Origin of the sequence: Pseudomonas sp. ANT_J12 (assembly GCF_008370045.1) — a bacterium.
Taxonomy (GTDB): domain Bacteria; phylum Pseudomonadota; class Gammaproteobacteria; order Pseudomonadales; family Pseudomonadaceae; genus Aquipseudomonas.
In genome coordinates, this window is record NZ_VOBN01000003.1 from 343075 (window position 1) to 397912 (window position 54838).

The window sequence follows — 54838 nt, forward strand, 5'->3', positions numbered from 1 at the left end:
TGGCGTCGCGCTAACCGCTGAAACGTCAGTGTCTCGATAACGTCCCATACTCAAAAAAATGGAGCCATGGTCATGAGCCTCACACTTTACGGTTTCGACGGCAGCACCTACGTGCGCACGGTGAAGATGCTGCTGGTCGAGAAAGGCGCGGATTTCACTCAGGTGCAGGTCAACGTCTTAAAAGGCGAACCGCACCTGCCGGAACACCTGGCGCGCCACCCTTTCGGCAAGGTGCCAGTGATTGATCACGACGGTTTCCGGGTACTCGAAACCGCGGCGATCATGGCCTATCTGGATGAAGTGCTGCCCGGCCCGTCGCTGACCCCGGACAACGCCCATGACCGCGCGCGTAATCACATGGCCATGGGGCTCTACGATTCTTACGGCTACGGCGCGCTGGTCTCGGTGTTCGGTTTTCACTTGTTTCCGGATTTCATCGGTGGGCAGAATGAAGCGTCGCGGCGCAAAGGCATCGAAAATTCCAAGCGTGTGATCCGCGAATTAATGAAGATCAAGGGTGATGATCCGTTCATCGCCGGGCTTGCCCCCAGTTTCAGCGACTTCTACCTGGCCCCGGCCTGCGCCTACATCGCGATGACACCCGATGCAGCGCAAGTGTTTGCCGTGGACGGTTTCGCCGAGTGATGGAAACGTCTACAGGCCTTGCCGAGTTTCCAGGCGACCCTACCGCAATAAATCCAACTTTCACTGACGAAGACAGGAGCCACCATGAGCGTGACCACCCAATGGATCGAAATCGACAGCCCCGAAGGCAAATTCGGTGCTTACCTGGCGATTCCCCACACCCAGAAAGGGCCAGGGATTGTGTTGATTCAGGAGATCTTCGGCGTCAACGAACACATCCGCTCGGTTGCCGAGCAGTACGCCGCCGACGGCTATCTGGTGATTGCACCGGACCTGTTCTGGCGCAGCGGCCCGCGCATCGAGCTGGGCTACGACGAGGCCGGCTGGAAACGCGCGGTCGAGCTGATGAATGCCACCGATGTGAACGCGGCACAGGCTGACATCAAACTGGCCATCGATGCCCTGCAAGCCCAACCGGGCCTGGATGGCGGTATCGCCTCCATCGGTTACTGCTTCGGCGGCTTGCTGTCGTACCACACTGCCGCCAACGGCTTCGTCGACGTGGCCATCGCCTATTACGGCGGCGGCATCCAGAACCAATTGGACCGTGCCGATGAAATCCAGGTGCCGATCCTGATGCACTTCGGCGAAGCGGACAGCCACATTCCACTGGAAGCCGTGGAGAAAATCGCTGAGCGTTTCGACACCAACGACAACGTGGAGATTGTGGTGTACCCGGAGGCCGAGCATGGTTTCAACTGCTCACACCGCGACAGCTACAACCAGCGTGCAGCGGTCGAGGCCCATGGCAATACCCTGATCTTCCTGGGTATGGAACTCTAAGACTCAACCCGCCCCCTGTAGGAGCAAGGCTTGCCCGCGAAAGCGTCATTCCAGAAAACCATTTCTGTCGCCTGGAATGACGCCTCAAAACCCAACGCAAAGCCCCTGTAGGAGCGAGGCTTGCCCGCGAAAGCGTCATTCCAGAAAACCATTTCTGTCGCCTGGAATGACGCCTCAAAACCCCAACGCAAAACCCTTGTAGGAGCAAGGCTTGCCCGCGAAGGCGTCATTTCAGACAACCATTTTTTTCGCCTGGAATGACGCCTTCGCGGGCAAGCCTCGCTCCTACAGATTGGTGGCGAGGGCGCTGGCTCGCCACAGGTGCGTGCTGGCCCTGCCCGCCTACGTGACAAAAATTTCATTTTCTGTGCACCCAATCTTTTGCCGATACGACGTCCAATTCATCAGCAACATCCACTTTCGGATGCAAGCCCTGAGGAGTTGTCATGAAAGCTGTGCACCCCTTGATCAAGTTGCGGCATGTCTTGCTCGTTCCCCTGGCGCTCGCGGCGCTGGCGAGCACGCCGGTATTTGCCCAGCCCGAGATCATCATTCGCCAGGCGCCACCGCCACCGCGCATGGAGCAGGCGCCCATGGCCCGCCCCGGTTATGCCTGGGACAACGGCCACTGGCGCTGGGACGGTCGGGGTTATGTGTGGGCGCCGGGGCATTGGCAACGGATGCACCACGCAGGGCGCTGGATGCCCGGTCATTGGGAGGCGCGCGGACCGAACTGGTACTGGATCGAAGGGCGCTGGGTCCGTTGAGTCGTGAACGCAAGACCTGCCGGTTCGCCATCCTGGCGCCGGTTCGACTGAATCAAGGAATCTGGCTATGTCCCGACTATTCAAGACCACCGTTATCGCCGGCCTCATGGCGATCACCCTGTCCGGCTGCGTCATCGAACCGGCCCGCCCGCACCGCCCGCCACCACGGGTGGAAATGGTCCCGGTGATGCCCGCGCCGGGGTATCACTGGGTGGCCGGGCACTATCGATGGGCTCACAACGAGTGGGTGTGGGTGCCGGGGCATTGGAAGGGGTATTGAAGCGGGCCTAGTCTGCTGACACTGAACCTGTGGCGAGGGAGCTTGCTCCCGCCGGGTCGCGAAGCGGCCCTCTCTACCTAAAAAGAAGGGGGACTGCTTCGCTGTCCAGCGGGAGCAAGCTCCCTCGCCACAAGGTGTTCGTCAGCCCTATAAAGCTGTGACTTTTGATCCCATCATTTCTTTCGATCATTCACATCACGAAAGCGAATTTTTCATTTCCCCCCGACCTGTTCACGATGGCACCACCTAAAACAGCTCGGATGTGCCTCTCATGAATATCAACACAGCGCTTGCCTGCCTGATCGTGGTGTCCTTTGCCATTGCGCTGGGCCACGCCTGACAGCGCTATTTCGCGTCGCCGTCATGGGGTTTGTAAAACGTGAACAACCCGATCTGGGCCGTCTTGATGTACTCATGCGCCCAATCCGGCTTCACGGTCCGGTCATGAAAATACATCGCGCCATGGGTGCGATCCGGTAGTTGCTTGTTCAGCGCCTTGCGCGCGATTTCCTTGGCCATCGCATAGGGCACGTCTTCCTGGGCCGTGTCCGGCTTGCCGTCGCACCACCAGGAAAACTGGCATGCGTGCTTTTCCGAGCCTTGCTTGACGATCCCGCACACCGTGTCCGGAAAGCCCGCATGACCGAGCCGGTTCATCACCACGTTAGCGACCGCTTCCATGTCGGCGGAGTCCTTGCCCTTGGCTTCCCAGTAAATACTGCGGGCCATGCAGGTGATGGCTTCGTCCAGCGGCGCAGTGCCTGCCGGGTCGACAGCCTGGACTTCGGATTGGGTGATGGTCTCGGCCTTTTTCGGCGCCGGTGCCGTGCTGCCTTTGTCGGCGGCTTTCTCTTCCAGTACCTGGGCCTTGTCCACGGCCACTTCTTTTTTTTGCTCCTGGTCGTCAGCGAAAACCTGGCCTGCAAGCAGGGTGGCGGCAAGGCAGGCGGCAATCCACGGGAGGCGCATGATGGGCAGGCTCTTCAGGGCGTCGGCGGGCGACTTCGCTTCATTGTAGTCGGCAAATCATTGGAAAAGGCAGTGCCCTGAACGGGGCGAAATCGCGCATCATGGGCGCAGTCCGTTCAAGGGGGATTTTCATGCGCGTCCTATCATCTGTTTTGTGTGTTGCGGCGTTGTCGTCAGGCCTGGTGTTCGCTACCAGTGCCTTGGCCACTGACGAGACGCAACTGGTTCAGTCGATCAATACCTATCGCAGCCAAGTGCAGCGTTGTGGCGGTCAGGCATCGCCGGAGTTGCCGCCGCTGGCGGCCGATCCGCGCCTGGTGCTGTCCGCCACGCAGAACATCGACCTGCAACAGGCGATGGCGCAGGCGAAGTATCCGATGGTCAACGTGCAGGCGATCACCCTGTCCGGCCCGCGCGATGCGACGTCGGCCATGAAGGCCGTGCAGGAAAGCTTCTGTCAGGTGGTGTTGAACCCGCAATTTATCGATGTTGGCGTCAGCCGCGAAGGCAGCCAGTGGCGCATCGTCCTTGCGCGTCCGCTGTTGAGCGGGCGCCTGGGCGATGCTTCCGCTGAAGGTCAGAAGCTGCTGGAATTGCTTAACGCCGCGCGCGCCCAGCCGCGTCAGTGCGGCGGCCAGCCGTTCGCCGCCACCACGCCGCTGGCCTGGAACGCCACCTTGGGGGCGGTCGCCGAAGTCCACAGTCGGGACATGGCCAACAATAACTACTTCGATCACAAGGGCCGCGACGGCAGTACCCCAGGTGACCGCGCGGAACTGGGCGGCTACATCGCGCAGCAGATCGGCGAAAACATCGCCGCCGGCCAAGACACTACCCGCAAAGTCGTCGATGGCTGGCTCGGCAGCCCGGGGCACTGCGCCAACCTGATGAACCCGCAGTTCCACGAACTGGGCGCGGCGTATGCGGTGGACCCGAAAAGTGATGGCGGGATCTACTGGACGGCGATGTTCGGGACACAGTAAGTCTCAAGCACACCCGTCCCCGTAGGAGCAAAGCTTGCTCGCGATAGCGGTGTGTCAGTCACATCATTGCCGGATGTGATGCCGTCTTCGCGAGCAAGCTTTGCTCCTACGGAAGCGGTGCTTGATCGTTCCCACGCAGAGGGTGGGAACGATCAAACGCGCGCACCTATTCCCCGCTACTGTAAGCAAACCGTCGGTCTATGAAAAAGGCTCACCTCTTGAGCGATACATTCGCAAAACCCCAAGCCGTACCCCTACGCGAAGCCTTCCTCTTCTGGCTCAAGCTCGGCTTCATCAGTTTTGGCGGCCCGGCCGGGCAGATTTCGATCATGCATCAGGAATTGGTCGAGCGTCGGCGCTGGATGTCGGAGCGGCGTTTTCTACATGCGCTCAACTACTGCATGTTGTTGCCCGGGCCGGAGGCGCAACAGTTGGCGACGTACATCGGCTGGCTGATGCACCGGACCCTGGGCGGCGTGATGGCCGGCGTGCTGTTTGTGTTGCCGTCGCTGTTTATCCTGATTGGCTTGTCCTGGGTGTACATCGCCTTCGGGGATGTGCCGGTGGTAGCCGGATTGTTTTATGGGATCAAGCCGGCGGTGACCGCGATTGTGCTGCAGGCGGCCCATCGAATCGGCTCGCGGGCGCTAAAGAACGGCTGTTTGTGGGGGATCGCAGCAGCCTCATTCGTGGTCATTTTTGCGTTCAATGTGCCGTTCCCGCTGATTGTGCTGGGGGCGGCCGTGATCGGTTATTTCGGCGGACGGCTTGTCCCTGAGAAATTCAGCAACGGCGGCCACCGCGCAGCGAACGCCTCCTACGGCCCGGCACTGATCGATGACGACACCCCGACACCTGAACATGCCCGTTTCAGCGCGATGAAACTGCTGCGCCTGGCACTGATCGGCGCCGTCCTGTGGGCATTGCCGATGGGCGTGCTCACCGCGTTGTTCGGGTGGGACGGCACCTTGACCCAGATGGGCTGGTTCTTCACCAAAGCGGCGTTGCTGACCTTCGGTGGTGCCTACGCGGTGCTGCCGTATGTGTATCAGGGCGCGGTCGGTCACTATGGCTGGTTGACGCCGACGCAGATGATCGATGGTCTGGCGCTGGGCGAAACCACGCCCGGGCCGCTGATCATGGTGGTGGCTTTCGTCGCTTTTGTCGGCGGCTATGTGCAGCAGGTGTTCGGCGCCGAGCACCTGTTCCTCGCTGGCGCCCTCGCCGCCACACTGGTCACCTGGTTCACCTTCCTGCCGTCATTCCTGTTCATCCTCGCCGGCGGGCCACTGGTGGAGTCGACGCACAACGAACTGAAATTCACCGCGCCGCTGACGGCCATTACCGCCGCCGTGGTCGGGGTAATTCTCAACCTGGCAGGTTTCTTCGGCTACCACGTGCTCTGGCCCAACGGCTTCAGCGGCCACCTCGACTGGCCTTCGGCGCTGATCGCGATGGCAGCGGCGGTCGCGTTGTTTCGCTTCAAGCGCGGAGTGATCGAGGTGTTGATCGGCTGTGGGTTGATCGGCCTGGCCGTGCATTTGTTGCACTAGCGCTTAAACCGCCATATCGGCTTGCACCACTTCGATGCCCAGCCGCTGATAGTCCTCGACATTGCCCGACGCCAGATGACGCTCGGTGATCAGCGTCTGGATACGTCGGCAAGGCGCAACCACAAAGGGCTCCACCGCGCCCAGTTTGTCCGCCGTGGTCACCGCCACCACATGGGCCGCGCTGTCGAGCATCGCCTGCTTCACCGGTACTTCATCGAAGTGCAGCGAGCTGATGCCGACCTCGGGATGAATCGCGCACACCCCGGTGAACAGCAAATCCGCCTTGATCCCTTGAAACAGCCGCAACGTGTCATGCCCGCTCGCCGACATCGTCGCCGGATTGAGCTGACCGCCGGCCAGGATCACCTTGATGCCTTTGAATTCCGCCAGGGTGATCGCGATCATCGGCGAGGCCGTAACGGCAGTAATGGTGATATCCGCCGGCAACGACCGGGCAATCTGCAGCGTGGTCGAGCCGGAATCGAAAATCACGATCTGGCCAGCCTGCACGTACCGCGCGGCCAGTTGCGCCAGGTGGGTTTTCACTTCATCGGTTTCGCTGACACGGGTGAAGTAGTCCTTGCCGCTGTCCTTGGGCCGCGGCAATGCCCCGCCGTGCACCCGCTGCACCAGGCCGGCGCTGTCCAGTTCCGCCAGATCACGGCGGATGGTGTCTTCGGACACGGCGAAATGCTGGCTGAGCTCGGAGGCCATGACCTTGCCGTCACGTTCCAGGATCAAGAGGATTTTTTGTCGGCGCAGGGAAGGAAGTTCGATGACTGGATGCATGTTTATGCCTGATCTTGCGGGTTTGTGCAAGGTTAGCCAAAGCGCGGCATAAAAACAATCGAAGCGGTGGTGGATTTGTTTTCTGGCAACCTGCGGGACGCCGTAGCGTCGTGACCCTTTCCCCTGAGCCATCAGCCATGCTTTTTCCCCTCGTGTCGAACGGATCCCCAGTCGCGCCCAAACCGCCCGACAGCACCGCGAACGGGCACACGGCGCCCTGCGCGGTGTTCTGCGCTGATGGCGACGAAGGCACTTTTGAAGCGCAGGTCGTGGATCACTTATCAGCGGTCTTGGGAAACAGGCGGAAAGACTGAGGCAGCAATCGCCTCAGTTAGTCGCCACCCGCGCCACATTGCCCGAGGTCACCAACGCCTTCAGCGATGCATCGAACTGTTTCAACGCATTCACCTGCAACTCGGTTTGCTGATCGATTTGCGCCGCGATCTCCGGCGCCGCTTTGCCATGGACCCAGACCGAAGGCATTTGCTGTTCGCGGGAGCCTTCGGCCTTGCCGATGTATTGCAGGTTCGCGTCGTAGAACTTGGCGAGGAATCGCGCTTCGACCTGGTTGTTGCGCTTCGAAACCAAGCGACTGTAAGTGTCCAGCATCACCACCACATCCGGGTGCGCAGCCACCAGCGCATCGAGGTTGTCGTAGACGGTGACCGAGGCGAATTGTTTCTGCAGCGAACCCATCAGCCAGTTGATCGCCAGCGTCGGATCGGAGCTTTGGATGAAGGCATTGCTGATGCGCGAATCGAGGGCGGCGTTCTTGCTGCCGTTGACCGCGACCGAATGGTAGTTCTCAAGGTATTGGAGGGTGTTGACGGTGTTTTCGCTGTAGAGCACGCCCACCGATTGAGAATGTTGCAGGTTGGCGCTGCTATCCCCCATCGGCACGAAATGACAAGCCTGCAGGTCAGCGGCGTAGGCCGGGGCGGTGGCGGCGAAAGCGCCGGTCAGTACGGCGACAAGGGCGAAAGCAGTTGAGAGTCTCATCGCGCAGGTTCCTTCAGAAGCGAGATCGGTATGACGCTATCCTCCTCCGATGCTGAAAAAACAGAACTCGCATTTTCTGATGATGACTATCGATTGAACGAATGGTCAGGAAAGCCCGGCGTTAAGGCCTGCCAGAGATCTCCACCGCCTCCGCCATCCTCGTAGGAGCGAGGCTTGCCCGCGAAGGCGTCCGCGAGCGCACCGCCTAAACATGTTTAACGACGACTGTTTAAAGACACTCAGTGTTACGTCATAAACGGCTACAACGCCTTGCGCCGTTACCTACGCGTACGCCAGAATCCGCCGGCTTGTGCGTCTAGTGCCTGAGCTTTATCGTTTCCCCGTCGCTGAAAAACAGCGATCGGGTTTGGTAGCCCGGTGTACTGGCGCATAGCCGAATGCAGACGCTTTCTTAGGTCGATGCTTTTTGGTGGCCATGCGCAGGGTCCCTTCGGGGCGCCGGTTCCAGTACTCCGGTCTACCAACCTGTGTATGGCCACCACCTCCTCGTTTGGTAGCGAAAGTGATGGCTCCTATTAGCTAGTACTGGAGTTTCATCTATGTTCAAAGTTACACCCAATCCCCCGAATGCCGGTCCAGTCCCCTGAGACGCCTCTTTCGAGATTGACCCCAAGAAAATGAAAGAGGCCGCCGACCGCGCGCTCAGCCATTACCTCAACCCCGGGGCGACGAAAACGCAGATACCGCCCCGCAGTTCCGGCACCTTCTTCACCATCGACGCAGCGGTGGATGACGAAACGTTGCTGGTCGAGGTCTACGAATCGTTATCAACGGCCCGCAAGATGGTCAACGATCTCGTCGAGCTGACGGACGGCCCGCGACGCCACACGATGCTGGTGTTGCATCGGTCGCTCCTGATGGGTGAGATGGCGGCCAATCGGATGCTGGATAACCACAAGCCCGGCTAATCGCCCGGCCCTGTAGGAGCAAAGCTTGCTCGCGATGGCGTCCATAAGATCGCTATCGCGGGCAAGCCATGCTCCTACATTCGTTTGAGGGTGTTCACAGAATTCGTGGCCGACACCGCTCGCTCCTACACAGATGTGCAGCGGACGCAGCAGTTGCCTATCGGGCTAAAAAGCAGCTTGCCCAATACATATGGATATCCGTATATTCGGACTTCCACACCTCTAAGACGCCCCCATGCTCAGCCCTCCTGCCCTCTACAAATGCCTGTCCGACGAAACCCGCGCCCGGGCCACTCTGCTGATCACCCGTGAGGGCGAGTTGTGCGTCTGCGAGTTGGTCTGTGCGCTGGACGACAGCCAGCCGAAGATCTCGCGCCATCTGGCGCAGCTGCGGGCATGCGGCCTGCTGCTTGATCGACGCCAGGGGCAATGGGTGTATTACCGGCTCAATCCCGAACTGCCCGCCTGGGTTCGCGCGGTGCTTGAAACCACATTGCACGCCAACGCCGACTGGCTTGAGGAAAACACCGCCCGCCTCAATCAGATGAGCGACCGCCCACTCAATACCGCAGCGTGCTGCTGACCTGACCCATTGGAGTTTCCATGCGCGTTCTATTCATGTGCACCGCCAACAGCTGCCGCAGCATCCTTAGCGAAGCGATGTTCAATCATCTGGCGCCGCAGGGCTTCGAAGCGGTCAGCGCCGGCAGCTTTCCCAAGGGCCAGGTCCTGCCGCGCAGCCTGATCACCTTGCAAGAAGCCGGGATTGCCATCGAAGGCTTGAGCAGCAAAGGCAACGACGCCTTCGAAGCCAACCCGCCGGACATCGTCATCACGGTCTGCGACAAGGCGGCCGGTGAGGCTTGCCCCGTCTACTTCGGCCCGGCGCTGAAAGCCCATTGGGGACTGGAAGATCCATCGGAGGTGACGGGCGACGAAGCCGCGGTATCCGCCGCCTTCCAATCAACCCTGGTACGTATCGAAACCCGCTGCCGAGCCTTCCTCGCCCTGCCCTTCGCCGAACTTGATCGCGATGCCTTGAAGCGGGAACTCGACCGCATCAGCACCTTGTAACTGGAGCCTTTCATGACTCACCCGCTGCCCAATCTCGACACCTCACTGATTCAAACTCCTGATCAAACCGGTCCGCACAAACCACGGATTTTGCTGCTGTACGGCTCGACCCGCGCCCGCTCCTTCAGTCGCCTGATGGTCGAAGAAGCCGCGCGTTTGCTCGAACACTTCGGCGCCGAGACGCGGATCTTCAACCCCTCCGGTTTGCCACTGCCGGACGATGCGCCGAACGATCACCCGAAAGTCCAGGAACTGCTTGAGCTGATGCAATGGTCCGAAGGCCAGGTCTGGTGTTCGCCGGAGCGTCACGGCTCGATGTCGGCGGTGTTCAAGGCCCAAATAGACTGGGTGCCGCTGGCCATCGGCGCGATTCGCCCGACCCAGGGCAAGACCCTGGCGGTGATGCAGGTGTGTGGCGGCTCGCAATCTTTCAACGTGGTCAATCAACTGCGCGTGTTGGGGCGCTGGATGCGCATGTTCACCATCCCCAATCAATCCTCGGTGCCCAAAGCCTATCTGGAGTTTGACGAGGGCAACCGCATGAAACCCTCGGCGCTCTACGACCGGGTGGTGGATGTAATGGAGGAACTGGTCAAGTTCACGTTGCTGCTGCGCGATCGCCCCGACCTGGTTGATCGCTATTCGGAGCGCAAGGAGTCCGCCGAGGAACTGACCCGGCGGGTGAATCAGCGCTCGATTTGAACCAGGCGTCGTAAACCCGCGCCCCCATCAATGACCGACCACCGCCGCACCGCCCTGCCGTTGCCCCTGCGGAAAACCATGCACCCGCGCGCCAACGGCAATCCATAACCCCGCCAGCAGCAGCACCAGCAATACCCACGGAAACGACACGACACCGACCTGATCGAGCAGCACACCACCGAACAGACCGGCGATGGCGATCGCGCCGTTCCAGGCCACGACGTTCATGGACAAGGCAACGTCCGCGCCCTCACCCGCCGTATCAGCCAGTGCGGTCTGCAGCAGTGTCGCGGCGCCGCCGAAGGTCAGGCCCCAGACAAAGGTGCCGACATAGATGACGATCACGGATTGGGAAAAGAACCCGAAAACGCAGGCTGTCGCGGCGAACGTGGCGAGGCTGAGCAACACGGCGTTGCGCAGATACCGGTCCACCAACCGCCCAGTGATCCAGATACTGAGCAACGCGGCGATGCCGAACACCAGCAGCACCAGATCGATATCGCTGGCCAGCCCGGCCGGGGTCACGAAGGGCGCGACATAGGTATAAAGAATGTTGTGCGCCAGCATCCAGGTCATCACCACCCCGAGGACCGGGCGCACGCCTGGGGTGAAAAAAACCTGCTCGGCACAGCCCACCGCCGTTTCTGCGCCACTGGCCGAGGCCCGGGCTCGCAACCGGGCGGGCATTATCGCCTGCATCGAACGCGCGATTGCTCAGGGCGAACTGCCGGTCACTACCGACACCAAAGCCCTGGCCGCCATGTTTGACAGCTTTCTTCTGGGTCTGACGGCGCTGGCCAGAGACGAGATTCCCCATGCGGTGATGGATGCGTCGGTGACTCAGGTCATGGCGGTGTGGGATGCCTTGAGTGCGACCACGGCGCGGTGATAAACCCTCTCTGCACACATTGATCTGGCGTGTTACGACCGCAACACGCCAATCGCCCGCCGATACTTCTCAACCCGCTCCAGATCGTCCCATGACGGCTGCGCAATCCGCGACAAGTCGCTGTTTTCTTCCAGGTCCGCGAGTTTGACCACTCGGCCTATCGGGTTCAGCGCTGCGCGTTCGACGAACGCCTCATAGGATTCACCCTCGACTTTGGTGACCGATGCGATCGCCTCTAACACCGCTTCGCTGAAACCTTCCTGGCGCAGCGCTTCGAGGCTGATGCCGGTGTCTTCGACCACGTCGTGCAGCACGGCGACGATCCGCTCTTCCAGGGTCGTCACCCGCAACATGACTTTCAGTGGATGCAGGATGTAAGGCGATCCACCCTTGTCGACCTGCCCTTCGTGGGCGGCTGCGGCGATTGCAATCGCCCGTTCCAGGGTCTGGCTCATCGGGTTGCTCCTCAATTAAATGCCGTAGCGGCCGGTGATGGAAAAGTTGCGTTTGAACCAGCCGGCGGTTGAACCCCACAGGCTCGGTGGCTTGGCGTGCTGTTTGAGGATCATGGCGACGATAGTCGACTGATCAGCAGCGTGATGGGCATCCACCAGTGCGGCCACCCAGCCACAGCCGGATTTTTCCAGGTGCTGGCGCCAGTCACCGGGCCAGGCCTCAAGCTGCGCAACCGCTAGCCATATCGCCCCGCCCTGCTCGCAATGCCCGCCGCCAATCGACTGTTCGAAACACAACGGTTTGTCGGGCCGGGACGGGTCGATGTGAAAAACATAAACATCGTGATGCTGATGTTGCGGCGTCGGGGCGTTGTTCTGACTACCGATTGTGATCATGGCCACTTTCCATCCTTGGTCATCGGGGAAAGCCGCCAGCTTAAAGGCCTAAAGCTTATAAGTCACATACCGCCCACGCCCGGTTTTCTTCGCTTGGTACATCACGCGGTCAGCGGCCAGCAGCAGCGTGTCGGCGGAACTTTGCCCGTCGCCCAAGGCGATGCCGATCGACACACCGACAATGCACACCGTGCCGGAAATAAAAAACGGTGCGCTCAAGGCCTCGATGCATTGGGTCGCCACGCGGCTGAGGGTCTGTTCGGCGTCGACGCCCAGGTCGCTCAGCAGCACGACAAACTCATCGCCACCAATGCGCGCGAGGGTGTCGCTCTCGCGCACCACGGACGAAAAGCGCCGCGCCACCTGGCGCAATACCTCATCGCCCGCCTCGTGGCCCAACGTGTCGTTGATGTGTTTGAAACCATCGAGGTCCATGAACAACAGGCCAACCTGGGTACCGGTGCGTCGCGCCAGGGACAACACCTGCCGAAGGCGACCGGAGAGGTGATGGCGGTTGCACAGACCCGTCAGGGTGTCGTGATGGGCGATTTTCTTTAGTTCATCCTGTTTGTCATTCAACTTGAGCAACAGCCGATTGAACGCCGAAATCAGGTGCCCGACTTCATCATCACGCACCACCGCCAACGGCGCGTGGGGCAGTTCATCGCGGGTCATGCGATCGGCCTGCTCGGCAGCACGGAACAGGTGGCGGAACACAAAATACAGACCAATGGAGGCGAACGTGGCGAAAAACAGAATCGAGAACACCGCGCCCTTCATCAGGAAATGCTGGGTGCGCGTCACGGTGGCAAACGCCTCGCTGGCGGGCAAACGGGCGACGATGAACCAATTGGCGCTCGGAACGGCGGCGATGGCGGCGACTTCCTCGACCCCTTTTGAATTGAGGGTCAGCCCAGTGCCGCGGAACCCCGCCATCGCCCGGTCATGCAAGGCATTGACGCCGGGGACCGACGTTGGATTGAGTCGCACATCACGGCTGGAAGACTCGATATACAAGCGGCTTTCGGGGAACACCAGCAGGAAATCCCCGGTGGCATCGCCGACGCGACTCTGCAGCAACGAATCCAGGAGCCCCGTGGCGCCCAGTACGCTGACGCCGACCAAAACCGCCTGGACTTCACCGGCGGCATTCTTGATGGGCGCGGACATGGGCAGAATCGGCGTCTGAGTCGCCTTGTCGAGCGCCGGTTGACCGATCAACGAGCGCCCCGCCAGCCCTGCCCGGATGTAATCACGCTCGGCGAAGTCGGTATCCACCGGTTCCGGGAAATTCGCCAGTAAACGCCCTTTGCCGCTGACGATGAACAAATCTGCGGTGAACAGTGTTTGGAACTCGTAATGCGCTTTCAGCCACGTTTGCAGCTGCTGCGGCTGCGTCAGGAGATCGGTCGGAACCGAATCGGCCAGGCGATCCAGCATCAATTGACGCTGGACGAGTTTGTAGTCGATGTCCTTGGCAACATAGGTGGCGAGGGTCAATTGCTGGCCTTCAACCACACTGCTCAGGTCTTCACGCAGGAAATTGGTCAAGACGTAATAACGCACCACGGCACCAAAAATGACCATGCACAGCGCTAGCAACAGCAATCGGGTGACGATGCTGTGAGCGATACGGGTGAAACGCAACGGCGCGTGATGATGTTTTGGCATCATCGAAGTGTATCTGAATATGATTGCGCTTTTTGCAATACTCCAAACCCGGTGCAAGATGGCGAAAATCGTCGAGGACAACGTGTGACCCAACACCGAATCAGCCTGATCATGCCCGCCAGCGCAGCCGACGCCTTCGAAGCCTTCCACAATCACACGGTGCGCATGCAGTGGGACACCCTGTTGGCCCGCGCCGGGGTCGAAGGTGGCGGCATCCGCCCGTATATCGGCGCAATCACGTTCAATGAAGGACGAGGCTGGAAACGCTACTTTTCCATGCGCACCCGTTTCGTCAACTTCCAGCCGGGACAGGTCGCCGCAGCCTTGTTGGTCGAGCCTGAGGGCGTGTTTGCGTGGTGGGCCGCGTCGATGCGTCATCGTGATCTGGGTGACAACCGGTCGGAGTTGATCTACACCTTCAGCGTCCGCCTACGACCGCGTTGGCTCGGCGGGTTGCTGGACCCGCTGGTCAATCGTATTTTCGAGCATGAAACACGTCAGCGCTTCGCCGCGATGGCCGCGTTTCTACAGACCAAAAAACAACAATAAGGAGTTGAAAATGCCTGAACTGAACCTGCACCCCAAAGCCGCCGAGTCCTTGAAGCAATGGCACGCGATGATCCGCCAGGGCGACTTGCAGGCCTTGCCCGAGTTGCTGGACCCAAAAGCCGTGTTCCGCTCGCCCATGGCGCACACGCCATACCCGGGAGCAGCCGTGGTGGCGATGATTCTGAACACCGTGGTCGACGTTTTTGAAAACTTTGAATATCACCGCGAATTGGCGACAGCGGACGGGTTGAATGTCGTACTCGAGTTCAGCGCGCAGGTCGGCGGCAAGGAGCTAAAAGGGATCGACATGATCCGGTTCAATGAGGAAGGCAAAATCGTTGAATTTGAAGTGATGGTCCGGCCATTGAGTGGCTTGCAAGCCTTGGGCGCCGAAATGGGCAGCCGACTGGGCGCTTACCTGGCGGCCAGCAAAGCCTGATCGGTGCTTTTGACTGAACATCGTCCCTGTGGCGAGGGGGCTTGCCCCCGTTGGGGTGCGAAGCGCCCCCAGTTTTCAGGGCTGCTGCGCAGCCCAACGAGGGCTTGCCCCCTCACCACAGGTATTGGTCCCCTTTTAAAGGATCTGCGCCGCGACCGCGGCCTTGTCGATGACCGACCAGACGTTCCAGATCTTCCCGTGTTTGAACTCATAAAACACATTCTCGCTAAACACCACCCGCCGCCCGTTCACCGGCAAACCGAACAGTTCTCCCACTGGCGTGCAGTCGAAACACAGCCTGGCGGCGATGTGTGGCGGGTCGGCGATGAGGCGTTCGATGACGAAGCGCAGATCCGGGATCGAACGGAAATCGCGCTCCAGCATCGCCCGGTAGCCGGATAACCCGATGCGCTGGCCATTGTAATGCGCGTCTTCATCCACCAATTGGCCCAGGGCGGGCCAGTCCTGGCGGTTGAGGCAGTCGATGTAAGCGCGGTAGGTGTCGCTGAGTGTTTGTCTGTTCATGGCTCAATCTCTCCCTTTTAACCTGTGCAAGCCAGGGCTGAACGCTCTGCATCCGTTATTTATGCTCAGTTCCCAACTTAATAATATTTTACCGATACCGGGGTGAACCCTAGTCTTGAGCCCAAGAGATGGCAGGCCATAACCGACCTGACTCCCACTTCGAAGGGTAAAGAGATGACCACTGAAACAATAAAAATAGACACGCTGATCGTTGGCGCCGGTCAAGCTGGCGTGGCCATGAGTGAACACTTGAGCAAACTCGGTGTGCCGCACCTGGTGCTGGAGCGCAATCGTATTGCCGAACGCTGGCGCACCAGCCGCTGGGATTCGTTGGTGGCCAATGGTCCGGCCTGGCACGATCGCTTTCCGGGCATGGAGTTCGACGATCTGAGCCCCGACGGCTTTGCCCCGAAAGAGCGGGTGGCCGATTATTTCGAAGCCTACGCCAAGAAATTCAACGCACCGGTCCGCACTGGCGTGGACGTGTTGAAGGTCGAGCGCAATGTCGGTCGCCCGGGTTTCACCGTTGAAACCTCCGAAGGCGTGATCGAAGCCAACCGTGTGGTGGCCGCCACCGGGCCGTTCCAGCGCCCGGTGATCCCGCCGATTGCACCGAAAGACGCGCCGTTCACCCAAATCCATTCCGCTGAATACCGCAACCCGCAGCAACTGCCCGAAGGCGCGGTGCTGGTGGTGGGTGCCGGGTCGTCGGGGGTGCAGATCGCCGATGAATTGCAGGCTGCCGGCAAGAAGGTGTACCTCTCGGTCGGCGCTCACGACCGCCCGCCTCGCGCCTACCGCAACCGTGATTTCTGCTGGTGGCTGGGTGTGCTTGGTGAGTGGGATCAAGCGGCGATGAAGCCGGGGCGCGAGCACGTGACCATCGCCGTCAGCGGCGCCCATGGCGGTCGCACCGTGGACTTCCGAGGCCTGGCCCATCGCGGCATGACCCTGGTCGGCCTGACCCAATCGTTCAATGGCACCGTGGCGACCTTCCAGCCCAACCTGGCGGAAAACCTGGCCCGTGGCGATGAGAACTACAAGGCACTGCTCGATGCCGCCGACGCCTACATCGAGCGTAATGGCCTGGACCTGCCGGAAGAGCCGGAAGCCCGGCACACCTTCCCGGACCCGGACTGCGTGACGAACCCGATTCTTGAGCTCGACCTGGTCAAGGCCGGCGTCACGTCGATCATCTGGGCCACCGGTTTTGCCACGGATTACAGCTGGCTGAAGGTCAACGCGTTCGACGACAACGGCAAGCCGCAACATCAGCGTGGCGTGTCGAGCGAGCCTGGCGTGTATTTCCTCGGCCTGCCGTGGCAGTCACGGCGTGGTTCGTCGTTTATCTGGGGCGTCTGGCATGACGCCAAGTACGTGGCCGACCACATCGCCATCCAGCGTTCATACCTCGACTACCGCGATGCCGACCAGCGTGCCGCCGACACCGCCCCGCTCGCCCACAAAACCATCGTCAGCGCTTAATTCTTTTGCAGGAGCTTCACATGGCCACGCCAACCCACACTCGCATCCGCATGTTCAACACCAAGGAAACCTACCCGAACCAGAGCCTGGACAATGACCTGTGCCAAGCCGTCCGCGCTGGCAACACCGTGTATGTTCGCGGCCAGGTCGGGACCGATTTCGAGGGCAACCTGGTGGGCCTCGGCGACCCGCGTGCGCAGGCCGAGCAAGCCATGCGCAACGTCAAACAGCTGCTGGAAGAAGCCGGCAGCGACCTGAGCCACATTGTGAAAACCACCACGTACCTGATCGACCCGCGCTATCGCGAGCCGGTGTATCAGGAAGTCGGCAAGTGGCTCAAAGGTGTGTTTCCGATTTCGACCGGGTTGGTGGTGTCGGCGCTGGGGCAACCGCAGTGGTTGATGGAGATTGATGTGATTGCGGTGATTCCGGAGTAAGTACCGGTAGACCGAGGCGCGGCGTTCGCGGGCAAGCCTCGCTCCTACAGGGGAACGCATTCCAAATGTAGGAGCGAGGCTTGCCCGCGAAGGCCCCCGCCCAGACAACACTTTCTCCAAGGCCAGACAAGGAGCAAAACCCATGACCTTCTCCATCACCGCCCGCTGCCCCGACACCGGCCAGCTCGGTATCGCCATCAGTTCTTCCAGCATCGCCGTCGGCGCCCGCTGCCCGTGGCTGCTGCCCGGCGTCGGCGCGGTTTCGACGCAAAACATCACGTTGCCGTCCCTCGGCCCGGAAACCCTCGCCCTCATGGAGCAAGGCCTCGCGCCCGCCGATGCACTGGACAAGGTCCTGACCCGCAACGGCTACAGCCAATATCGCCAGGTCACCGCGATTGATCACCTCGGTCGCACCGCGCATTTCAGCGGCTCGGAAACCCTCGGCACCCACAACGCGGTGTCGGGCGAGCAATGCGTGGCGGCCGGCAACATGCTGGCGGACCGGTCGGTGATCGAGGCCATGGTCCGCGCCTTCGAGCAAGGCGAAGGTCAACTGGCTGATCGCTTGCTGGCAGCGATGCAAGCGGCCATCGCGGCCGGTGGTGAAGCCGGGCCGGTGCATTCGGCGGCCATGGTCGTGGTCGGCGAACTGACTTGGCCGATCATCAACCTGCGGGTGGATTGGGCGGATGAAGACCCGATTGGCCAGTTGGGACAATTGTGGGACGCCTATCGCCCGCAGCTTCAGGACTACATCGACCGCGCCCTGGCGCCGGACAGGTCCCCAGGCTACGGCGTCGCCGGAGACGACCGATGAGCGCCAGCCGCGATTTGCTGGAAACGCTGGTGGCGTTCGACACCACCAGCCGCGAATCCAACCTGCACCTGATCGAGTTTGTCCGCGACTACCTCGCCCGCTTCGAAGTGCCGTGCGAACTGGTCTACAACGACGAGCGCAGCAAGGCCAACCTCTTCGCGACCATCGGCCCGGCGGATGTGCCGGGCATCGTGCTGTCGGGGCACACCGATGTGGTGCCCGTCGACGGCCAGCCGTGGACCGTGGCGCCCTTCGCACTCAGCGAGCGCGACGGCAAGCTGTACGGGCGCGGCACGGCGGACATGAAAGGCTACATCGCTTGCGTACTCGCCCTGGTGCCGGCGCTGGTGAAGGCCACGCTGCGGCGGCCGGTGCATATCGCGCTTTCGTACGATGAAGAAGTCGGCTGCCTGGGCGTGCGCTCGCTGCTCAAAGTGCTGGAACAGCGCCCGGTCAAACCGATGCTGTGCATCATTGGCGAGCCGACCGAGCTCAAACCGGTGTTGGGTCATAAGGGCAAACTGGCGATGCGCTGCGACATTCATGGCCAAGCCTGCCATTCGGCGTACGCGCCGCTGGGGGTCAATGCGATTGAATACGCCGCCGAACTGATCGGTGAACTGGGGCGAATTGGCCAGCGGCTCAAGGCGCCGGAGCATCACGACGGGCGTTTTGATCCGCCGTTCAGCACGGTGCAAACCGGGGTGATCTCCGGTGGCAAGGCGTTGAACATCGTGCCCGCTGATTGCCGTTTTGATTTTGAGGTCCGCGCCCTGCCCTCGTTTGATCCAAACGATGTGGCGCAGGAGCTGAAGACTTACGCCGAGCAGCAGGTCCTGCCACGCATGCGCGCCGTGAGTGAGCAGAGCGATATCCGCTTCAGCGAGTTGTCGGCGTATCCCGGTTTGGTGACTGATGAGCGCAGCGAAGCGGCTGAATGGATCGCAGCCTTCTCGGGTTCCCGGGAGTTCGGGACAGTGGCGTTCGGCACTGAAGGCGGACTGTTTGATGCGGTAGGCATTCCAACGGTAGTGTGTGGTCCAGGCAGCATGGATCAGGGCCACAAGCCGGACGAGTTCGTCAGCGTCGAGCAGTTGAACGGCTGCGATGCCCTGCTGCAACGGATGTTGGCATCGATCAGTTAAGGATCAGGCCCGACGCTCAGGTATAGAGTCGGGCCAATTCTTCCTGGCAGTAATCCACGAACAACTGCACCGGTTTGGTCAGTTGCGACCGTCTGAGCCACGCCGCCGACAATCCCGAACCGGTCACCGTTTCGGCGAGCGGGATGCACACCAGTTGTTGCCCGTCATAGGTGTACGGCGAGAACGGTTTGGTCACCAGAATCGAAAAGCCAAAACCGCGCCCGACCATGCCGCGCACCATCTCGATCGACGGCGAGCTGAAGACGATGTGCGGGGTCAGCCCGCGCTCTTCGAAAATGCTCACGAAGTAGGTTCGGCTCGGCACCACGTCGAGCAAAATCATCGGCTCCAGCACCAGGTCGTCCAGCGACACTTTTGCTTGTTGCGCGAAGCGATGGTCCGCTGGCAGCAGAGCATAGGGCTGCTGCGGCGGCATCAGGGGAACGGTCTCGATCGTGCTGTCCAGGTCGTGTTCGAACAGCATCGCCAGGTCGATGCTGCCGGCGGTCAGGGCCTGCACCAGTTCCTGCTGTTCGCCGTCGCGAATGCGGATTTCCACCCCCGGCCAGCGCTCCTTGAACCCGGCGATCAAGCGCGGCAGGTACAGCGGCGCCACGGTCTCAAAGCAGCCGATATCGATCTGCCCGGCCACCACGTCGTTGTCCGCCAGGGCGTTCTGCTCAAACTCGTGGGCGACCCGCAACAGCTCCAGCGCCTTGCGGTAAAACCGCGAGCCGCTGGGCGTCAGCGAAACACCCTGGGCGTGATGGCGGATAAACAGCTGCACGCCAAAGCTTTCTTCCAGGTGTTTGATCGCCGTCGACACCGACGGCTGGGCGATATACAGCTTGCGCGAAGCTTGCGCCACGCTGCCGCATTCGGCGGTGGTGACGAAATAGCGCAGCTGTCGCAGGTTGTAAGCGGCCATGCGGACCCTCCAGAAAACACACACCACACCCATATCCTGTAGGAGCAAGGCTTGCCCGCGATAGCGATCTCACGGACGCCATCGCGGGCAAGCCTTGCTCCTACAGAGGGCGGTGTTGGCTGGTTAACCGCGCGAACACCGCACCCAGAACATACCGGACCCACCCAAACCACGGGCATATATTTTTTAAGGTTTAAGGCAACAAACTTACTAATTTATCTATCCCGGTGCATTGCACATCATCACTCCAACAAGAAAAGCGTCGCCCATGCGGCGCTCACCGAAGTACGTCCACGTACTCACTTTGCCTTGGAGTTCGTCATGGTCACCTCTGCAACAACCTCCGCCCCGCTGATCGAGAAACACACGATCGGCTACGTTCCCCCGGAAGATCGCCATGGAAAGGTCCGGGACCTGTTCACCCTCTGGTTTGGCGGCAACATCGCGCCGCTGCCCATCGTCACCGGCGCCCTCGGTGTGCAACTGTTCCACCTGAACCTGGTGTGGGGCATCGTCGCCATTCTGGTCGGGCATCTGGTCGGCGGCGTGCTGATGGCGCGGCACTCGGCGCAAGGCCCGCAGATGGGCATCCCGCAGATGATCCAGAGCCGCGCCCAGTTCGGCTCCCTCGGTGCGCTACTGGTGGTGCTGATCGCCGGAGTCATGTACATCGGCTTCTTCGCCTCCAACATCGTCCTCGCCGGCAAGTCCTTGCATGGCGTGGTCGACAGCGTGCCGGTGCCGGTGGGCATCGTTATCGGCGCCCTCGGTTCCGGCATCATCGGCATCATCGGCTACCGCTTCATCCACGTGCTCAACCGCATCGGTACCTGGGTGCTCGGCGCCGGCATCGTGCTCGGCTTCGGCTACATCTTCACCCACGTGCAGACCGCCGACTTTCTCACCCGTGGCAGCTTCAACATCTCCGGCTGGCTCGCCACCGTGTCGTTGGCGGCGCTGTGGCAGATCGCGTTCGCGCCGTACGTCTCCGACTACTCGCGCTACCTGCCGGCCGACGTGCCCGTGGCCTCGACCTTCTGGACCACCTACCTGGGCACCGTGCTCGGCTCCAGCCTCTCGTTCATCTTCGGCGCCGTCGCCGTCCTCGCCACACCGGTCGGCATGGACACCATGGACGCGGTCAAACTCGCCACCGGCTCCATCGGCCCCTTGATGCTGGTGCTGTTCCTGCTCAGCGTCATCAGCCACAACGCCCTCAACCTCTACGGCGCCGTGCTGTCGCTGATCACCCTGATCCAAACCTTCGCCTACCGCTGGATCCCCACCGCCAAGAGCCGCGCCGTGCTCTCGATCATCGTCCTCGGTGCCTGCTGCTTCGCCGCTGTCGGCGCCTCGGCCGACTTCATCGGCCACTTCGTCGACATGGTGCTGGTACTGCTCGTCGTGCTGGTGCCATGGACCGCGATCAACCTGATCGACTTCTACGCGATCCACAAAGGTCAGTACGACATCGACTCGATCTTCCACGTCGATGGCGGGATCTATGGCCGCTACAACCCACAGGCGCTGTTGGCCTATGCGATCGGGATCATCGCGCAGATTCCATTCATGAACACGCCGCTGTACGTCGGGCCGATTTCCGAGCACATCAACGGCGCGGATCTGTCCTGGGTGGTGGGGCTACTGATTACGTCGCCGCTGTATTTCTGGTTGGCGAGTCGGGACAGTGCTTATAAGCGTCGGTTGTCCACCGGGAAACTGGCGAGCGCCGGGTAAGCGCTAATGCAGATTTTTCAAGCGTAAAAAAAACCCGCACTGAGTTGCGGGTTTTTTCTATTCTTGCCTTCAGCCCCCCAAACCGGACATCCATATGCCCAGCCCCGAATCCACCCTGCTCCAGAGCTGGCACCACAACGCCCAATCCTGGATCGAAGCCATCCGCAACGGCACGCTCGAAAGCCGTGTCCAGGTTACCGACCAGGCCATCCTGTTGGCGATATTGGGCCGGCAGCCCGAGCGCGTGCTCGATCTGGGCTGCGGCGAAGGCTGGTTGTTGCGGGCGCTGGCTAAACGGGGCATTGAGGCGGTCGGGGTCGATGGTGACAGGACGCTGGTCGAGGCGGCGCGGGCGGCGGGGTCTTCGTCGGTGCATGTGGCGAGCTATGAACAGTTGGTCGAGGCGCAGGTGGATATTGGCAGTGGCTTTGATTTGATCTGCGCCAACTTCGCTTTATTGCATCAGGACATCATTCCGCTGCTCGCCGCCATGAACGCCCTGCTCGCCCCCGGCGGTGCGCTGGTGATCCAGACGTTGCACCCCTGGACCGTGGCGGCGGGCGATTATCAGGATGGCTGGCGGGAAGAGACCTTTGCCGGGTTCAAGGGCCAATGGCAACCCATGCCGTGGTACTTTCGCACGTTGTCCAGTTGGCTCAATGCGCTGGACATGGCCGGGTTTCGGCTGGCCGGCCTGCAGGAGCCGCAGCACCCGCAAAGCCCTGTGCCGCAGTCGTTGCTGTTGGTGGCCGAACAACGGGGGTGATCTGTCCCTACGAACTGTCCATCCGCGGTCCATGTGATCACGGCAAGCACACTAGATAAGGTCCGTCTCATGAGCAAAGCGTCCTACGTTCCGCCCAAGGTCTGGAAAAATAACGCACCGTCCGGGGGCCAATTCGCCAGCATCAATCGCCCGATTGCCGGGCCGACCCATGACAAGGCGTTACCCCTGGGCAAGCATCCGTTGCAGCTGTATTCGCTGGCCACGCCCAATGGCGTGAAGGTGACCATCCTGCTTGAGGAACTGCTGGCGCTGGGGCATACCGGCGCCGAGTACGACGCCTGGCTGATCCGCATCGGCGAAGGTGATCAGTTCTCCAGCGGCTTTGTCGAGATCAACCCGAACTCGAAGATCCCGGCGTTGCTGGACCGCAGCGTTGAACCTGCGATTCGCGTGTTCGAGTCCGGTTCGATCCTGCTGTACCTGGCGGAAAAGTTCGGCGCCTTCCTGCCGACTGATCTGGCTGGACGCACCGAAACCCTGAACTGGCTGTTCTGGCAAATGGGCGCGGCGCCGTACCTGGGCGGCGGTTTCGGGCATTTCTACGCCTACGCGCCGGAGAAGCTTGAGTACCCGATCAATCGCTTCACCATGGAAGCCAAGCGTCAGCTGGATGTCCTCGATCGTCGTCTTGGTGAAAGCCCTTACCTGGCCGGTGACAGCTACACCATCGCCGATATTGCGGTCTGGCCCTGGTACGGCCAACTGGTGCGCAACAACGTGTACTCGGCGGCCGAGTTTCTCTCAGCCCAGGAATACACCCATGTGCAGCGCTGGGCCGAGGAGATTGCCAAGCGGCCGGCGGTCATCCGTGGGCAACGCGTCAACCGCACATGGGGCGACGAGGCGAGCCAGGTGCCTGAACGGCACCAGGCCGATGATCTGGCTTAGCTGATCACGTCGGCGGCTGGATCGGGCTCACTCGATCCGGCCGCCGGCGCCATGATTTCGCGCAACGACATGGATTTGAAGGCCTCGACCAGGCCGCGCCCCTCCTCCGGGGTACAGGAAACGGCCAAGCGCATGGTCGCTTCCCCGAGATGCCAGATCAGAAACGCCGACTCCCGAACCTGTCGCGCATCACTGCCCGGAAACACCCGCAGCATCGCATCGCTCAGCAACCCGCCTGCCACACGACTCTCCTGCAACTCCAGCGCCATCAGCTGTTTGTCCGCCTGCATCCCGGACCAGATATCCCGCATGGCCGGTGTCGCCAGAACGATTTCGTAATACAGATCGAGCAGCTCGGAATACGCCGTTCTCAGTCCTTGCGCGTCCTCAACGGCGCCCAGCGCCTCTTCGATACAACGACGGCTTTCAGCGTTATAGCGCTCGGCCAGCGTGCGAATCACCGAGCTTTTGTCCGGAAAGTACTGATACAGCGAGCCGATCGAGATCTCTGAACGCTCGGCAATCTCACTCATCTTGACCTGGTCACTGCCCTTGCTCGCGATCAAATCAGTGGCGACGGCGAGAATCCGTTCCTGGCGGTCGCGGCTGCGTTGCTGTGTGGGATTGCGCCGCGTCGGCTCTGCAACAGACGGTTCGACGGTATCGAGGGTTTTCTTGGGCACTGGCGTAAATCTCCCGGACGAGAACATGACATAGGCTCACTTTAGCATCGGACCGATACCGGGCCACCACGGGTATTTGCCGTACGTCGGGCTCGGCAATTCTGCTCGTTGACAGTAAAACATGAGGGACTATCATCTTTTAAACGTGAGCATTACTCACATTAACCCGAAGGAGATGAAACGATGAAAACCGAACAAGAAACCATCCTGATTCTCGGCGCCACCGGCAAAACCGGACGGCGAATTGCCCAACGCCTGCAAGCTGCCGGCCGGCCCGTTCGCCTGGGTTCTCGCGCGGCGAGCCCCGCTTTCGACTGGGAAGATCGAACCACCTGGGCCGCGGCGCTGGAGGGCATTTACGCGATGTACCTTTCCTTTCAACCCGACCTCGCCGTCCCGGGCGCGCTCGAAACGGTTAAAGCGTTCACCGATCAAGCGGTCAACAGCGGCGTCCGCAAACTGGTGTTGCTGTCCGGGCGCGGTGAGGTCGAAGCCGAACAGGCCGAACAGGTCATACAGGCCAGCGGCGTCGACTGGACGATCCTGCGCGCCAGTTGGTTTTTCCAGAATTTCAGCGAAGCGCACTTCCTCGAGCCCATCCAGCAAGGGGAACTTGTCCTGCCCGTGGGCACTATCGCCGAGCCTTTCATCGATGCCGAAGACATTGCCGAAATCGCCGTCGCGGCGCTGACCCAACCCGGACACTCACGCCAACTCTATGAACTGACCGGCCCACGCGCGCTGACCTTTGCCGAAGCGGTGAAGGAAATCGCCCGTGAGACCCAGCGCGATATCCAGTTCGCCTCAGTCCCGGCGGACGATTATCGCCAAGCATTGGAACAGGCAGAACTTCCAGCCGAAGTGATCGACCTGGTGCTGTACCTGTTCACCACCGTGCTCGATGGCCGCAATACGTCGGTAGCCGATGGCGTGCAGCGTGCGTTAGGGCGGCCGGCGCGGGACTTTAGCGATTATGTCCGGCGCACGGCGGCGACCGGGGTGTGGGCCAGCGAAGGATAACGTCCCATTATTCAGTCCGACTTCAATAGCTGAGGGAATGAAGTGCTGAGCAATCATCGTTTGTCCCCCTACGCGATGATGCTCAGAATCGGGCGCAGACGTTACCCGCTGTTTTTCCCTCTGAACGCGTCAGAACCGCCAGAAAGTGAGCCCTTTTCCTTCTTCACCATTCGCCTCAGGAGATCACAATGAATAAAACCATTTCTCGTCGTAGCGGAGGTCAGATATTGGTGGATGCCTTGCGCATCCATGGCGTCAAAAGGGCTTTTTGTGTGCCGGGAGAAAGCTACCTGGCGGTTCTCGACGCATTGCATGACGTGCAAGAAGACATCGATCTGATTGTTTGCCGTCAGGAAGGCGGTGCCGCCTATATGGCAGAAGCCTACGGCAAGCTCACCGGAGCGCCGGGCATCTGCTTCGTGACTCGCGGCCCAGGTGCAACCAACGCCGCGGTTGGCGTCCACACCGCCTTCCAGGACTCGACGCCGATGATCCTCTTCATTGGCCAGGTCGCTCGCGATCAGCAGTATCGCGAAGCATTCCAGGAGGTCGACTTTCGCCAGATGTTTGGCCCCTTGGCGAAGTGGGTCGTACAAATCGACGACACCCGAAGAATTCCCGAACTGGTGAGCCAGGCGTTTCACCGAGCAGTCAATGGCAGGCCGGGGCCGGTCGTGGTCGCCCTGCCAGAAGACGTGCTGACCGAAATGGCCGAGGTCAGTGATGCCGGCGCGTTCAAACGGGTGTTGATGACGCCGGCAGTCGAGCAAATGGCGGCCATGCAGCAACTGCTTGAGCAATCGGAACGGCCATTGATGGTGTTGGGCGGCAGCGGCTGGGATCCCGAGTCCGTGCAGGACATTCGCCTTTTTGCAGAACAGCAGCATCTCCCGGTGGCCGCCTCCTTTCGTTGTCAGGACCTGTTCGACAATCGGCACCCCAACTATGTCGGCGATCTTGGGTTCGCGGCCTCCGCACAGTTGTCGTTAGCCGTGAAAGAGGCTGACCTGCTGCTGGTCGTCGGCTCGCGAATGGGGGAAGTGTCGACAGGCGGATACGTGGCCCTGGATATTCCCGTCCCCAAGCAAACCCTGATTCACATTCACCAAGGTATCGAGGAGCTGGGACGGGTCTATCAACCGGCGTTGGCGATCAACAGCAGTATGTCGAGTTTCGCGAAAGCAGCCGCAGGACTGCCACCCACAAACCCGCAAAAAACCAGTGAGTGGACGCGCACGCTGAATCAGCATTACCTGCAAAACCTGGAACGCACATCCTCCCCCGGCCCAGTGCAAATGGCCGACATCATTGAGTGGTTGAATCACAGGCTTCCAGATGACGCGATCCTGACCAATGGCGCCGGCAACTATGCCGTCTGGCTTCAACGCTTCTATCAGTTCCGCCATTACCGCACCCAGTTAGGTCCCACCAACGGCTCCATGGGTTACGGCGTGCCGGCTGCCGTGGCCGCCAAACTGACCTGTCCGGATCGCGTGGTGGTTTCGTTCTCCGGGGATGGCTGCTTCTTGATGAATGGTCAGGAGCTCGCCACCGCCGCGCAATACGGGGCCAATGTGATTTTCGTGGTGGTCAACAACGGCATGTACGGAACCATCAGAATGCACCAGGAGCGCAATTACCCTGGGCGCGTGTCCGGTACGCAATTGCACAACCCGGATTTCGCCGCACTGGCCCAAGCCTATGGACTGCATGGCGAGGTGGTCGCCGAGACCTGCGACTTTGCGCCCGCCTTCGAGCGCTGCCTGACCATGTCCCGGCCATCGTTGATTGAGGTCAGAGTCGACCCGGAAGCCTTGACCCCTCGTCTCAGCCTGACGCAGATCAGGGAGCAATCAAGCAAACAGTGAGCGGCCATTTCCAGAGTCGGTCGTCAAACAGTCGATTGCACCACCGCTTGCCGCCCCTTGAAGGCCAGTGAACGACGGTGGTTAATAAACGCTAAGACAATGCACATAATGCCTGCCATCGGCTCGGTGGCTGCTGACGTTTGCAGGGCCTAACCAACATCCAGCACGGAACGCACATGAATTTTTTCAAGAAGCTTCTCGGTTCACTGAAAGGTCCAGCAACCCCGGACGCCCAGCCACCTCACGCATTTTCCGAGCCGGTAGCTGCCGACAACCCGACAGCATTCGAAGTGGCCAATGAGGCCGCTCGACAAGCCAGCGAGGCGTGCCTGGATCGTCATTGGCGCGCGGTCGGCACCGTCGAGCAGGATGTCCTTGCCTACTTCATCAGTCCGAGCCTGTCAGGTGGACCTTACTGGCCCTCGACCCGCCAGGCCTACCGGGTGGTCCGCCGTGGCGATTCGATCATCCTCGCCACCGAAGGCCTGTCCGACCCGTTCGATGATGCTGAAGGGATGGGCAATGGTTTCGAAATGGAGTTATTCATCGAAACCGCCGATATCCCCGTGCACGCCCGCGGCCCTGTGGGTGAGGTCAATCCTTTCCAGCGCAGTTGGGCCTTCGAGCTGCTGGAACACGTGGCCAAGACCGTGGCCGACGCGGGAGGAATCACCCATCAGCTTGAACAATACGGCGCGCTCTCCCTCGAATGTCCCGGGGTCAGCCAGTCGCACCACATGAAAGATCAACTTCCCCAACATTTCATCACCGCTGACGACTCGACCGGCGTCTTGCTGGGCGCCCCGGAAGCGGATTTCCCGACCCGCCTGGACGACATGCCCTTATCGCCGGTCAGCCTGGTTCCGGTGGTATTGATCACGGCGTCGGAGCTTGAATACGTCCGTGCCGGTGGGCGCGCGGCGCGCGAGGATCTGGTGATCCGCCTGAAAGCTGCGGGCGTCGGGCATATGAGCAGCCTGCAGCGTGCCAGCGTTGTGTGACCGGGCGGTTCAAATGAAAATTTACCGTCCAAGGTTCTGGTCGCTGGATTCGGGCATTGATTACAGCGCCCCGGTCATCCACCTCAACGATATCGTGCCGGCCGTGGGTAAAAAGACATTCGCGTTCTTTGATCGCGACGACCGCCTGGAAGCCGGCGCAACCATTCTGCTGATCTGGTGCCCGCCCGTGTCCGACTTGAATGGCTGGAGTGAACAACCTTCCGAAATTGCGCAAAGCCATCTCTTGAAAGCACACGTCATCGGCGTGGCCCAAGCGTGCGCGCATCCAGCTCCCCATGGCGAGCGCAAGTACGAACTTGAGATCCTCTCGTGCGAACGATTACTGCCAGCCCTGCAAGCACTTCCAGAGGAGTCGACATCCTGGAATCTGCAAGGCATTGGCAGCGAGCAAGGGAATTTTCTGGCATGGGATGAGCTGCACTGGTGTGGTCGCGCGCTCGTTGAAGGATTTACCTATTTAACGGCGAATACCTCAAACGAGGCGCACCTGGAATTGATCCTCGAGGAATCCGGCGACGAGCTGTTCGGGCTTTTTTCAGTGCACATCGATCCCGGTGGCACCTTTCATGAGATGGGCAGGAAGCAGCTCACGGGCGAGGAACGACGAGTCGTCGAACGGGCCATTAAGCTGGCGCACCCGCTGCAAGATTCACAGGCGCTCTACTTGGTGCAGTGACGCGTCGGCATCCGTCACTCTTCAAACCGCCCCGTGCCTTCACGATCACCCGCGTACCGTCGCGTCAGCGGAAACGCCGGCAACCAGGCCTCGCGACGCACGGTCCAGCTTTCATAGGTGGGCGTCAGTTGGTCGGGTGCGTCCAGGCAGCCGAGGTTGACTTCGATCTCGTCGGCGCTGCGGTTGAACACCGACGAGCCGCAGCGGGGACAGAAACACCGCCCGGCGTAGTCGCGGGTTTCGCCTTCGATCGTCACCGCCTCCTGGGGGAAAATCGCCGAAGCGTGAAATAACGCTCCGTGATGTTTGCGGCAGTCGAGGCAGTGACACAGGCCGACGCGATAGGGTCGGCCCGAGGCCTCGATCCGGACATTGCCGCACAGGCAACCGCCAGTGAATCGGTCCATGCTGTGTCTCCTCTGAAATCATGCGAAAGGCCTGTTAAAAATAGTCCAAGCAACCCCCGTAACAAACCTGTCACGCCCCGCCTGCTATCTTCCCCGCCCTGCCCCCATTGCCCTGCCCAAGGTGCACCTCAAGGTGTTCTCAACCTCGACACGCCAGTCAATCATCCTCAGGTCCAACGACATGCGCTGCGACGACTTCGGCGCGCTGTTCTCGAAGCTGTTCGGCAACCGCTACGCCGACACGCCGCCCCCGCCGGGGCACATCATCATCGGCGGGGTCTACGGCCGGCACGAAGGCGTGAGTTTTCGCCGTATGCACTATCGAGGCGACTTCACGGTGGCCTTTCCCGATCCCGTGGATGAAATCACCTTCGTCATTCCCACCGCTGGCACGATTGTCTTCAACCACGGCACCGAGTCGGTAGGCGTTGCCCACGTTGGGCTGGCGATCGACAAGGCGGATATTCGCTCGATGCGGTTTATCGACAACCATGCGCAGCACGGGATTTCGATCCGGCGCGGGCTGATCACCGAACGTCTGTCGATGCTGCTGGGCAAGCCGATCTTGAACCCGCTGATTTTCGAGCCGCAGGTGGATCTGGATTCCCCGGCGTTCCAGGGCATCAAGGCTTTGATCGATCTGGCCACAGGCACCGAGTTCGACCTGCTGATCAACGCCGGTACGCTGATACCCTCGCGCCTTCGGGAAATGCTGGTGGACGCGGTGCTGGAGGCCTGGCCGCACAACTTCAGCCAAGCCCTTCGCCGCCCTGAGCCGCTGATTGCGCCACGGCATGTGAAGCGGGCGGTCGAGTACATTCAGGCACATCCCGACAACCTGGTCAGCGGCACGGAGCTGGCGCGGCTGAGCAACGTCAGCCAGCGTGCTTTGCAGGAGGGGTTTCGGCGGTTTGTGGGGATGTCGATCGTGGCCTATCAGCGGCAGGTGCGTCTGGAGCGCGCCTACGCTGCACTGGCGGACGGTGCGTTCACGTCCGTGACCGAGGTGGCCGTGCGATACGGGTTCAGCAATGTCGGCAGGTTTTGCCAGTACTTTCAGAACGCCTACGGTATCAGCCCGGCGGAGGCGAAAAACGGCCTGAAAAACCGACGCTGAACACGACGAGCAACCTGTGGCGAGGGAGCTTGCTCCCGCTGGGTCGCGAAGCGGCCCCCTGCTCTATCTGAAAAGCAGGGGACTGTTGCGCAGTCCAGCGGGAGCAAGCTCCCTCGCCACAGTTTGGGTGTTGATCAGAACAGATAGCTGGCCTTGAGACCGCCGCTGAAGCCGTGGCTGTCACCTCCACCGCTGGCGCCGACTTCGGCACCCAGGCTCAATGCGCCAAGGTTGGCCATGAGATTGACGCCGCCGCTGAACTGATCGCGGTTGTCGAAGGCGGCACGCTGTTCGATGTCCAGGCCCAGCAAGTGGCCTTCGCTGTCGACGGTGTGATCGCCCAGCACATGCTCGTAACCCACTTCAACACCCGGCACCAGGTTCCACGCGCCCATGCCCATCGGTGCGAACGAGGCCTTGAGGTTGGCCACGGCACTGCGGCGGGTGGCCTGGAGGCCATCGACATCGAGGGCCAGTTCGCTGCCCTTCTCCTGAAAGCCCGACACGTCCAGATGACTGACGCGCACACCGAGACTCGGTTCGAGGATCATGCCGCTCACCGGCAAACGGTAGCCCAGCGCCAGGCTCGCTCCACTGAGGTTGCCATGGCTGTCGCCCTTGGCCGAACCGAGCCCACCGCCGAGGTCGCGCTTGCTGTCGTAGTCGAGCCAACCGGCATTGACGTCGGCGTCGACAAATAGTCCGCGTTCCAGACCGCCCGGCGCATAACGCGCACCCACGCTGAAAAAGGTCAGGTCGGTATCCGCCTCGCCGCCCGCCCCGCCGACATTGCCGCGACTGTAGCCGAAGCCGGCATGGGCGCTAAGTTGTTCGGATAAGCGTTGCGTCAGGCCGACCATCAACCCTTGGCTGTGCTCGTTGCTGCTGGCGGTGTGGGCCGAGCCGTCAGTGCCCAGATAGCCCGTCAGCGCAGTGCTCCATAACCGGTATTGGCCGACCTTGAGGTCCGTGCCGCTGCTGAACGGCGCCGACGCCTGTTCAATCATCGCGCCTTGACGCAGCAGATAACTGGCAGCGTCCGCATGCACCTGGCCGCCGACGGTGGATTCGACCCCACCGAGGCTGCCGGCATCGATGGCCGATTGCAGGTAGTTGTTGTAGGCGCTGTAGGTGCCGGAGAGGTGGCTGTTCTGCAACTGTTGCAACAACTGCGCGCCGGCAGCGGCATTGCCGATCAGGCCGGCCTGGCCCGGCAGGCTGTTGTATTCGACCATTTTGCCGCGCAACACATAGAGGGTTTCCTGGGACAGACCCAGGCCTTGCTTGAGGTAATTGTCCATGCTGCCGTATTGCGCGATCACCTGATCCAGACCTGCCTGCAAGTAGCTGGCCTCGACCCCGAGCAGCGGCGCATAGACCGCCGCCATGCCCGCCGGCATCGCCTTCAGGGTCGCGGCCACCCGCGCGGCGGTGTAGTCGTTGGTCGCCAGGTAGTTGCTCATGATCGTGGCACTGTCGACGCCTGCGATGCTCTGCAACACAGCCGCAGTCCAACCGGTGCGGTCCTTGCCGGCGGTGCAGTGGAACAGCGCGGCGCCGTCGACACTCGCCAGTTCATTGAACAACCGGGTGAACTGGCTGCGCATCCCCGCATCACTGACGAACGCGCGGTTGGTCTGCTGCATCATGGCGATGGCATCGGCGGCGCTTTTGAACGAGACCGTGGTGATGTTCGCGCCGGACGTGGTGCTGCCGATGATGTCGATGTTCTCGTAGGTCGCCCCGGTGAGTAGTGTGTCGGGCGTGGCGGCGATCTCACTCGGCGTGCGCAGGTCGTAGATCGCCTTGATGCCGAGGCCATTCAACGTGGCCAGATCCGCCGCCGACGGCGTCAGCGCGTTGGAGCGATAGAACACGCCGCTGCGCATCGTGCCATCGTGGGCCGTGGAGTAGGCGGTGGTAATGCCGGCGATATCGCGGAAATTGTCGATGCTGCGCAGGTGCGGAGTATCGAGGGCAGTGCTCTCGGCAGCCTGGGCGGCGGCAATGGACAGGCTCAAAACGGACAGCGAACACAGAAGACGTTGAAACACGGGGCAGCCTCATTGGAAACGCGTTGGGCTGGCCACTATCTGCAATGAAGTGAGACTGAATGTGACAAATGGCCGAGGGTTGAAAATGCCGGCGCGATGGGGCCGTGGTGTGCGTTTTCTGTCCATGTTCGTGCGACTTGTGCCGCTCGTCAGTGGCTTAGCACCTTTTCCCGTCCTGTTCTTCCAACGTTTTGTACCCCTCGCTGGAGGATAAAACGATGAACAGAACAATCGCCGCGCTCACCTTCGCGAGCCTGCTGATGCCCTGCAGCCTTGTCGCGTTGGCCGCCGAGAAGACCGCCGCAGAATCCGCCACCCCGGCCACCGCTGAATCCAACGACGAAAAGGCCAACAAAAAGGGCGAGGAAGCGTCAGGTTCAAGCTCCGGCGCCGACTCCCAATCCATGGAAAAAGAAGCCGACTCCTCGACCGAAACGACGGACAAGCCACAACCGCCGAAACAGTGACGGTGTTGCCCCAAGTTGTGCGCGACATCCGTAATGCGTACCGCCACATGCGTGATTCCCGGCACCGGGTTTGCGTTGAGCGTCAGGGCACAAAATAAAACCCTCTATTACAGTCGCTGCCCCCCTTATCTTTTATTCATATGAGATTTCAAACGGCAAGCTCGAATTCGCCACCCCGGCCTTGATCGCTTGGCCATTGAGCACATACGCCGCGCCGACTTCGACCGTTCCATAACCCGCACCGCCGCCGACGGATTTCAAGTTACCGACGATGGTGTTATCGAAGGTGCTCCCCAGGTTGATAATCCGATTGCCTTCATTCACCGCAACGATCGCAATGGCACCACCCTTGGCTGCGTTGCCGCCCCCGGTACCGGTCACCTTGAGTAACCGACGATCATTCGGATCGACGCCCGTGCCGCCCGTCGTCGCTTTAAAGGTCATCACAATGGTCCGGAAGGAACCTCTTGAGGCGCAAAAGACTTCCAGTGTGATTTTCCTGACGCCCTGGGTCACGAAAGACGCACCGCTGACACTCGGCATATTGGTAAAGGCCACATCCCCCATGTTGATCTTCTGTTTGAGGTCACCGGTCTCGACACTGCAGCTTTTATCCACATAAGTACCGGTAAAACGGACGGTGCCTGTCGCTGCAAACGTCATGCTCGGGAGCAGGACGGAGACTACAAAAGCGCTTATTGAACTTGAAACGTTCTTCATTGACTTGATCACCCCCGCAATTGGCACTGCTCAATCTGTTTCTTTAATCACCGAACGATTGTGAACAATGCCCGAAGCTGTCCAGACTAGAGACTGGCGTGGAAGATCGTTGTAGGAGCACTCCGATGAAAATGTAGGACCACAACGATCGATCATGAATGATGGGGACTACAAAAAAGGTGTCTCGATTCTGCTGGCGTGGCACGTAAACTGATCCACACTCAATCCCAATCGAAAAAATCATGAGGCCCGCAGTGCGAACATTTGATCTGATCCGCGATGCCGTTTTGCCTGAGTTCCGCGACCGGGTGTCCGAATACCTGGTCGAGTACGAAATCGTGCTGCGCGAGCAGGCGCCCGATTCGGAGTCGGTGCGCGCGGTCGCCAACCAGTTGCGCGGGTATTTGCGCGGCCTCAACACCACGCGAGTGCTGGGCATGGCCGACTGGGAAGAGCTGGATCGGCGGATTGTGGAGTCGTGGCTTTAGCGCCGGCCTCTGCGAAAAACAGGGCCAAACGCATACAATCGCCGTCTCTCTCCAAAAACCAGCCAGGCCCGTCAGGAAATGCCGCTCGACCCGCTCACGATGTTGACACTCTCGGTCGCGCTTGCCGCGGCCGCCGCGCTGTACCTGGCGATCGAATGGCGCAGTATTCGTGAGCCTTCGCTGCTGTTCTGGAGCGCCGGGTTTGCCACGATCAGCGTGGGCTCCACCCTCGCCCTGCTACGCAGCAGCGGTTTTCTGCTGATCGGCATCTGGTTCGCCAACGGCCTGCTGGTGACCGCCCACTTCCTGTTCCTGCTCGGCGTTGCGCGCTTCACGCAAACGCGCCTGTCCCGCGGCTGGTGGCTGATCTTCCTCGTTTGGCTGGCCATGCTGTTGTTACCGGACGGGCCCATCTGGTCGAAAGTCATGCTGCTGGCCAACTCGCTGCTGGTCGCGCTATCGACGTTGCGGGCCAGTTTACTCTTGCGCCCGCACGGCAAGTCGTTGAGCGTGGGCGCGGTGCAGTTGCGTTATGTGCTGCTGATCCACGGCAGCTTCTATGTGGCCAAGGCACTGACCGCCGTGATTCCCGGCACGCTGATCGATCTGGCCGCGTTGCGGGGCGAGATCATTCAGATTTCCCTGGTCGAAGGCGCGATGGCAATCATGCTGATCGCGTTGTCGATGACCGGCACCGAACGCTACCGGCGGGAGAAACAGATCGCCCGGCTGGCGGCACGCGATCCGTTGACCGCCCTGTACAACCGCCGCGCCCTCGAAGTACGGGCACCGCGCCTGTTCGAGGACGTCTGCGCAACTCGCCCTGGCGCCTTGCTGCTGATCGATATCGACCACTTCAAACCGGTCAACGACCTGCACGGCCACACCGCCGGCGACCGCTTGCTCGTGGCCCTGAGCGAGCTGATTCGCGCGCACCTGCCCGAAGCGGCACTGGCGGCGCGACTTGGCGGTGACGAGTTCATCATCTTGCTCAATAACACCTCGACCGAGCGGGTCATCAGCCTGGGCAACGCTCTGCGCGAACAATTTCAGCAAACCGCCGCACAAACATTCACCACGCCCGAAACGGTGACGCTGAGCATCGGCGCCACCCTCTTCGATCAACCGCCCGTCAGCCTGGCAGCATTGATCGAGCAAGGCGACGCCGCGCTCTACGCGTCCAAGCGTGGCGGACGCGACAGCATTCGTCTGGTTGATCGGACAGTCGCCGGAAGCGAATCCATGCCCGACCGCGTTCAGCGTTAAACTCCGCCAACGTCTGGCTCTAATCGTTCAGAAGGACCGCGCCATGCCTCATTTCGAAACGTCCCTGCAAGACATCGCCGCGCCCGAAGGCGTCTGCTACGGCTGCGGCGGCAGCAACCCGCATGGGCTGCACATCAAGAGCGCCTGGGATGAAGACGGCGTGCACGTGATCGCCGAGCACATTCCCGATACCAAATACTGCGGCTGGCCGGATCTGGTCTACGGCGGCTTGATCGCGATGCTGGTCGACTGCCACTCCAACTGGACGGCGATGGCCTATCACTACCGCGTGGAGCAGCGTGAACCGGGAAGCCTGCCGCGCATCGATTGCGTCACCGGCAACCTTGGGATCAAGTTCATCAAACCGACGCCCATGGGCGTGCCGCTGACCCTGCGAGCGAAAGTCGAGGGCGATGTCGGGCGCAAAACCCGCGTCATCTGCGAGGTCTACGCCGGCGATGTGCTTACCGCGATCGGCGACTCGATCTTCGTGCGGGTGGACACCGGGCAATTGGCGAACACGGCGCACGGCCGATGAAAACCGGGGTCATTTCCGACACCCACGGCCTGCTCCGCCCCGAAGCCATCGCGGCCCTGCAAGGCTGTGAGCACATCATTCACGCAGGCGATATCGGCAGCCCGGAGGTCCTCGCGCAGTTGGCAGCGATTGCGCCGGTGCAGGTGGTGCGCGGCAACAATGACCTGGACGCGCCCTGGGCGCGCGAATTGGCCGATTGTCTGCGTTTTGACCTCAACGGCTGGCAGGTGCTGCTGGTACACGACATCGCCGACGTGGCGGCCAATCTGGATGACAGTATCCAATTGGTGATCACCGGCCATTCGCACAAACCGAGCATCGAATGGCGCGGCCAGGTGCTTTACCTGAACCCGGGCAGCGCCGGGCGTCGGCGCTTCAAACTGCCGGTCACGCTGGCGCTGCTTGAGGTGCTCGCCGATTCCATCGAACCGCGCCTGGTGCCGCTGCTTGAATGATGGGTCGCCCTGCGCCGTGCTTAAATAGCGCCCATTGAAAGCCCAGACACTGCGCGCAATACCGTACAACGAGAACAACCATGAACAGCCATTTTGAGAGAACAGCATGATCGAGGTCACCGAGGTTTCCATTGCCGAGCTGCGTGCGGCGCTCGAATCGGGCCAGACCACGTCAGTTGAGTTGGTCCAGGCTTATCTCGCCCGCATCGACGCCTATGACGGCCCCGACACCGCCACCGCCCTCAACGCCGTGGTAGTGCGCAACCCCGAGGCGCTGAACGAAGCCCAAGCCTCCGACGCCCGCCGGGCCAAAGGCCAGACGCTGGGCCCGCTCGATGGCATCCCCTACACGGCCAAGGACAGTTACCTGGTGAAAGGTTTGACCGCTGCGTCCGGCAGTCCGGCCTTCGCCAACCTCGTCGCGCATCGCGATGCGTTCACTATCGAACGGCTGCGCGGCGCCGGGGCGATTTGCCTGGGCAAGACCAACATGCCGCCGATGGCCAACGGCGGGATGCAGCGCGGGGTCTATGGCCGGGCTGAGAGTCCGTACAACGCGGACTACCTCACGGCGCCTTTTGCTTCCGGCTCGTCGAACGGCGCCGGCACGGCCACCGCCGCCAGTTTCGCGGCATTCGGTTTGGCGGAAGAAACCTGGTCGAGCGGTCGCGGCCCGGCGTCGAACAATGGCCTGTGCGCCTACACGCCGTCGCGCGGGATCATCTCGGTGCGCGGCAACTGGCCGCTGACCCCGACCATGGACGTGGTCGTGCCGTTCGCCCGGACCATGGCTGACTTGCTTGAAGTGCTCGACGTCGTGGTCGCGGAAGATCCCGATACACGCGGCGACCTGTGGCGGCTGCAACCGTGGGTGCCGATTCCGAGCGTTGCTTCGGTGCGCCCTGCGTCCTATGCCGAGCTGGCCGCCAACCCCGAGGCACTTGCTGGTAAGCGTCTTGGTATTCCTCGCATGTACATCAATGCCGATCCTGAAGCGGGTACGTCAGAAGCGCCGGGGATTGGTGGCCCAACCGGGCAACGCATCAACACCCGCGACTCGGTGATCGAGCTTTGGAAACAGGCGCGCCAGGTACTCGAAGCGGCGGGCGCTGAAGTGATCGAAGTTGATTTCCCGCTGGTGTCCAATTGCGAAGGCGATCGCCCCGGCGCGCCGACGGTGTTCAATCGCGGCATCGTATCCAAGGAGTTCCTGCACCATGAGTTGTGGGACCTGACGGCGTGGGCGTTTGATGATTTCCTGCGGGCCAATGGCGATCCGAAATTGAATCGCCTGGCGGATGTGGATGGACCGCTGATCTTCCCCCATGACCCGGGGACGTTGCCTAATCGCGAGGGCGATCTGGCGGCGGGCATGGATGAATATGTGCGCATGGCTGAGCGCGGGATTACGCCGTGGGACCAGATCAGCACCGTGCCCGACGGACTTCGAGGGCTGGAACAAACCCGCCGACTTGATCTTGAACACTGGATGGATCGGCTTGGGCTGGATGCGGTGCTGTTCCCGACCGTTGCTGATGTCGGGCCGGCGGATGCGGATGTGAATCCTGCGTCGGCGGACATTGCCTGGAGTAATGGGGTTTGGGTAGCCAATGGCAACCTCGCCATCCGCCATTTGGGCGTTCCCACCGTCACCGTGCCGATGGGTGTGATGCCGGACATTGGGATGCCGGTCGGGCTGACGTTTGCCGGGCGTGCCTATGATGATTCGACGTTGCTGCGGTTGGCGGCGGCGTTTGAAGCAACGGGCAGCAAGCGGATGATTCCCCCGCGCACCCCGGCACTGTCTGACTGACATAGATCTGAAGCAACACAAACACCTTGTGGCGAGGGGGCTTGCCCCCGTTCGGCTGCGAAGCAGTCGCAAAACCATTGCACGCTGTGTGCCTGATGCACCGTGGTGATAGGTTTTGGGGCCGCTGCGCGACCCAACGGGGGCAAGCCCCCTCGCCACAGATTAGTGTTGTGCCCAACTACACATTTAATGAACCCTGCCCGCCACCACCCACCTAAAGAAATGACTTTCAGGAGGTGGCTAATGCAAATCGAATACGTCTGGATCGCACTCGCGGCAATACTGGTGGTGATTGAACTGTGGGCGATCAACAAAGTGATCAAAAGCGGCAGCAAGGTCGACAACAAAGGCGTGTGGATCGTCGTCATCGTCTTCGTGCCCTTGATCGGCCTCATCGCTTGGGCACTGGCCGGCCCGAAACACAGCACCCACAGCGCGCAATAACCAAGCCGCCGCACACTCGCTTTTTTTGTGGCGAGGGGGCTTGCCCCCGTTGGGCTGCGAAGCAGCCCCCCAGCACTTCAAAAAGCCCCGAAGACTCGGGGCTTTATCATTTCTGAGCATCCCGCACCCGCGGAGCTGCCGGAGGCTGCGATCTTTTGATCTTCACGTCCGAAAACCATGTAGGAAAACACCCTTTGTGGTGAGGGAGCTTGCTCCCGCTGGGCTGCGAAGCAGCCCCAATCCCTTGCCCCCGATTTCCTAAGACATTTCCGAACGCCCAGCCCGCAAGGGTTTCGTGGCCAATCGCAGCAAATCTCCTTCACCAAAACAGCCTAAAAGGCGTCCTACCCCCCGGTTGCGGGCCATAAAGTGCCCACCTATATTCGAGCCGTCGCTAACAGAAATTGGCGATAGGGTTTCGCAGCCCTGTAGAAGTGGATACACACCGTCAAATGACAACTGTGGCAAAATTCGCCACCGTTACGTTTTATGGCGGCTGTGTGTGGGAGACCTTCGGGTCTGCCGGTTTTAGTCTCTTCTCCGGTCTGCGAACCCGCACATAGCTGCCACCCATTTGTTTCGCAGCAGAAAGGTGGCACTTCTAATCAATTGAAGAGCTGATCCTATGACTACGAACAATCCGCCACGCCGCTTCACCCCCATGTCCCAATTCGCCACCGACTACCCCGTCCTCCTAATCGACAACGACGCCCCCATCCGCGAACTCCACAACTGCGTCAGCGAACGCCTCAACGCCGTCCTCAAATACCTCAACCTCATGGCCTGCACCAGCCTGCCGGACTACGCCGAAAACGACATCAACACCGTCACCCACATCGCCTGGATCCTGATCCGGGATGTGCATGATGTGTTTCGGGTGATTGAGCGGCGTGGGTTTGATACGCCACCGAATCAGTAACCCGAATCAAGTCGCAAAAAAAACCGCATGTCTGCGGTTTTTTTACGTCGTCCTGAAGCTGGTCCAACAACCCACCCTGCCAATCCAGCCATGCAACCCGCGCCCCTTCCACCAATATCAACTTAGTGGCACTCTGCCGCCTATTTGGCCTATCTCTGCGGGATTCATTTTGCTCGAACCAGTAATCCCGCCCATTTCTCAAACCGCTACGGACAGAAACGCCCATGAAACCGCTGTACTTAAGCTCGCTACTGCTGCTAATCGCAGGTTGCTCGCCGATCCCGCAATACGAAGCCCCCGCCAACGCCCCACAAGCGCAGATCCGCAGCGAAATGGACGCAATGATCAATCGTCGCAACTACCTGACCCTTAGCGCAGCGCCGACCATGGCCTGCAAATACGGCCGATCGGTGCCCGTGACACCCGCTCGGCAACTGTTCTCGGTCTGGGGTGGCTACCCATCGACACCCTCGAGACCCGAAGGTTTTCGAGCCATCGAAGCGGGCAAGCCGATCCATCTTTTGCTGGAAGGCGGGGCCAGCGGCAACCGCAGATGCACGGTCGATTTTGTCACCGAGTTCATGCCGGGCGCTCGCTATGTGATCAAGGGCGGCATCACCGACGGCCCTCATGTCATGAGCGGCTGCCAGATCAACATCGTCGATCTGGATTCCGGGGTTCGACTGTTTCAGGCCGAGCAGTCAGCGGCCAACGGCTGTGCGCTGGATCGGTTGTCGTTGCCGATACGTTGAGCGCGCGGGCTGATTGAGCACGGGGTCGTTAAATGTGTAATTGGGTGAAATGACGCTGGAAATAAGGTGATAGATCTTTGTTTAAATAGAACTGTCACCATTTTTGGGATCAAGCAGCGCCAGGCTGATTCCTGGTAAATCAGGGAAGTGCGTAATGAGAGTAATCATTGCTGTGTTGTTGATGCTTAGCGGGTACGCCCATGCCAGTTGTGGGCAGATATCCAACAGTGATCAGCGCAACTATTGTTACGCCAAGGAGAGTGGCGGCAGCTGTGGGCAGATCAATGATTCGAATTTGCGCAATGCGTGCAACGCAGAGAAAGGAGGCTCCGGCTGCGGACAGATCAGCGACAGCGATATGCGCAACTATTGCTATGCAAAACAGAGCGGCAGTGGCTGCGGGCAGATCAACAACTCGGATATGCGCAATGCCTGCTATGCGGAAACCAATAATGGCAGCTGTGGCCAGATCTCGGACAGTGACCAGCGCAATCTTTGCTATGCCAAGAAAGGCAATGGCAGTTGCGGGCAGATTTCCAATAGCGATCTGCGGAACCAGTGCGAAGCCATGAAACGCTGACAACTGAAAAGCCCCCGTACATTGTTGGCGAGGCTTTGAGTCGCTACGGTTACTGCAATGCTGAAAAAGGTGGCTGATCTTATTCAAATAGATCTGCCACCTCTTTAAACTGCGACAACTACTATCTATTAAACTCAACCAATGTTATCGCTCTACCCATTCTCTTCAAGTCACCAAAAATTAAATATGCCCCCATGGACTCCAAAATTGCGAGAGCAATAAATATTTGGCCTGCATACGGACCAGAATTTAACAACCCCGGATTATAAAGCTCCAGCGCACCTAAGAGCAAACAAAGAGCAATATGAACCGGAAACAACATCCAAATTAAAAATCCGATGTTATAGCGAATCTTGAACCATTTATCGCGCAGACGAAACCAAGGCGCTTGATAGATAACATTCATATAACCAAACTGAAAAAGAGCGATAGCGCCATTGACGTTGGTTGGATGTCCAAGAATCGTTCGAATGGCTTGCGCGTCAGCGTTTTTTATTCCGTACAGCCTCTCACATTCGTCTTGCAGTTGCGGAACACTCATTTGCAAATAAGTTTGCTTGAAAAGCAACCTATCTGCTTGTAGGTTTTTCCTAGAACTAATAAGCCAATGATAAAGCGGTATTAAAAGACCAATAGCAAATACCAACAACCCTAAACCTTCCATCCAACCGATGCTGTTTCCGGGCGGCTGGGCATCATTTTTTTTGAGTATTACCGTCTGAATAGCATAAACCAAAACATCTTTTAAATTGTAGGACATGAGCCCTATTCCGACTAGCATCAAACGGCTAGACACAGTCCCGAATATAAAATTCAGGACACGATCCAGCACTTTCCCCAAATCTATATTCCACGAAACACTACCTGCCATAACTACTCCGACGAACGAACAAGCCAATGAATGATTAATCGACGACAACAGATTTTTTAGCGGTGACTTGTCAGAAACAGCCTGACGCTAATTGCTACACAGTCATTGAGTCGCGAGCGTCAACCTATCAATTCGACTTTTCCAAGCAAATCGTAAAGCCCATCAGGCACCAACGGCGAATCGTCAGTAAAGCTTGCGCATGAATGCCACTTCGCTGTGAACGCAGCCCCATCGCTCTCTTGGGCGTTCAAGTACGGCAATTCGTAAACAGCTGAATCCACAAACTTCGCATCGTAAACCTGCACGATTTCGTGTCCTGGCTTACCGGCATACGTAAAGAGGCTTTCAAGCGTACCGATCAATCGGACATCGGTGATCGGCAAACCGAGTTCTTCCTGGATCTCTCGTTCAATGGCTTCGGCGCTGGTTTCGCCAAAGTCGATACCTCCGCCGAGCGGGCGGAAGAAGGTCTGTTTGGTGATGGGATCGCAAAATTCATTAACCAGTATCTTTCCATCGTGATGGAAGACACACAGTGCAAGTGCACGGATGCGTTGGGTAGTCATGCAGGTAAGTCCATTTACTTTGAAGAATGCCTGTAGCAACGGACGAAGGTTGCTACAGGTCAGTGTCCATTTGCGATATCAGAAGTTAGCCGGGGTGTTGGCACTTATGATTTCTGCCTCATCCGCCCCAATATTGCGAAACCGATGCGGCAACGTCGTCGGAAAGTAATACCCATCCCCGGCATTCAGCACACTAATCTGCCCATCAACGGTGAGTTCAACCGTCCCCCGCGTCACCAGCCCACACTCCTCGCCTTCCGAGTGGACGATAGGCTCTTCCCCCGAACTAGCCCCAGGCGCGTACTGCTCGCGCAATAAGCGCATCTGCCGGCTCGGTACGGACGCGCCAATAAGCAACAATCGCAGCCCGTGCCGCCCAAGATCCGGCTGTTCGTTGGCGCGGAATACGTATTGATGCTCGCGCGGTGGCTGGTCGAAGGTGAAGAAGTCCGCCAGGGACATGGGGATGCCTTCGAGCAGTTTCTTGAGGGAGCTGACGGAGGGGCTGACGCGATTTTGTTCGATCAGGGAGATGGTGGCATTGGTGACGCCGCTACGGCGGGCCAGCTCGCGCTGGGACAGTTTGTAGCTTTCGCGTACTAATTTGAGTCGTGAGCCCGTGTCCATGACAGCCTTATGTGTGTGCACTACTTAAGGGGGTTATGGGGGTGGATGGCGGGCGACTTTTGGCCGCGAGGAGCACCACTTCCCTGTCCCGGAAAAGTGAAAGGCGGGTATTAAATCACGTTTGTTCGTGTTGCTCAGCAGGTTCGATGGGTGGTGGGTGAAAAGCCCAAAACGGGGACGCTTCGCGACCCAGCGGGAGCAAGCTCCCTCGCCACAAAGATGGTGTTGGTTTGGACGTTGTGGCGAGGGGGCTTGCCCCCGTTCGGCTGCGAAGCGGTCGTAAAACCATTGCGCCCGGTGTAACCGTTACACCGCGGTGGCCGGGTTTGGGGTCGCTTCGCGGCCCAACGGGGGCAAGCCCCCTCGCCACAGGGGCCCGTTCACACAGGGACTTTAGATGCCGAACCGGTCGCGCAGTGCGTAGTACGCGGCGCCCATGGCAGTGAGGGGCGCCTGGAAGGTGCGGCCACCAAGCATCGGCATGTGCGGCAAGGAGGCAAAGGCATCGAAACGTTCGGCGTCGCCGCGGATCATTTCGCTGATCAGTTTGCCGGCCAGGTGTGAGCAGGTAACGCCGTGGCCGCTGTAGCCTTGCATGTAGTAGGCGTTTTTCTCGATGCGGCCGAATTGCGGCATGCGCGACATGGTCAGCAGGAAGTTGCCGGTCCAGCGGTAGTCGATTTTCACGTCCTTCAACTGCGGGAAGGTCTTGAGGATTTTTGGCTTGATCAGTTGTTCGATGTCGTCCGGTTCCCGGGCGCCGTAGACCACTCCGCCGCCGTACAGCAGGCGGTTGTCGGCGGTGAGGCGGTAGTAGTCGAGCAGGTAGTTGCAGTCTTCGACGCAGTAGTTGTTTTTGATCAGGCTGCGTGCGACTTGCTCTGACAACGGTTCGGTGACGACGATTTGCGAGCCGCAGGGCATGCTTTTGCTGGTCACGCGATTGTCGAGGCCTTGCGGCAGGTAGGCGTTGCCGGCGATCAGCAGGTACTTGGCGCGGACCACGCCTTTGGCGGTGCGCACGGTGATCGGTTCGCCGTAGGTGATTTCCACCGCCGCCGATTGTTCGTAGATTTTGCCGCCCAGGCCGATGATCGCCGAGGCTTCGCCGAGGGCCAGGTTCAGCGGATGGATATGGCCGCCCTGCATGTCCAGCAGGCCGCCGACGTAGTTGTCGCAACCGACTTCGCGCTTGATGTCGGCGGCGTCGAGCATTTTCAGGTTCTTGTTGCCGTAGCGTTCCCAGCTGCTTTTCTGCTCGGCCAGGCCTTTGAGTTGCTTTTTGTTCAGCGCGGCGAAGATGCCGCCGGGCTTGTAGTCGCACTGGATGTCGTAGTGCTGGATGCGCTGACGGATGATGTCGGCACCTTCAAAGATCATGCTGCCGAGGATTTCGGCGGTCTTGTCGCCGTAGCGTTCTTCGATGACATCGACGTCGCGGCTGTAGGAGTTGACCAGTTGACCGCCGTTGCGACCGCTGGCGCCGAAGCCGACTTTGGCGGCTTCGAGCACGGTCACGCTGTAGCCCGCTTCGGCGAGGAACAGCGCCGAGGACAAACCGGTGTAGCCGGCGCCGATCACGCAGACGTCGCATTCCACCAGTTCTTCAAGCACCGGGAATTCGCCGGTGAAGTTGCGGGTGGCGGCGTAGTAGCTGTTGACATGTGTTGTTGGTTTCATACGTTTCTCCGATGGCCGCCAGCACGCGCTGGCGACCGCCGCTGTAAAGGTGTTAGAGCTTGATCCAGGTCGCTTTGAGTTCGGTGTATTTGTCGAACGCGTGCAGCGATTTGTCCCGACCGTTACCCGACTGCTTGAACCCGCCGAACGGTGCGGTCATGTCGCCGCCGTCGTACTGGTTGACCCAGACGCTGCCGGCGCGCAAACCACGGGCGAAGGTGTGGGCCTTGCTCAGGTTGCTGGTCCAGACGCCGGCGGCCAGGCCGAAGATGCTGTCGTTGGCGATGGCCAGCGCTTCATCGAAGGTGTCGAAGGTGATCAGCGACAGTACCGGACCGAAAATTTCTTCCTGGGCGATGGTCATGGCGTTGGTCACACCGTCGAAAATCGCCGGTTCCACGTACAGGCCGCCGGTGCTTTCGAGGGTGCGGCTGCCACCCGCGATCAGTTGCGCACCCTGGTCTTTGCCGACCTGGATGTAGCGCAGCACGTTGTCCAGTTGCCGTTGATCGACGACTGCGCCGACGGTGGTTTCCGGATCGAGGGCGTGCCCCGGTTTCCAGGCTTGCAGCGCTTCCACCAGCAGCGGAATGAACTGCTCGCGAATCGAGCGCTCCACCAGCAAGCGCGAACCGGCGGTGCAGACTTCGCCCTGGTTGAAGGCAATCGCCCCCGCCGCCGCTTGTGCTGCCGCGCGCAAATCCGGCGCGTCGGCGAACACCACGTTTGGACTCTTCCCCCCTGCTTCGAGCCAAACGCGTTTCATGTTGCTTTGCCCGGCGTAGATCAGCAGTTGCTTGGCAATCGCGGTGGAGCCGGTGAACGCCAGCACGTCGACGTCCATGTGCAACGCCAGCGCCTTGCCGACGGTGTGACCGTAGCCTGGCAGGACGTTGAACACGCCTTTCGGGATCCCGGCATCCAGCGCTAATTGCGCAATGCGGATCGCGGTCAGTGGCGATTTTTCCGAAGGCTTGAGGATGAACGAGTTGCCCGCCGCGAGTGCCGGGGCGAACTTCCAGCTGGCCATGATCAACGGGAAGTTCCACGGCACGATGGCGGCGACTACACCGGCGGGTTCACGGGTGATGAGGCCGAGTTGATCGTGGGGTGTGGCGGCGACTTCGTCGTAGATCTTGTCGATGGCTTCGGCGCTCCAGCGGATCGCGTTGGCGGTCGCTGGAATGTCGATGTTCATCGAATCGCTGATTGGCTTGCCCATGTCGAGGGTTTCGAGCAGGGCCAGTTCTTCCTGGTTCGCCAGGATGAGATCGGCGAAGCGGATCAGGATTTTTTTACGTTCGGCAGGTGCAAGACGCGCCCAGATGCCGGACTCGAACGTCTGCCGTGCGACGGCGACGGCTGCGTTGGCATCGGCTTCGTCGGTGCTGGCGACATTGGCCAGGAAACGGCCGTCGACCGGGCTGATGCATTCGAAGGTGTCACCGCTCAGTGCTGCGCGGTATTGACCGTCGATAAAGGCCCGGCCTTCGATGGATAAGGACTGGAAGCGTTGTTCCCAGTCGCTGCGAGTGTTTGTCATTGTTGTGACTCGACGCAGAGGAATAAGTGATTGTTGTGGCGGCGTATCAGGGGATTGCAGGGGTGATTGGGCGGCCGTCTTCGCGGGCAAGCCTCGCTCCTGCAGGTCTGCGGCGTGCACATTTTTTGTGCCCGACACATATCCTGTGTAGGCGCGAGGCTTGCCCGCGAAGAGGCCCTCACATTCAACATCAACCCCAACAGCCCAAACCCATCAGACCGTGTGCAGATACCAGTTGTACTCAAGGTCCGAGATGGAGTTTTCGAACTCGGCCAACTCGCTTTCCTTGCACGCCACGAACACGTCGATGTAGAGCGGGTCGATGTATTTGGCCATGACTTCGCTGTCGTCCAGCTCGCGCAGTGCATCGCGCAGGTTGTTCGGCAGGCTCTGTTCGTTCTGCTCGTAGCTGTTGCCTTCCACCGGAGCGCCCGGCTCGATTTTGTTGGTCAAACCGTGGTGAATACCGGCCAGGACCGAGGCCATCAGCAGGTACGGGTTGGCGTCGGCACCGGCTACGCGGTGTTCGATGCGCACCGAATCGGCAGAACCGGTCGGCACACGTACCGCAACGGTACGGTTGTCGATGCCCCAGCTCGGCGAGTTCGGTACGTAGAACTGCGCGCCGAAACGGCGGTACGAGTTGACGTTCGGGCACAGGAAGGCCATCTGCGCCGGCAGGGTCTCGAGCACACCGCCGATCGCGTGACGCAGTGCGGCGTTCTGCTCGGGATCCTCGCTGGCAAAGATGTTGTTGCCTTCTTTGTCGAGAATCGAAATGTGTACGTGCAGACCATTGCCTGCCTGGCCCGGATACGGCTTGGCCATGAAGGTGGTGTCCATCTCGTGGTCATAGGCGATGTTCTTCACCAGACGCTTGAGCAACACCGCGTAGTCGCAGGCTTTGATCGGGTCGTTGACGTGATGCAGGTTGACTTCGAACTGCGCCGGGGCGCTTTCCTTGACGATGGCGTCGGCCGGGATGCCCTGCTCTTTCGCGCCTTCAAGGATGTCTTGCAGGCAATCGACGTATTCGTCGAGGTCGTCGATCAAATACACCTGGGTCGACACCGGACGCTTGCCCGATACCGGCGAACGCGGCGATTGCGGACGACCGTTCACGTTGTCCTGATCGATCAGGTAGAACTCGAGTTCAAACGCCGCGCAGATGGTCAGGCCCATGTCGTCGAATTTACGCACCACATTCGCCAGCACTTCCCGTGGGTCAGCGAAGAACGGCTGGCCTTCGAGTTCGTGCATGGTCATCAGCAATTGCGCGGTTGGGCGTTTCTGCCACGGCTCAATGCTCAGGGTGCCCGGGATGGGGTAGCAGATTCGGTCGGAGTCGCCGATGTCCAGACCCAGGCCGGTGCTTTCCACCGTCGAGCCGTTGATGTCCAGGGCAAAGAGTGACGCCGGGAGGTTGATGCCTTTTTCGTAAACCTTATGAAGACTGGTGCGTTCGATGCGCTTGCCGCGCACCACACCGTTCATATCCGCAATCAGAAGGTCGACGTACAAAACCTCAGGATATTTCTTAAGGAATGCGTTTGCTTCGTTGAGTTGAACGGTACGCAGAGGGACCGACATGATGCACCTATTAGCTGTTAATTATTATGTTCACTACGGTGTTGCGAGCCCAGTCAACCCGAACGGCAAAGTGAAGTCAATAGCGAACACTTAGCCTTTCAACCTTTATTTTCGGGCCTTTTATGGGGACGAGAGTGCCAGATAAGCCGCCAGAGCCGCGCAGATCCTCAGCATCGGACGACCGGCGTTTAGAATTTTTTACATGAGAGTTGTTAATTAAAATCAACAAGGCTAAGCTCCGGAAAAGCTCGTTCAAGTGTGAAACTTCGAGGTGATAAAAATGGCATTCAAGCCATTGATCGGCGTTACAGCGTGCGTCAAACAGATTGGCCTGCACCCCTACCACGTCAGCGGCGACAAGTACTTGCGCGCTGTCAGCGTCGCGGCTCTGGGGTTGCCCGTGGTCATTCCTTCCCTGGGTGAACTGACTGAAATCGAGGACCTGCTCGCGCAGCTCGACGGTCTGTTGCTCACCGGCTCGCCCTCAAACGTGGAACCCTTCCACTATCAAGGCCCCGCCAGCGCTCCCGGCACGGATCACGATCCGGCCCGGGACGCCACGACCCTTCCTTTATTGCGTGCAGCGATTGCCGCCGGTGTTCCGGTGCTGGGCATCTGTCGCGGTTTTCAGGAAATGAACGTCGCGTTCGGCGGCAGCCTGCATCAGAAGGTGCATGAACTGCCGGGCATGCTCGATCACCGTGAAGCGGACAGTCCCGAGTTGGCGGTGCAATACGCGCCGGCTCATGCCGTGACAGTGCAGCCTGGCGGCGTGTTCGAAGCGTTGGAGTTGCCGACCGAGTTCAGGGTCAATTCGATTCACAGCCAGGGCGTTGATCGACTGGCACCGGGCCTGCGCGCAGAAGCGATTGCACCGGACGGTTTGATCGAGGCGATCTCGGTGGAACACAGCCCGACCTTCGCCGTCGGCGTGCAATGGCACCCGGAATGGCAGGTGCTTTCCAATCCTCAGTATTTAAGTATTTTCCAGGCGTTTGGCGACGCGTGCCGGCAACGGGCGGCGCTACGTAAAAAACGCTGACGACTTAAACCCTCACCCAACGATTTAACTGCCCTCGTGAACGGGCGGGTGCGCCGACGCGCGCTGCCTCTTCACGCGTAAAAAACGAAACAAGACAACAACAAGCACCACCAGGCAGCCAGGACGGCGGCGCCGAATAAGCCCGAGCGGTATGGGCCAGCGAACCAAACGCAATACCCCTGTAGGAGCGAGGCTTGCCCGCGAAAGCGGTGTATCAGGCAACGATGATGGCGACTGACACGCCGTCTTCGCGGGCAAGCCTCGCTCCTACAATGGACCGCGTTTGAATGGATTGGCACCGTACGACACGGGCTTGCAATCAACTATTAAGTCAGGCCGCGTTGGCCCGACGACTGAAACCTGTTGGGAGTTTCACATGGCAAATGCCTCCAGCACTTACAGGAAGGCTCTTGAAGGTCACCAGGCACCGAAAAAGGTGTTGGTGAAAATCGATCGCGTGACCAAGAAGTTCGACGAAACCACTGCAGTGGACGATGTGTCCCTGGAGATCCATCAAGGCGAAATCTTCGCCCTGCTCGGTGGTTCCGGCTCGGGCAAATCGACCCTGCTGCGCATGCTCGCCGGTTTCGAGCGCCCGACCGAAGGGCGGATCTTGCTCGACGGTGTCGACATCACCGACATGCCGCCCTACGAGCGGCCGATCAACATGATGTTCCAGTCCTACGCGCTGTTCCCGCACATGACGGTGGCGCAGAACATCGCCTTCGGCTTGAAGCAGGATCGGTTGTCCGCCAGCGAAATCGACGCCCGTGTGGAAGAGATGCTGCGCCTGGTACACATGACCCAATACGCCAAGCGCAAACCCCATCAGTTGTCCGGCGGCCAGCGTCAGCGCGTCGCCCTCGCCCGCTCCCTGGCCAAACGTCCGAAGCTGTTGCTGCTCGACGAACCCATGGGCGCGCTGGATAAAAAGCTGCGCTCGCAGATGCAACTGGAACTGGTGCAGATCATCGAACGGGTCGGCGTGACCTGCGTGATGGTGACCCATGACCAGGAAGAAGCCATGACCATGGCCGAACGTATCGCGATCATGCACCTGGGCTGGATCGCCCAGATCGGCAGCCCGGTGGACATCTACGAAGCACCGGTCAGCCGCATGGTCTGCGAGTTCATCGGCAACGTGAACGCCTTCGACGGCACCGTTGTGGAAGACCTTGAAGGTCACGCGATCATCCACAGCCCGGACCTGGAGCAGAAGATTTACGTCGGTCACGGCGTCAGCACCTCGGTGCAGGACAAGTCGATCACCTACGCTATTCGCCCGGAAAAAATGCTCGTCAGCACCCTCAAGCCCGAGCAGCGCTACAACTGGTCCAAAGGCAAGGTGCATGACATCGCCTACCTCGGCGGCCACTCGGTGTTCTACGTCGAACTGCCGGGCGGCAAAGTCGTGCAGTCGTTCATGGCCAACGCCGAACGCCGGGGCGCGCGTCCGACCTGGGACGATCAGGTCTACGTGTGGTGGGAAGACGACAGCGGCGTGGTACTGCGCTCATGAAAACCTTCAATCAGCAATTCCTGAGACTGGTCCCCAGCGGGCGCAAAGTGGTGATCGGCATTCCGTTCATCTGGCTGTTCCTGTTCTTCATGCTGCCGTTCTTTCTGGTGATGAAGATCAGCTTCTCCGAAGCGGCGCTGGCGATTCCGCCCTACTCGGAGATTTACACCTTCGCCGAGCAGAAATTCCAGCTGCTGCTCAACCTCGGCAACTACAGCCTGCTGACCCAGGATGAGTTGTACATCTCGGCGTACCTCGGCTCGCTGAAAGTGGCGCTGCTCAGCACGGTGATGTGCCTGGTGATCGGTTTCCCGATGGCCTACGCGATCACCAAGGCGAAAAAGGAAACGCAAAACGTCCTGATGCTGCTGATCATGATGCCGACCTGGACCGCGATCCTGATCCGCGTCTATGCGTGGATGGGCATCCTCAGCAACAACGGCTTGCTCAACGCGTTCCTGATGTGGACCGGGCTGACCTCGGCGCCGATCGAGATCCTCAACACCAACACGGCGGTCTACATCGGGGTGGTTTACGCCTACCTGCCGTTCATGGTGTTGCCGCTGTACGCCAACCTGGTCAAGCACGATGAAAGCCTGTTGGAAGCCGCGTCGGACCTGGGTTCGAGCAACTTCAACAACTTCTGGAAAATCACCGTGCCGCTGGCCAAGAACGGCATCATCGCCGGCTGCATGCTGGTGTTCATTCCGGTGGTCGGTGAGTTCGTGATTCCGGAGCTGTTGGGTGGCCCGGAGACCCTGATGATCGGTCGCGTGCTGTGGCAAGAGTTCTTCAATAACCGCGACTGGCCGGTGGCGTCTGCCCTGGCGGTGGTGATGCTGTTGATCCTGATTGTGCCGATTCTGCTGTTCAACCGCAGCCAGGCCAAAGAGATGGAGGCACGGGGATGAAACGCTTCGGATTTTCAAAGTTCATGCTGATTTTCGGCCTGTCGTTCATCTACCTGCCGATGCTGATCCTGGTGATCTACTCGTTCAACGCCTCGAAACTGGTGACGGTGTGGGGCGGCTGGTCGGTGAAGTGGTACGTCGGCTTGCTCGACAACACGCAACTGATGGGCTCGGTGGTGCGTTCGCTGGAGATTGCCTGCTACACGGCGATTGCAGCGGTGGCGCTGGGGACCTTGGCGGCGTTTGTGCTGACGCGCGTGACTCGCTTCAAAGGTCGCACGCTGTTTGGTGGGCTGGTGACGGCGCCGTTGGTGATGCCGGAAGTGATCACCGGTCTGTCGCTGTTGCTGCTGTTCGTGGCCATGGCGCAGTTGCTCGGTTGGCCGAAGGAACGCGGCCTGGTGACGATCTGGATTGCGCACACGACGTTCTGCGCCGCGTATGTGGCGGTGGTAGTTTCGGCACGTTTACGTGAGCTGGACCTGTCGATTGAAGAAGCGGCGATGGACCTGGGTGCGCGGCCGTTGAAGGTGTTCTTCCTGATCACCATTCCGATGATCGCGCCCTCGTTGGCGGCGGGCGGGATGATGTCGTTTGCCTTGTCGCTGGATGACTTGGTGTTAGCGAGTTTCGTGTCGGGTCCGGGGTCGACGACCTTGCCGATGGAAGTGTTCTCGGCGGTGCGTCTGGGGGTTAAACCTGAGATCAACGCGGTGGCCAGTTTGATTCTGTTGGCGGTTTCGATTGTGACATTCATGGTCTGGTACTTCAGCCGCCGCGCCGAAGCCACCCGTAAACGAGCGATCCAGGAAGCGATGGACCAGACGGCCAGCGAGTCGTGGCAGCCGCAGAACAATCAACGAGTCGAAGCGACGGCTCTCAGTTAAGTGAACGCATGCCCTGTCAGGTGAACACTTTCCCTGTGGCGAGGGGGCTTCTTGCCCCCGTTCGGCTGCGAAGCAGTCGTAAAACCAGTGAACGCGGTGTACCTGATACACCTCGGTTGCAGGTTTTGGGGCCGCTTCGCGACCCAACGGGGGCAAGCCCCCTCGCCACAAAAGCTCACTCGCCACACGTTTTGTGTTTTGAATAAGAAGAATGGAGTTGTACCGATGAAAATGTTTGGCAGGACTCTGCTGACACTGTCCTTAGTGGGCGCGATCACCACCGGCGCCCAGGCCAACGACAAGGTGCTGCGCGTCTATAACTGGTCGGATTACATCGCCGCGGACACGGTCAAGAAGTTCGAAGACGAGACCGGCATCCGCGTGACCTACGATGTGTTCGACAGCAACGAAACCCTTGAGGCACGCCTGCTCGCGGGTAAATCCGGCTACGACATCGTGGTGCCGTCCAACAGTTTCCTGGCCAAGCAGATCAAGGCCGGCGTCTATCAGACGCTGGACAAATCGAAGCTGCCGAACTGGAAAAACCTCAACCCGGTGCTGCTGAAAAACGCCTCGGCCAGCGACCCGGACAACGGTCACGCCTTCCCGTACATGTGGGGCTCGATCGGCATCGGTTTCAACCCGGCCAAGGTCAAGGAAGTGCTCGGGGACAATGCGCCGACCAACTCCTGGGACCTGCTGTTCAAACCGGAAAACGCGGAAAAACTCAAAGCCTGCGGCATCAGTTTCCTTGATTCGCCGACCGAAATGCTCCCGGCCGCCCTGCACTACCTGGGCTACCCGGTGAACTCCCAGGACAAGAACCAAATCGCCGAAGCCGAAGCGCTGTTCATGAAGATTCGGCCGTCGGTGGCGTACTTCCATTCCTCGAAATACATCTCCGACCTGGCCAACGGCAATATTTGCGTGGCCGTCGGTTACTCCGGCGACGTGTTGCAGGCCAAGGCCCGCGCCAAAGAGGCCGGCGATCTGGTGAAGATCGACTACAGCATCCCGAAAGAAGGCGCCGGCAGTTTCTACGACATGGTCGCCATCCCCCGGGACGCGGCCAACGTCGAGAATGCCTACCTGTTCATGAACTTCCTGATGCGCCCGGACATCATCGCCGAGATCACCAACAACATCGGCTACAGCAATGCCAACGCGGCAGCGACGCCGTTGGTGGATGAGGCGATTCGCAATGATCCGGGGTCGTATCCGTCCCTGGCAGTCATGGCGACGTTGTACGCGATTCCCGACATGCCGATCGGCGTTCAGCGCGTGATGACCCGGGGCTGGACCCGCGTGAAACTCGGTAAATAACCCACACCCCGATCGTTCCCACGCTCTGCGTGGGAATGCCTCCGCGGACGCTCCGCGTTCGGCTCTGGATGGGACGCGGAGCGTCCCGGGCTGCATTCCCACGCAGAGCGTGGGAACGATCATGTGGTAGCTGTTTTCCCCTCTTCCGTTCACGCAGCGCCTTACCACCGCTGCACCTCCTGCGAACGGCCTCACCTGGCTCCTCGGTTAAGGTGAATTTCAGGCGCCCTCGGGCGCCTTTTTTTGGTCCTGAGACACCAGAGGCCATTCGGCCAGCGCTCGGTAATGACCCTTGTGGGATTCGAACAGTGTGAAATGCTCGGCCCGCAACACAAATTCTGGTGGCGTCGAGGACTCAGGCACTGGCAATCGATAGTCGCGCATCAAGGTCAGATGCGGCCTGAATTCCTTCGGCGAATCCTCAAACCCGAACGGCAACATCGCCTGTTCCAACGCGTAAACCAGCCGCAACAACTCCACTGGCGCCTGCTGCGGCACAAGCACCAGAACCCCATGCTTGCGCCAGACATCCACTCGATCCAGCACCACCCGCAACGGCGCGCCCGGCGCCCGCACATTCGCCGCCGCCGTGCAGAGCTCGGCAATCTGCGCCACGCCCACCGCGCCCAGAAACATCAAGGTCAGGTGAAAGTTTTCCGCCGGCACCGGCCGTCCGCTGCGCAGTTGCAGCGCGCTGCGCCACTGGGCAATCTTCCGGCGCGGCTCGGGGGCGCAGCTCAAGGCGAAAAACAGCCGCTTGAGCGGTTCATGGGATTCGTCGCTCACGCCTGGCACCTCCTGACATGCACGTTATAGTTGAACCAACCGAATCAACCGGAGGGCGCCATGCGAGAGATCATCAGCAAAGAGCCATGGTGGGCGATGCCGCCGCAACCCGGTCAGGACGAGGCCGAGCTGGAATGGGGCTGGCTGGTTCACTATAGCGAAGGTGAGCCGCGTTTCGAGTTCGTGCGGGAGCGACCGTCGGACAACGAGATCCGCAACCGCAAGAGTTGCAGGATCACCCCGGCGCACGAGTGATCCCGCAGTGGTGGTTACGCTTGCAGCACAACGTTGAAGCCGCCAAAGACCATGCGCTGGCCGTCGAACGGCATCGGGTTGACGTCCTGTTGCATGCGCGGATCGACCATGACTTTCTGCATCCCGGCATCGCGGGTGGCTTTGTCGGGCCAGACGATCCAGGAAAAGATCACGGTTTCGTCTTCCTTGAGTTTCACCGCCATCGGAAACGAGGTCACCTTGCCGTCGGGCACGTCATCGCCCCAGCATTCAGTGATGCTCAGGGCGCCGGCCTCTTTGAAGATCTTGGCGGCGACCTCGGCGTGCTTGATGAATTTTTCGCGGT

At 60.1% G+C, this 54838-nt stretch carries 62 protein-coding genes and 1 pseudogene (2 of these 63 running past the window's edge); 41 read left to right on the forward strand and 22 right to left on the reverse strand.

Annotation, left to right across the window (positions count from 1 at the left end; translation table 11 throughout):
* The 5 genes from FQ192_RS09815 to FQ192_RS09835 all read left to right on the forward strand — a co-directional run.
* Positions 1–21, forward strand: the 3' portion of a protein-coding gene (locus FQ192_RS09815) for a DoxX family protein (RefSeq protein WP_149658436.1). The gene continues 495 nt to the left of window position 1, outside the view; 21 of the gene's 516 nt are visible here — the last part of the coding sequence; its start codon lies beyond the left edge, outside the window; its stop codon occupies positions 19–21.
* Between the two features lie 51 nt (positions 22–72).
* Complete coding sequence (locus FQ192_RS09820) at positions 73–645, forward strand: glutathione S-transferase family protein (protein WP_149658437.1); 573 nt, start codon at positions 73–75, stop codon at positions 643–645.
* Between the two features lie 84 nt (positions 646–729).
* Positions 730–1428, forward strand: a complete 699-nt coding sequence (locus tag FQ192_RS09825) for a dienelactone hydrolase family protein (protein ID WP_149658438.1) — start codon at positions 730–732, stop codon at positions 1426–1428.
* 446 nt (positions 1429–1874) lie between these two features.
* Entirely contained in the window at positions 1875–2195 is a 321-nt protein-coding gene (locus FQ192_RS09830) for a YXWGXW repeat-containing protein (protein WP_149658439.1), read from the forward strand.
* Between the two features lie 67 nt (positions 2196–2262).
* The gene (locus tag FQ192_RS09835; RefSeq protein ID WP_149658440.1) at positions 2263–2475 is read left to right on the forward strand and encodes a YXWGXW repeat-containing protein; all 213 of its coding nucleotides are present in this window, start codon (positions 2263–2265) and stop codon (positions 2473–2475) included.
* Between the two features lie 345 nt (positions 2476–2820).
* Here FQ192_RS09835 and FQ192_RS09840 read toward each other — a convergent pair whose 3' ends face one another.
* Positions 2821–3444 (reverse strand): cell wall hydrolase, encoded by a 624-nt coding sequence (locus FQ192_RS09840; RefSeq protein WP_149658441.1) that lies wholly within the window; start codon positions 3442–3444, stop codon positions 2821–2823.
* A 131-nt stretch (positions 3445–3575) separates the two neighbouring features.
* Between FQ192_RS09840 and FQ192_RS09845 the strand changes: the two genes are divergently transcribed.
* Complete coding sequence (locus FQ192_RS09845; RefSeq protein WP_149658442.1) at positions 3576–4427, forward strand: CAP domain-containing protein; 852 nt, start codon at positions 3576–3578, stop codon at positions 4425–4427.
* Positions 4428–4645: 218 nt separating this feature from the next.
* Complete coding sequence (gene chrA / locus FQ192_RS09850; protein ID WP_256672242.1) at positions 4646–5980, forward strand: chromate efflux transporter; 1335 nt, start codon at positions 4646–4648, stop codon at positions 5978–5980.
* A gap of 3 nt (positions 5981–5983) precedes the next feature.
* Here chrA and FQ192_RS09855 read toward each other — a convergent pair whose 3' ends face one another.
* Positions 5984–6769 (reverse strand): DeoR/GlpR family DNA-binding transcription regulator, encoded by a 786-nt coding sequence (locus FQ192_RS09855; protein ID WP_149658444.1) that lies wholly within the window; start codon positions 6767–6769, stop codon positions 5984–5986.
* Between the two features lie 327 nt (positions 6770–7096).
* A complete protein-coding gene (locus tag FQ192_RS09860) occupies positions 7097–7768 on the reverse strand; it encodes an ATPase (RefSeq protein WP_149658445.1) in 672 nt (223 codons plus the stop codon).
* 638 nt (positions 7769–8406) lie between these two features.
* On the opposite strand from FQ192_RS09860, the gene FQ192_RS09865 reads away from it, so the two are divergent.
* From FQ192_RS09865 to arsH, 4 genes are all read left to right on the forward strand, one after another.
* Entirely contained in the window at positions 8407–8697 is a 291-nt protein-coding gene (locus FQ192_RS09865) for a DUF6124 family protein (protein ID WP_306108888.1), read from the forward strand.
* A 235-nt stretch (positions 8698–8932) separates the two neighbouring features.
* Entirely contained in the window at positions 8933–9280 is a 348-nt protein-coding gene (locus FQ192_RS09870) for a metalloregulator ArsR/SmtB family transcription factor (protein ID WP_133836008.1), read from the forward strand.
* Between the two features lie 20 nt (positions 9281–9300).
* Complete coding sequence (locus tag FQ192_RS09875) at positions 9301–9771, forward strand: arsenate reductase ArsC (protein WP_149658446.1); 471 nt, start codon at positions 9301–9303, stop codon at positions 9769–9771.
* 12 nt (positions 9772–9783) lie between these two features.
* Complete coding sequence (gene arsH, locus FQ192_RS09880) at positions 9784–10473, forward strand: arsenical resistance protein ArsH (protein ID WP_149658447.1); 690 nt, start codon at positions 9784–9786, stop codon at positions 10471–10473.
* Between the two features lie 27 nt (positions 10474–10500).
* Here arsH and FQ192_RS09885 read toward each other — a convergent pair.
* A pseudogene (locus FQ192_RS09885) lies at positions 10501–11094 on the reverse strand (MFS transporter); the annotation flags it as partial.
* Here FQ192_RS09885 and FQ192_RS09890 point away from each other — a divergent pair.
* Positions 11024–11362, forward strand: coding sequence for a TetR family transcriptional regulator C-terminal domain-containing protein (locus tag FQ192_RS09890; protein ID WP_178129052.1), 339 nt, complete (start codon positions 11024–11026; stop codon positions 11360–11362). The pseudogene FQ192_RS09885 and the gene FQ192_RS09890 sit on opposite strands and share 71 nt — an antisense overlap.
* 32 nt (positions 11363–11394) lie before the next feature.
* Here the strand turns inward: FQ192_RS09890 and FQ192_RS09895 are convergent, their stop codons facing one another.
* From FQ192_RS09895 to FQ192_RS09905, 3 genes are read right to left on the reverse strand one after another with little or no spacing between them, the layout of a single operon-like run.
* Positions 11395–11817: an HD domain-containing protein gene (locus FQ192_RS09895; protein ID WP_133836003.1), complete on the reverse strand. Its 423-nt coding sequence runs from the start codon at positions 11815–11817 to the stop codon at positions 11395–11397.
* Positions 11818–11832: 15 nt separating this feature from the next.
* Positions 11833–12213: a hypothetical protein gene (locus FQ192_RS09900; protein ID WP_149658449.1), complete on the reverse strand. Its 381-nt coding sequence runs from the start codon at positions 12211–12213 to the stop codon at positions 11833–11835.
* 48 nt (positions 12214–12261) lie between these two features.
* A complete protein-coding gene (locus tag FQ192_RS09905) occupies positions 12262–13887 on the reverse strand; it encodes a sensor domain-containing diguanylate cyclase (protein WP_256672243.1) in 1626 nt (541 codons plus the stop codon).
* A gap of 108 nt (positions 13888–13995) precedes the next feature.
* Between FQ192_RS09905 and FQ192_RS09910 the strand changes: the two genes are divergently transcribed.
* Both FQ192_RS09910 and FQ192_RS09915 read left to right on the forward strand, forming a co-directional pair.
* Complete coding sequence (locus tag FQ192_RS09910; RefSeq protein ID WP_372242337.1) at positions 13996–14433, forward strand: hypothetical protein; 438 nt, start codon at positions 13996–13998, stop codon at positions 14431–14433.
* 10 nt (positions 14434–14443) lie between these two features.
* Positions 14444–14872 (forward strand): nuclear transport factor 2 family protein, encoded by a 429-nt coding sequence (locus FQ192_RS09915; RefSeq protein WP_149658451.1) that lies wholly within the window; start codon positions 14444–14446, stop codon positions 14870–14872.
* 135 nt (positions 14873–15007) lie between these two features.
* On the opposite strand, the gene FQ192_RS09920 is transcribed toward FQ192_RS09915, so the two are convergent.
* Complete coding sequence (locus FQ192_RS09920) at positions 15008–15397, reverse strand: ester cyclase (RefSeq protein ID WP_149658452.1); 390 nt, start codon at positions 15395–15397, stop codon at positions 15008–15010.
* A gap of 138 nt (positions 15398–15535) precedes the next feature.
* On the opposite strand from FQ192_RS09920, the gene FQ192_RS09925 reads away from it, so the two are divergent.
* The 4 genes from FQ192_RS09925 to argE all read left to right on the forward strand — a co-directional run bounded on the left by FQ192_RS09925 (position 15536) and on the right by argE (position 19284).
* Complete coding sequence (locus FQ192_RS09925) at positions 15536–16882, forward strand: flavin-containing monooxygenase (protein ID WP_372242338.1); 1347 nt, start codon at positions 15536–15538, stop codon at positions 16880–16882.
* A gap of 20 nt (positions 16883–16902) precedes the next feature.
* A complete protein-coding gene (locus tag FQ192_RS09930) occupies positions 16903–17319 on the forward strand; it encodes a RidA family protein (protein ID WP_140667693.1) in 417 nt (138 codons plus the stop codon).
* A 142-nt stretch (positions 17320–17461) separates the two neighbouring features.
* Complete coding sequence (locus FQ192_RS09935) at positions 17462–18139, forward strand: DUF1028 domain-containing protein (RefSeq protein WP_149658454.1); 678 nt, start codon at positions 17462–17464, stop codon at positions 18137–18139.
* Positions 18136–19284, forward strand: coding sequence for an acetylornithine deacetylase (gene argE, locus FQ192_RS09940; protein WP_149658455.1), 1149 nt, complete (start codon positions 18136–18138; stop codon positions 19282–19284). Before FQ192_RS09935 ends, argE begins: the two co-directional genes overlap by 4 nt.
* A 16-nt stretch (positions 19285–19300) precedes the next feature.
* On the opposite strand, the gene FQ192_RS09945 is transcribed toward argE, so the two are convergent.
* Positions 19301–20212 (reverse strand): LysR family transcriptional regulator, encoded by a 912-nt coding sequence (locus FQ192_RS09945; RefSeq protein WP_149658456.1) that lies wholly within the window; start codon positions 20210–20212, stop codon positions 19301–19303.
* A 321-nt stretch (positions 20213–20533) separates the two neighbouring features.
* Between FQ192_RS09945 and FQ192_RS09950 the strand changes: the two genes are divergently transcribed.
* The 3 genes from FQ192_RS09950 (at position 20534) to yghU (ending at position 23624) form a co-directional block, all read left to right on the forward strand.
* Positions 20534–21949, forward strand: a complete 1416-nt coding sequence (locus FQ192_RS09950) for a cytosine permease (RefSeq protein WP_149658457.1) — start codon at positions 20534–20536, stop codon at positions 21947–21949.
* 94 nt (positions 21950–22043) lie between these two features.
* The gene (locus FQ192_RS09955; protein ID WP_149658458.1) at positions 22044–22715 is read left to right on the forward strand and encodes a bifunctional 2-polyprenyl-6-hydroxyphenol methylase/3-demethylubiquinol 3-O-methyltransferase UbiG; all 672 of its coding nucleotides are present in this window, start codon (positions 22044–22046) and stop codon (positions 22713–22715) included.
* Between the two features lie 69 nt (positions 22716–22784).
* Positions 22785–23624, forward strand: coding sequence for a glutathione-dependent disulfide-bond oxidoreductase (gene yghU / locus FQ192_RS09960; RefSeq protein ID WP_149658459.1), 840 nt, complete (start codon positions 22785–22787; stop codon positions 23622–23624).
* On the opposite strand, the gene FQ192_RS09965 is transcribed toward yghU, so the two are convergent.
* Positions 23621–24334, reverse strand: a complete 714-nt coding sequence (locus tag FQ192_RS09965) for a TetR/AcrR family transcriptional regulator (protein WP_149658460.1) — start codon at positions 24332–24334, stop codon at positions 23621–23623. The two genes, yghU and FQ192_RS09965, sit on opposite strands and share 4 nt — an antisense overlap.
* A gap of 156 nt (positions 24335–24490) precedes the next feature.
* Here FQ192_RS09965 and FQ192_RS09970 point away from each other — a divergent pair, with 156 nt between their 5' ends.
* From FQ192_RS09970 to FQ192_RS09985, 4 genes are all read left to right on the forward strand, one after another.
* A complete protein-coding gene (locus tag FQ192_RS09970) occupies positions 24491–25327 on the forward strand; it encodes an NAD(P)H-binding protein (RefSeq protein WP_149658461.1) in 837 nt (278 codons plus the stop codon).
* A 188-nt stretch (positions 25328–25515) separates the two neighbouring features.
* Entirely contained in the window at positions 25516–27195 is a 1680-nt protein-coding gene (locus FQ192_RS09975) for a thiamine pyrophosphate-binding protein (RefSeq protein ID WP_149658462.1), read from the forward strand.
* A 176-nt stretch (positions 27196–27371) separates the two neighbouring features.
* Entirely contained in the window at positions 27372–28196 is an 825-nt protein-coding gene (locus FQ192_RS09980) for a suppressor of fused domain protein (protein ID WP_149658463.1), read from the forward strand.
* A gap of 13 nt (positions 28197–28209) precedes the next feature.
* Positions 28210–28893, forward strand: a complete 684-nt coding sequence (locus FQ192_RS09985; protein WP_149658464.1) for a hypothetical protein — start codon at positions 28210–28212, stop codon at positions 28891–28893.
* A gap of 14 nt (positions 28894–28907) precedes the next feature.
* On the opposite strand, the gene FQ192_RS09990 is transcribed toward FQ192_RS09985, so the two are convergent.
* Positions 28908–29300 carry a GFA family protein gene (locus FQ192_RS09990; protein WP_149658465.1) on the reverse strand — a complete coding sequence of 131 codons (393 nt, stop codon included), beginning with the start codon at positions 29298–29300 and terminating at the stop codon, positions 28908–28910.
* 181 nt (positions 29301–29481) lie between these two features.
* On the opposite strand from FQ192_RS09990, the gene FQ192_RS09995 reads away from it, so the two are divergent.
* A complete protein-coding gene (locus FQ192_RS09995) occupies positions 29482–30417 on the forward strand; it encodes an AraC family transcriptional regulator (RefSeq protein ID WP_372242334.1) in 936 nt (311 codons plus the stop codon).
* A gap of 134 nt (positions 30418–30551) precedes the next feature.
* Here FQ192_RS09995 and FQ192_RS10000 read toward each other — a convergent pair whose 3' ends face one another.
* Positions 30552–32471: a tyrosine-protein phosphatase gene (locus FQ192_RS10000; protein ID WP_149658467.1), complete on the reverse strand. Its 1920-nt coding sequence runs from the start codon at positions 32469–32471 to the stop codon at positions 30552–30554.
* 218 nt (positions 32472–32689) lie between these two features.
* On the opposite strand from FQ192_RS10000, the gene FQ192_RS10005 reads away from it, so the two are divergent.
* Complete coding sequence (locus FQ192_RS10005) at positions 32690–32938, forward strand: hypothetical protein (RefSeq protein ID WP_149658468.1); 249 nt, start codon at positions 32690–32692, stop codon at positions 32936–32938.
* 132 nt (positions 32939–33070) lie between these two features.
* Here FQ192_RS10005 and FQ192_RS10010 read toward each other — a convergent pair whose 3' ends face one another.
* Positions 33071–33658, reverse strand: a complete 588-nt coding sequence (locus FQ192_RS10010; protein WP_149658469.1) for a fimbrial protein — start codon at positions 33656–33658, stop codon at positions 33071–33073.
* A 254-nt stretch (positions 33659–33912) separates the two neighbouring features.
* Here FQ192_RS10010 and FQ192_RS10015 point away from each other — a divergent pair, with 254 nt between their 5' ends.
* The 8 genes from FQ192_RS10015 to FQ192_RS10050 all read left to right on the forward strand — a co-directional run bounded on the left by FQ192_RS10015 (position 33913) and on the right by FQ192_RS10050 (position 40333).
* Positions 33913–34146 (forward strand): hypothetical protein, encoded by a 234-nt coding sequence (locus FQ192_RS10015; protein WP_149658470.1) that lies wholly within the window; start codon positions 33913–33915, stop codon positions 34144–34146.
* A 78-nt stretch (positions 34147–34224) separates the two neighbouring features.
* Positions 34225–35412: a GGDEF domain-containing protein gene (locus FQ192_RS10020; protein WP_149658471.1), complete on the forward strand. Its 1188-nt coding sequence runs from the start codon at positions 34225–34227 to the stop codon at positions 35410–35412.
* 43 nt (positions 35413–35455) lie between these two features.
* Positions 35456–35950 carry a PaaI family thioesterase gene (locus FQ192_RS10025; protein ID WP_149658472.1) on the forward strand — a complete coding sequence of 165 codons (495 nt, stop codon included), beginning with the start codon at positions 35456–35458 and terminating at the stop codon, positions 35948–35950.
* Positions 35947–36405 (forward strand): metallophosphoesterase family protein, encoded by a 459-nt coding sequence (locus FQ192_RS10030; RefSeq protein WP_149658473.1) that lies wholly within the window; start codon positions 35947–35949, stop codon positions 36403–36405. Before FQ192_RS10025 ends, FQ192_RS10030 begins: the two co-directional genes overlap by 4 nt.
* Positions 36406–36511: 106 nt before the next feature.
* Positions 36512–38218, forward strand: coding sequence for an amidase (locus FQ192_RS10035; RefSeq protein WP_149658474.1), 1707 nt, complete (start codon positions 36512–36514; stop codon positions 38216–38218).
* Between the two features lie 243 nt (positions 38219–38461).
* Positions 38462–38662 carry a PLDc N-terminal domain-containing protein gene (locus tag FQ192_RS10040; protein WP_149658475.1) on the forward strand — a complete coding sequence of 67 codons (201 nt, stop codon included), beginning with the start codon at positions 38462–38464 and terminating at the stop codon, positions 38660–38662.
* A 625-nt stretch (positions 38663–39287) separates the two neighbouring features.
* Complete coding sequence (locus FQ192_RS10045) at positions 39288–39581, forward strand: fructose-bisphosphate aldolase (RefSeq protein WP_149658476.1); 294 nt, start codon at positions 39288–39290, stop codon at positions 39579–39581.
* Between the two features lie 224 nt (positions 39582–39805).
* Positions 39806–40333 (forward strand): hypothetical protein, encoded by a 528-nt coding sequence (locus FQ192_RS10050; RefSeq protein WP_149658477.1) that lies wholly within the window; start codon positions 39806–39808, stop codon positions 40331–40333.
* Between the two features lie 139 nt (positions 40334–40472).
* Here FQ192_RS10050 and FQ192_RS34980 read toward each other — a convergent pair whose 3' ends face one another.
* From FQ192_RS34980 to FQ192_RS10090, 7 genes are all read right to left on the reverse strand, one after another.
* Complete coding sequence (locus FQ192_RS34980) at positions 40473–41000, reverse strand: hypothetical protein (RefSeq protein ID WP_178129068.1); 528 nt, start codon at positions 40998–41000, stop codon at positions 40473–40475.
* 34 nt (positions 41001–41034) lie between these two features.
* Positions 41035–41673 (reverse strand): hypothetical protein, encoded by a 639-nt coding sequence (locus FQ192_RS10060; RefSeq protein WP_149658479.1) that lies wholly within the window; start codon positions 41671–41673, stop codon positions 41035–41037.
* 230 nt (positions 41674–41903) lie between these two features.
* Positions 41904–42350, reverse strand: a complete 447-nt coding sequence (locus FQ192_RS10065) for an NUDIX hydrolase (RefSeq protein WP_149658480.1) — start codon at positions 42348–42350, stop codon at positions 41904–41906.
* A 78-nt stretch (positions 42351–42428) separates the two neighbouring features.
* Positions 42429–42977 carry a cupin domain-containing protein gene (locus tag FQ192_RS10070; RefSeq protein ID WP_007895886.1) on the reverse strand — a complete coding sequence of 183 codons (549 nt, stop codon included), beginning with the start codon at positions 42975–42977 and terminating at the stop codon, positions 42429–42431.
* Between the two features lie 393 nt (positions 42978–43370).
* Complete coding sequence (locus FQ192_RS10080; RefSeq protein ID WP_149658481.1) at positions 43371–44657, reverse strand: FAD-binding oxidoreductase; 1287 nt, start codon at positions 44655–44657, stop codon at positions 43371–43373.
* A gap of 52 nt (positions 44658–44709) precedes the next feature.
* Complete coding sequence (locus FQ192_RS10085; protein WP_149658482.1) at positions 44710–46200, reverse strand: aldehyde dehydrogenase; 1491 nt, start codon at positions 46198–46200, stop codon at positions 44710–44712.
* A 213-nt stretch (positions 46201–46413) separates the two neighbouring features.
* Positions 46414–47790, reverse strand: a complete 1377-nt coding sequence (locus FQ192_RS10090) for a glutamine synthetase family protein (protein ID WP_133835965.1) — start codon at positions 47788–47790, stop codon at positions 46414–46416.
* 280 nt (positions 47791–48070) lie between these two features.
* Here FQ192_RS10090 and FQ192_RS10095 point away from each other — a divergent pair, with 280 nt between their 5' ends.
* From FQ192_RS10095 to FQ192_RS10120, 5 genes are all read left to right on the forward strand, one after another.
* Positions 48071–48832, forward strand: coding sequence for a gamma-glutamyl-gamma-aminobutyrate hydrolase family protein (locus tag FQ192_RS10095; RefSeq protein ID WP_149658483.1), 762 nt, complete (start codon positions 48071–48073; stop codon positions 48830–48832).
* A gap of 376 nt (positions 48833–49208) precedes the next feature.
* On the forward strand, positions 49209–50351 hold the full coding sequence (gene potA, locus FQ192_RS10100; RefSeq protein WP_149658484.1) for a polyamine ABC transporter ATP-binding protein: 1143 nt from the start codon (positions 49209–49211) through the stop codon (positions 50349–50351).
* Positions 50348–51262: an ABC transporter permease subunit gene (locus FQ192_RS10105; RefSeq protein ID WP_123409723.1), complete on the forward strand. Its 915-nt coding sequence runs from the start codon at positions 50348–50350 to the stop codon at positions 51260–51262. The genes potA and FQ192_RS10105 overlap by 4 nt, the downstream gene beginning before the upstream one ends.
* Positions 51259–52149 carry an ABC transporter permease subunit gene (locus FQ192_RS10110; protein ID WP_149658485.1) on the forward strand — a complete coding sequence of 297 codons (891 nt, stop codon included), beginning with the start codon at positions 51259–51261 and terminating at the stop codon, positions 52147–52149. The genes FQ192_RS10105 and FQ192_RS10110 overlap by 4 nt, the downstream gene beginning before the upstream one ends.
* Positions 52150–52374: 225 nt before the next feature.
* Positions 52375–53472, forward strand: coding sequence for a polyamine ABC transporter substrate-binding protein (locus FQ192_RS10120; protein WP_149658486.1), 1098 nt, complete (start codon positions 52375–52377; stop codon positions 53470–53472).
* A gap of 219 nt (positions 53473–53691) precedes the next feature.
* Here FQ192_RS10120 and thpR read toward each other — a convergent pair whose 3' ends face one another.
* Complete coding sequence (thpR, locus tag FQ192_RS10125) at positions 53692–54258, reverse strand: RNA 2',3'-cyclic phosphodiesterase (RefSeq protein ID WP_149658487.1); 567 nt, start codon at positions 54256–54258, stop codon at positions 53692–53694.
* Between the two features lie 60 nt (positions 54259–54318).
* Between thpR and FQ192_RS10130 the strand changes: the two genes are divergently transcribed.
* On the forward strand, positions 54319–54513 hold the full coding sequence (locus FQ192_RS10130) for a hypothetical protein (protein ID WP_149658488.1): 195 nt from the start codon (positions 54319–54321) through the stop codon (positions 54511–54513).
* Between the two features lie 14 nt (positions 54514–54527).
* Here FQ192_RS10130 and FQ192_RS10135 read toward each other — a convergent pair whose 3' ends face one another.
* Positions 54528–54838, reverse strand: the 3' portion of a protein-coding gene (locus FQ192_RS10135) for a DUF1428 domain-containing protein (protein WP_149658489.1). Its footprint extends 43 nt past the window's final position; only the last 311 of its 354 coding nucleotides appear in the window; the start codon falls outside the window, past its right edge; the stop codon is at positions 54528–54530.

Bases quoted from the DNA above. Each gene is read 5' to 3' on its own strand.
- FQ192_RS09920 (WP_149658452.1), bottom strand. From the start codon at position 15,397: ATGAACAGACAAACACTCAGCGACACCTACCGCGCTTACATCGACTGC.
- FQ192_RS09910 (WP_372242337.1), top strand. From the start codon at position 13,996: ATGCCCGCCAGCGCAGCCGACGCCTTCGAAGCCTTCCACAATCACACG.
- FQ192_RS09945 (WP_149658456.1), bottom strand. From the start codon at position 20,212: ATGGCCGCTTACAACCTGCGACAGCTGCGCTATTTCGTCACCACCGCC.
- FQ192_RS09895 (WP_133836003.1), bottom strand. From the start codon at position 11,817: ATGAGCCAGACCCTGGAACGGGCGATTGCAATCGCCGCAGCCGCCCAC.
- FQ192_RS09990 (WP_149658465.1), bottom strand. From the start codon at position 29,300: ATGGACCGATTCACTGGCGGTTGCCTGTGCGGCAATGTCCGGATCGAG.
- FQ192_RS09830 (WP_149658439.1), top strand. From the start codon at position 1,875: ATGAAAGCTGTGCACCCCTTGATCAAGTTGCGGCATGTCTTGCTCGTT.
- FQ192_RS10095 (WP_149658483.1), top strand. From the start codon at position 48,071: ATGGCATTCAAGCCATTGATCGGCGTTACAGCGTGCGTCAAACAGATT.
- FQ192_RS10035 (WP_149658474.1), top strand. From the start codon at position 36,512: ATGATCGAGGTCACCGAGGTTTCCATTGCCGAGCTGCGTGCGGCGCTC.
- yghU (WP_149658459.1), top strand. From the start codon at position 22,785: ATGAGCAAAGCGTCCTACGTTCCGCCCAAGGTCTGGAAAAATAACGCA.
- FQ192_RS09930 (WP_140667693.1), top strand. From the start codon at position 16,903: ATGGCCACGCCAACCCACACTCGCATCCGCATGTTCAACACCAAGGAA.
- FQ192_RS10040 (WP_149658475.1), top strand. From the start codon at position 38,462: ATGCAAATCGAATACGTCTGGATCGCACTCGCGGCAATACTGGTGGTG.
- FQ192_RS09860 (WP_149658445.1), bottom strand. From the start codon at position 7,768: ATGAGACTCTCAACTGCTTTCGCCCTTGTCGCCGTACTGACCGGCGCT.
- FQ192_RS10105 (WP_123409723.1), top strand. From the start codon at position 50,348: ATGAAAACCTTCAATCAGCAATTCCTGAGACTGGTCCCCAGCGGGCGC.
- FQ192_RS10120 (WP_149658486.1), top strand. From the start codon at position 52,375: ATGAAAATGTTTGGCAGGACTCTGCTGACACTGTCCTTAGTGGGCGCG.
- FQ192_RS09900 (WP_149658449.1), bottom strand. From the start codon at position 12,213: ATGATCACAATCGGTAGTCAGAACAACGCCCCGACGCCGCAACATCAG.
- FQ192_RS09835 (WP_149658440.1), top strand. From the start codon at position 2,263: ATGTCCCGACTATTCAAGACCACCGTTATCGCCGGCCTCATGGCGATC.
- FQ192_RS10005 (WP_149658468.1), top strand. From the start codon at position 32,690: ATGAACAGAACAATCGCCGCGCTCACCTTCGCGAGCCTGCTGATGCCC.
- FQ192_RS10050 (WP_149658477.1), top strand. From the start codon at position 39,806: ATGAAACCGCTGTACTTAAGCTCGCTACTGCTGCTAATCGCAGGTTGC.
- FQ192_RS10065 (WP_149658480.1), bottom strand. From the start codon at position 42,350: ATGACTACCCAACGCATCCGTGCACTTGCACTGTGTGTCTTCCATCAC.
- FQ192_RS10085 (WP_149658482.1), bottom strand. From the start codon at position 46,200: ATGACAAACACTCGCAGCGACTGGGAACAACGCTTCCAGTCCTTATCC.
- FQ192_RS09975 (WP_149658462.1), top strand. From the start codon at position 25,516: ATGAATAAAACCATTTCTCGTCGTAGCGGAGGTCAGATATTGGTGGAT.
- FQ192_RS10080 (WP_149658481.1), bottom strand. From the start codon at position 44,657: ATGAAACCAACAACACATGTCAACAGCTACTACGCCGCCACCCGCAAC.
- FQ192_RS09955 (WP_149658458.1), top strand. From the start codon at position 22,044: ATGCCCAGCCCCGAATCCACCCTGCTCCAGAGCTGGCACCACAACGCC.
- FQ192_RS10045 (WP_149658476.1), top strand. From the start codon at position 39,288: ATGACTACGAACAATCCGCCACGCCGCTTCACCCCCATGTCCCAATTC.
- FQ192_RS09855 (WP_149658444.1), bottom strand. From the start codon at position 6,769: ATGCATCCAGTCATCGAACTTCCTTCCCTGCGCCGACAAAAAATCCTC.
- FQ192_RS10025 (WP_149658472.1), top strand. From the start codon at position 35,456: ATGCCTCATTTCGAAACGTCCCTGCAAGACATCGCCGCGCCCGAAGGC.
- FQ192_RS09905 (WP_256672243.1), bottom strand. From the start codon at position 13,887: ATGATGCCAAAACATCATCACGCGCCGTTGCGTTTCACCCGTATCGCT.
- FQ192_RS09820 (WP_149658437.1), top strand. From the start codon at position 73: ATGAGCCTCACACTTTACGGTTTCGACGGCAGCACCTACGTGCGCACG.
- FQ192_RS09965 (WP_149658460.1), bottom strand. From the start codon at position 24,334: ATGTTCTCGTCCGGGAGATTTACGCCAGTGCCCAAGAAAACCCTCGAT.
- FQ192_RS09875 (WP_149658446.1), top strand. From the start codon at position 9,301: ATGCGCGTTCTATTCATGTGCACCGCCAACAGCTGCCGCAGCATCCTT.
- FQ192_RS10130 (WP_149658488.1), top strand. From the start codon at position 54,319: ATGCGAGAGATCATCAGCAAAGAGCCATGGTGGGCGATGCCGCCGCAA.
- FQ192_RS10110 (WP_149658485.1), top strand. From the start codon at position 51,259: ATGAAACGCTTCGGATTTTCAAAGTTCATGCTGATTTTCGGCCTGTCG.
- FQ192_RS10010 (WP_149658469.1), bottom strand. From the start codon at position 33,658: ATGAAGAACGTTTCAAGTTCAATAAGCGCTTTTGTAGTCTCCGTCCTG.
- FQ192_RS09980 (WP_149658463.1), top strand. From the start codon at position 27,372: ATGAATTTTTTCAAGAAGCTTCTCGGTTCACTGAAAGGTCCAGCAACC.
- FQ192_RS10020 (WP_149658471.1), top strand. From the start codon at position 34,225: ATGCCGCTCGACCCGCTCACGATGTTGACACTCTCGGTCGCGCTTGCC.
- FQ192_RS09825 (WP_149658438.1), top strand. From the start codon at position 730: ATGAGCGTGACCACCCAATGGATCGAAATCGACAGCCCCGAAGGCAAA.
- FQ192_RS09870 (WP_133836008.1), top strand. From the start codon at position 8,933: ATGCTCAGCCCTCCTGCCCTCTACAAATGCCTGTCCGACGAAACCCGC.
- potA (WP_149658484.1), top strand. From the start codon at position 49,209: ATGGCAAATGCCTCCAGCACTTACAGGAAGGCTCTTGAAGGTCACCAG.
- FQ192_RS09845 (WP_149658442.1), top strand. From the start codon at position 3,576: ATGCGCGTCCTATCATCTGTTTTGTGTGTTGCGGCGTTGTCGTCAGGC.
- FQ192_RS09865 (WP_306108888.1), top strand. From the start codon at position 8,407: ATGAAAGAGGCCGCCGACCGCGCGCTCAGCCATTACCTCAACCCCGGG.
- FQ192_RS09915 (WP_149658451.1), top strand. From the start codon at position 14,444: ATGCCTGAACTGAACCTGCACCCCAAAGCCGCCGAGTCCTTGAAGCAA.
- arsH (WP_149658447.1), top strand. From the start codon at position 9,784: ATGACTCACCCGCTGCCCAATCTCGACACCTCACTGATTCAAACTCCT.
- FQ192_RS09985 (WP_149658464.1), top strand. From the start codon at position 28,210: ATGAAAATTTACCGTCCAAGGTTCTGGTCGCTGGATTCGGGCATTGAT.
- FQ192_RS09890 (WP_178129052.1), top strand. From the start codon at position 11,024: ATGTTGTGCGCCAGCATCCAGGTCATCACCACCCCGAGGACCGGGCGC.
- FQ192_RS10090 (WP_133835965.1), bottom strand. From the start codon at position 47,790: ATGTCGGTCCCTCTGCGTACCGTTCAACTCAACGAAGCAAACGCATTC.
- FQ192_RS10030 (WP_149658473.1), top strand. From the start codon at position 35,947: ATGAAAACCGGGGTCATTTCCGACACCCACGGCCTGCTCCGCCCCGAA.
- FQ192_RS10070 (WP_007895886.1), bottom strand. From the start codon at position 42,977: ATGGACACGGGCTCACGACTCAAATTAGTACGCGAAAGCTACAAACTG.
- FQ192_RS09970 (WP_149658461.1), top strand. From the start codon at position 24,491: ATGAAAACCGAACAAGAAACCATCCTGATTCTCGGCGCCACCGGCAAA.
- FQ192_RS09950 (WP_149658457.1), top strand. From the start codon at position 20,534: ATGGTCACCTCTGCAACAACCTCCGCCCCGCTGATCGAGAAACACACG.
- FQ192_RS09935 (WP_149658454.1), top strand. From the start codon at position 17,462: ATGACCTTCTCCATCACCGCCCGCTGCCCCGACACCGGCCAGCTCGGT.
- FQ192_RS09840 (WP_149658441.1), bottom strand. From the start codon at position 3,444: ATGCGCCTCCCGTGGATTGCCGCCTGCCTTGCCGCCACCCTGCTTGCA.
- argE (WP_149658455.1), top strand. From the start codon at position 18,136: ATGAGCGCCAGCCGCGATTTGCTGGAAACGCTGGTGGCGTTCGACACC.
- FQ192_RS09995 (WP_372242334.1), top strand. From the start codon at position 29,482: ATGCGCTGCGACGACTTCGGCGCGCTGTTCTCGAAGCTGTTCGGCAAC.
- FQ192_RS10060 (WP_149658479.1), bottom strand. From the start codon at position 41,673: ATGTCCTACAATTTAAAAGATGTTTTGGTTTATGCTATTCAGACGGTA.